General features: G+C 66.9%; 49 protein-coding genes (1 of these 49 running past the window's edge). 30 read left to right on the top strand and 19 right to left on the bottom strand.

Annotated features, from left to right (window positions below; genetic code table 11):
- Positions 1 to 186, bottom strand: partial view of a penicillin-insensitive murein endopeptidase gene (gene mepA, locus GC150_00245; protein ID MBI1383329.1) — the beginning only. 813 nt of this gene lie to the left of the window's left edge; 186 of the gene's 999 nt are visible here — the first part of the coding sequence; it begins with the start codon at positions 184 to 186; the stop codon falls past the left edge of the window.
- 224 nt (positions 187 to 410) lie between these two features.
- Between mepA and GC150_00240 the strand changes: the two genes are divergently transcribed.
- Positions 411 to 1,097 carry a heme-binding protein gene (locus GC150_00240; protein MBI1383328.1) on the top strand — a complete coding sequence of 229 codons (687 nt, stop codon included), beginning with the start codon at positions 411 to 413 and terminating at the stop codon, positions 1,095 to 1,097.
- Positions 1,098 to 1,326: 229 nt separating this feature from the next.
- Here the strand turns inward: GC150_00240 and typA are convergent, their stop codons facing one another.
- Positions 1,327 to 3,150, bottom strand: coding sequence for a translational GTPase TypA (gene typA / locus GC150_00235; GenBank protein MBI1383327.1), 1,824 nt, complete (start codon positions 3,148 to 3,150; stop codon positions 1,327 to 1,329).
- Positions 3,151 to 3,263: 113 nt separating this feature from the next.
- Between typA and GC150_00230 the strand changes: the two genes are divergently transcribed.
- Complete coding sequence (locus GC150_00230; protein ID MBI1383326.1) at positions 3,264 to 3,848, top strand: DnaJ domain-containing protein; 585 nt, start codon at positions 3,264 to 3,266, stop codon at positions 3,846 to 3,848.
- A 31-nt stretch (positions 3,849 to 3,879) separates the two neighbouring features.
- Here the strand turns inward: GC150_00230 and GC150_00225 are convergent, their stop codons facing one another.
- The gene (locus GC150_00225; GenBank protein ID MBI1383325.1) at positions 3,880 to 4,539 is read right to left on the bottom strand and encodes a hypothetical protein; all 660 of its coding nucleotides are present in this window, start codon (positions 4,537 to 4,539) and stop codon (positions 3,880 to 3,882) included.
- A 492-nt stretch (positions 4,540 to 5,031) separates the two neighbouring features.
- Between GC150_00225 and GC150_00220 the strand changes: the two genes are divergently transcribed.
- Positions 5,032 to 5,406 (top strand): hypothetical protein, encoded by a 375-nt coding sequence (locus GC150_00220; GenBank protein MBI1383324.1) that lies wholly within the window; start codon positions 5,032 to 5,034, stop codon positions 5,404 to 5,406.
- 32 nt (positions 5,407 to 5,438) lie between these two features.
- On the opposite strand, the gene GC150_00215 is transcribed toward GC150_00220, so the two are convergent.
- Positions 5,439 to 6,086 (bottom strand): glutathione S-transferase, encoded by a 648-nt coding sequence (locus GC150_00215; protein ID MBI1383323.1) that lies wholly within the window; start codon positions 6,084 to 6,086, stop codon positions 5,439 to 5,441.
- Positions 6,087 to 6,220: 134 nt separating this feature from the next.
- Complete coding sequence (locus tag GC150_00210) at positions 6,221 to 7,441, bottom strand: argininosuccinate synthase (protein MBI1383322.1); 1,221 nt, start codon at positions 7,439 to 7,441, stop codon at positions 6,221 to 6,223.
- 116 nt (positions 7,442 to 7,557) lie between these two features.
- On the opposite strand from GC150_00210, the gene GC150_00205 reads away from it, so the two are divergent.
- Positions 7,558 to 8,238, top strand: a complete 681-nt coding sequence (locus GC150_00205; protein MBI1383321.1) for a 2-hydroxychromene-2-carboxylate isomerase — start codon at positions 7,558 to 7,560, stop codon at positions 8,236 to 8,238.
- A gap of 65 nt (positions 8,239 to 8,303) precedes the next feature.
- Here GC150_00205 and GC150_00200 read toward each other — a convergent pair whose 3' ends face one another.
- The 6 genes from GC150_00200 to GC150_00175 form a co-directional block, all read right to left on the bottom strand.
- Entirely contained in the window at positions 8,304 to 9,161 is an 858-nt protein-coding gene (locus GC150_00200) for a hypothetical protein (protein MBI1383320.1), read from the bottom strand.
- A gap of 178 nt (positions 9,162 to 9,339) precedes the next feature.
- Complete coding sequence (locus tag GC150_00195) at positions 9,340 to 9,768, bottom strand: hypothetical protein (GenBank protein MBI1383319.1); 429 nt, start codon at positions 9,766 to 9,768, stop codon at positions 9,340 to 9,342.
- Positions 9,768 to 10,217 carry a hypothetical protein gene (locus tag GC150_00190; protein ID MBI1383318.1) on the bottom strand — a complete coding sequence of 150 codons (450 nt, stop codon included), beginning with the start codon at positions 10,215 to 10,217 and terminating at the stop codon, positions 9,768 to 9,770. The genes GC150_00195 and GC150_00190 overlap by 1 nt, the downstream gene beginning before the upstream one ends.
- A 94-nt stretch (positions 10,218 to 10,311) precedes the next feature.
- Entirely contained in the window at positions 10,312 to 11,616 is a 1,305-nt protein-coding gene (gene rlmN, locus GC150_00185) for a 23S rRNA (adenine(2503)-C(2))-methyltransferase RlmN (GenBank protein ID MBI1383317.1), read from the bottom strand.
- Positions 11,617 to 11,856: 240 nt separating this feature from the next.
- Complete coding sequence (locus GC150_00180) at positions 11,857 to 12,366, bottom strand: hypothetical protein (protein MBI1383316.1); 510 nt, start codon at positions 12,364 to 12,366, stop codon at positions 11,857 to 11,859.
- Between the two features lie 108 nt (positions 12,367 to 12,474).
- Positions 12,475 to 13,014 carry a TrmH family RNA methyltransferase gene (locus GC150_00175; protein MBI1383315.1) on the bottom strand — a complete coding sequence of 180 codons (540 nt, stop codon included), beginning with the start codon at positions 13,012 to 13,014 and terminating at the stop codon, positions 12,475 to 12,477.
- A 356-nt stretch (positions 13,015 to 13,370) separates the two neighbouring features.
- Between GC150_00175 and GC150_00170 the strand changes: the two genes are divergently transcribed.
- Complete coding sequence (locus tag GC150_00170) at positions 13,371 to 14,345, top strand: zinc-binding dehydrogenase (protein MBI1383314.1); 975 nt, start codon at positions 13,371 to 13,373, stop codon at positions 14,343 to 14,345.
- Between the two features lie 28 nt (positions 14,346 to 14,373).
- Here GC150_00170 and GC150_00165 read toward each other — a convergent pair whose 3' ends face one another.
- Entirely contained in the window at positions 14,374 to 14,769 is a 396-nt protein-coding gene (locus GC150_00165) for a DUF1232 domain-containing protein (GenBank protein ID MBI1383313.1), read from the bottom strand.
- A gap of 142 nt (positions 14,770 to 14,911) precedes the next feature.
- On the opposite strand from GC150_00165, the gene GC150_00160 reads away from it, so the two are divergent.
- The 3 genes from GC150_00160 to GC150_00150 all read left to right on the top strand — a co-directional run bounded on the left by GC150_00160 (position 14,912) and on the right by GC150_00150 (position 18,361).
- The gene (locus GC150_00160) at positions 14,912 to 15,697 is read left to right on the top strand and encodes an SDR family NAD(P)-dependent oxidoreductase (protein MBI1383312.1); all 786 of its coding nucleotides are present in this window, start codon (positions 14,912 to 14,914) and stop codon (positions 15,695 to 15,697) included.
- A 135-nt stretch (positions 15,698 to 15,832) separates the two neighbouring features.
- Positions 15,833 to 16,855 (top strand): DUF2865 domain-containing protein, encoded by a 1,023-nt coding sequence (locus GC150_00155; GenBank protein ID MBI1383311.1) that lies wholly within the window; start codon positions 15,833 to 15,835, stop codon positions 16,853 to 16,855.
- A gap of 174 nt (positions 16,856 to 17,029) precedes the next feature.
- On the top strand, positions 17,030 to 18,361 hold the full coding sequence (locus tag GC150_00150; GenBank protein MBI1383310.1) for a DUF2865 domain-containing protein: 1,332 nt from the start codon (positions 17,030 to 17,032) through the stop codon (positions 18,359 to 18,361).
- A gap of 25 nt (positions 18,362 to 18,386) precedes the next feature.
- On the opposite strand, the gene GC150_00145 is transcribed toward GC150_00150, so the two are convergent.
- Positions 18,387 to 19,352, bottom strand: coding sequence for a D-glycerate dehydrogenase (locus GC150_00145; protein MBI1383309.1), 966 nt, complete (start codon positions 19,350 to 19,352; stop codon positions 18,387 to 18,389).
- A 176-nt stretch (positions 19,353 to 19,528) separates the two neighbouring features.
- Between GC150_00145 and GC150_00140 the strand changes: the two genes are divergently transcribed.
- The 7 genes from GC150_00140 to GC150_00110 all read left to right on the top strand — a co-directional run bounded on the left by GC150_00140 (position 19,529) and on the right by GC150_00110 (position 28,273).
- Complete coding sequence (locus GC150_00140) at positions 19,529 to 19,897, top strand: hypothetical protein (protein MBI1383308.1); 369 nt, start codon at positions 19,529 to 19,531, stop codon at positions 19,895 to 19,897.
- A gap of 314 nt (positions 19,898 to 20,211) precedes the next feature.
- Positions 20,212 to 20,724, top strand: coding sequence for a polysaccharide export protein (locus tag GC150_00135; GenBank protein MBI1383307.1), 513 nt, complete (start codon positions 20,212 to 20,214; stop codon positions 20,722 to 20,724).
- 3 nt (positions 20,725 to 20,727) lie between these two features.
- Entirely contained in the window at positions 20,728 to 22,143 is a 1,416-nt protein-coding gene (locus GC150_00130) for an outer membrane beta-barrel protein (GenBank protein ID MBI1383306.1), read from the top strand.
- On the top strand, positions 22,140 to 24,398 hold the full coding sequence (locus GC150_00125) for a hypothetical protein (protein MBI1383305.1): 2,259 nt from the start codon (positions 22,140 to 22,142) through the stop codon (positions 24,396 to 24,398). Before GC150_00130 ends, GC150_00125 begins: the two co-directional genes overlap by 4 nt.
- A gap of 101 nt (positions 24,399 to 24,499) precedes the next feature.
- Complete coding sequence (locus GC150_00120) at positions 24,500 to 26,017, top strand: undecaprenyl-phosphate glucose phosphotransferase (protein ID MBI1383304.1); 1,518 nt, start codon at positions 24,500 to 24,502, stop codon at positions 26,015 to 26,017.
- Between the two features lie 69 nt (positions 26,018 to 26,086).
- Positions 26,087 to 26,956 carry a glucose-1-phosphate thymidylyltransferase RfbA gene (gene rfbA, locus GC150_00115; protein MBI1383303.1) on the top strand — a complete coding sequence of 290 codons (870 nt, stop codon included), beginning with the start codon at positions 26,087 to 26,089 and terminating at the stop codon, positions 26,954 to 26,956.
- A gap of 6 nt (positions 26,957 to 26,962) precedes the next feature.
- On the top strand, positions 26,963 to 28,273 hold the full coding sequence (locus GC150_00110; GenBank protein ID MBI1383302.1) for a hypothetical protein: 1,311 nt from the start codon (positions 26,963 to 26,965) through the stop codon (positions 28,271 to 28,273).
- Positions 28,274 to 28,316: 43 nt separating this feature from the next.
- On the opposite strand, the gene GC150_00105 is transcribed toward GC150_00110, so the two are convergent.
- Complete coding sequence (locus GC150_00105) at positions 28,317 to 29,681, bottom strand: glycosyltransferase (GenBank protein MBI1383301.1); 1,365 nt, start codon at positions 29,679 to 29,681, stop codon at positions 28,317 to 28,319.
- A gap of 117 nt (positions 29,682 to 29,798) precedes the next feature.
- On the opposite strand from GC150_00105, the gene GC150_00100 reads away from it, so the two are divergent.
- The 3 genes from GC150_00100 (at position 29,799) to GC150_00090 (ending at position 33,305) form a co-directional block, all read left to right on the top strand.
- A complete protein-coding gene (locus GC150_00100; protein MBI1383300.1) occupies positions 29,799 to 30,896 on the top strand; it encodes a glycosyltransferase in 1,098 nt (365 codons plus the stop codon).
- A 67-nt stretch (positions 30,897 to 30,963) separates the two neighbouring features.
- Positions 30,964 to 31,836, top strand: coding sequence for a hypothetical protein (locus tag GC150_00095; protein ID MBI1383299.1), 873 nt, complete (start codon positions 30,964 to 30,966; stop codon positions 31,834 to 31,836).
- The gene (locus GC150_00090; GenBank protein MBI1383298.1) at positions 31,833 to 33,305 is read left to right on the top strand and encodes an oligosaccharide flippase family protein; all 1,473 of its coding nucleotides are present in this window, start codon (positions 31,833 to 31,835) and stop codon (positions 33,303 to 33,305) included. Before GC150_00095 ends, GC150_00090 begins: the two co-directional genes overlap by 4 nt.
- A gap of 72 nt (positions 33,306 to 33,377) precedes the next feature.
- On the opposite strand, the gene GC150_00085 is transcribed toward GC150_00090, so the two are convergent.
- Positions 33,378 to 34,628, bottom strand: a complete 1,251-nt coding sequence (locus GC150_00085) for a glycosyltransferase (protein MBI1383297.1) — start codon at positions 34,626 to 34,628, stop codon at positions 33,378 to 33,380.
- 337 nt (positions 34,629 to 34,965) lie between these two features.
- Here GC150_00085 and GC150_00080 point away from each other — a divergent pair, with 337 nt between their 5' ends.
- The 6 genes from GC150_00080 (at position 34,966) to GC150_00055 (ending at position 44,625) form a co-directional block, all read left to right on the top strand.
- Positions 34,966 to 36,864, top strand: coding sequence for an HlyD family efflux transporter periplasmic adaptor subunit (locus GC150_00080; GenBank protein ID MBI1383296.1), 1,899 nt, complete (start codon positions 34,966 to 34,968; stop codon positions 36,862 to 36,864).
- Entirely contained in the window at positions 36,864 to 38,453 is a 1,590-nt protein-coding gene (locus GC150_00075; GenBank protein ID MBI1383295.1) for a glycosyltransferase, read from the top strand. The genes GC150_00080 and GC150_00075 overlap by 1 nt, the downstream gene beginning before the upstream one ends.
- A gap of 264 nt (positions 38,454 to 38,717) precedes the next feature.
- Positions 38,718 to 40,181, top strand: a complete 1,464-nt coding sequence (locus GC150_00070) for a nucleotide sugar dehydrogenase (GenBank protein MBI1383294.1) — start codon at positions 38,718 to 38,720, stop codon at positions 40,179 to 40,181.
- Positions 40,182 to 40,232: 51 nt separating this feature from the next.
- Positions 40,233 to 42,155, top strand: a complete 1,923-nt coding sequence (locus tag GC150_00065; protein ID MBI1383293.1) for a DUF4114 domain-containing protein — start codon at positions 40,233 to 40,235, stop codon at positions 42,153 to 42,155.
- A gap of 74 nt (positions 42,156 to 42,229) precedes the next feature.
- Complete coding sequence (locus tag GC150_00060; GenBank protein MBI1383292.1) at positions 42,230 to 43,078, top strand: hypothetical protein; 849 nt, start codon at positions 42,230 to 42,232, stop codon at positions 43,076 to 43,078.
- Positions 43,079 to 43,149: 71 nt separating this feature from the next.
- Positions 43,150 to 44,625, top strand: a complete 1,476-nt coding sequence (locus GC150_00055; protein ID MBI1383291.1) for a mannose-1-phosphate guanylyltransferase/mannose-6-phosphate isomerase — start codon at positions 43,150 to 43,152, stop codon at positions 44,623 to 44,625.
- 3 nt (positions 44,626 to 44,628) lie between these two features.
- On the opposite strand, the gene GC150_00050 is transcribed toward GC150_00055, so the two are convergent.
- On the bottom strand, positions 44,629 to 45,825 hold the full coding sequence (locus GC150_00050; GenBank protein MBI1383290.1) for an alpha/beta hydrolase fold domain-containing protein: 1,197 nt from the start codon (positions 45,823 to 45,825) through the stop codon (positions 44,629 to 44,631).
- Here GC150_00050 and GC150_00045 point away from each other — a divergent pair.
- The 4 genes from GC150_00045 (at position 45,824) to GC150_00030 (ending at position 49,829) form a co-directional block, all read left to right on the top strand.
- Entirely contained in the window at positions 45,824 to 46,303 is a 480-nt protein-coding gene (locus GC150_00045; GenBank protein ID MBI1383289.1) for a 4Fe-4S dicluster domain-containing protein, read from the top strand. The genes GC150_00050 and GC150_00045 overlap by 2 nt on opposite strands.
- Positions 46,304 to 46,370: 67 nt before the next feature.
- Positions 46,371 to 48,212, top strand: coding sequence for an aldehyde ferredoxin oxidoreductase (locus GC150_00040; GenBank protein ID MBI1383288.1), 1,842 nt, complete (start codon positions 46,371 to 46,373; stop codon positions 48,210 to 48,212).
- Between the two features lie 99 nt (positions 48,213 to 48,311).
- Positions 48,312 to 49,577, top strand: coding sequence for an NAD(P)/FAD-dependent oxidoreductase (locus GC150_00035; GenBank protein ID MBI1383287.1), 1,266 nt, complete (start codon positions 48,312 to 48,314; stop codon positions 49,575 to 49,577).
- Positions 49,578 to 49,580: 3 nt separating this feature from the next.
- Complete coding sequence (locus tag GC150_00030; protein ID MBI1383286.1) at positions 49,581 to 49,829, top strand: thiamine biosynthesis protein ThiS; 249 nt, start codon at positions 49,581 to 49,583, stop codon at positions 49,827 to 49,829.
- Between the two features lie 63 nt (positions 49,830 to 49,892).
- On the opposite strand, the gene GC150_00025 is transcribed toward GC150_00030, so the two are convergent.
- From GC150_00025 to GC150_00015, 3 genes are all read right to left on the bottom strand, one after another.
- Complete coding sequence (locus tag GC150_00025; protein MBI1383285.1) at positions 49,893 to 50,825, bottom strand: TIGR02186 family protein; 933 nt, start codon at positions 50,823 to 50,825, stop codon at positions 49,893 to 49,895.
- On the bottom strand, positions 50,822 to 51,754 hold the full coding sequence (locus GC150_00020) for a TSUP family transporter (GenBank protein MBI1383284.1): 933 nt from the start codon (positions 51,752 to 51,754) through the stop codon (positions 50,822 to 50,824). Before GC150_00020 ends, GC150_00025 begins: the two co-directional genes overlap by 4 nt.
- Before the next feature lie 301 nt (positions 51,755 to 52,055).
- Positions 52,056 to 55,601 (bottom strand): hypothetical protein, encoded by a 3,546-nt coding sequence (locus tag GC150_00015; GenBank protein MBI1383283.1) that lies wholly within the window; start codon positions 55,599 to 55,601, stop codon positions 52,056 to 52,058.
- A gap of 280 nt (positions 55,602 to 55,881) precedes the next feature.
- Between GC150_00015 and GC150_00010 the strand changes: the two genes are divergently transcribed.
- Both GC150_00010 and GC150_00005 read left to right on the top strand, forming a co-directional pair.
- Complete coding sequence (locus tag GC150_00010; protein MBI1383282.1) at positions 55,882 to 56,358, top strand: hypothetical protein; 477 nt, start codon at positions 55,882 to 55,884, stop codon at positions 56,356 to 56,358.
- 127 nt (positions 56,359 to 56,485) lie between these two features.
- On the top strand, positions 56,486 to 56,959 hold the full coding sequence (locus GC150_00005; protein MBI1383281.1) for a YjbQ family protein: 474 nt from the start codon (positions 56,486 to 56,488) through the stop codon (positions 56,957 to 56,959).
- Positions 56,960 to 57,671: the final 712 nt, after the last annotated feature.

Below are 57,671 nucleotides of genomic sequence, written 5' to 3'. Positions count from 1 at the left end.
AAAGCCGATGGCGCGCGCCTCCATGGGGGCGGCTGCGACGACCATGCCGAACAGTTCCTTGGCCGGCGGCAAGTCCTCGGCGGCGGCGCGATCGGGCGCGGCAAGGGCGGAGCCGAGCGCCAAGAGGGCGGCGAGGCTGGCGAGGCACGCGATATGGCGGCCCCGGATCGTTCTGCGGGTGGTCATGCGCATCCCCTCGGCAGGCTCCATCTGTCGATCGGTGAGCGAGTGTAGCCGATTTGGCGGCGGAAATGGGATCGGCGCGACGTTTTGCCCGGTGACGAACGTCTCGACGAGGCGGGGTGGATGGCAAAGCCGCCTTCGCCGGCTGATCCCGAGGGGCGCGCCGGCACGTAACCGTCAGAGCGAAGAGGCGCGTTCGGCGCGCGAGGTTGATTTCGGAGCGTGTGATGCGGAGCGTGCGAATGGTTCTCCTCTGGGGTCTGGCGGGCATTGCGGTGCTCGGGGTCGTCGGCATGGGGGTGTGGGTCTACGTGGTGCAGAACGTCGAGCAACCGAGCTATGCCCTCGTGCGGGCGGACGGGGCGATCGAGGTCCGGGACTATCCGCCGCTGGTCGTCGCCGAGGTGACGCGGGGCGGCGACCGCAAGACGGCCGTCAGTGCCGGGTTCCGGCCGCTCGCGGGCTATATCTTCGCCAAGAATCGCGCGGGCGAGACGGTCGCGATGACGGCGCCCGTGACGCAGACGCCGGGTGCGGGGACGGGGACCGCGGGCGTCGCCGCCGACCGATCCATCGCGATGACGGCGCCGGTGACGCAGGAGCCCTCCGCGACGGGCGACGGCACCTGGGTCGTGCGCTTCATCATGCCCTCGAAGTATCGCCTCGCCGACCTGCCGGCGCCGGGCGGTGGCGATGTCCGGCTTTCGGAGCTGCCGGCGCGGCGGGTCGCCGCGATCCGCTTTTCCGGCGTGGCGACCGACGACCTCGTCGCCGAGCAGGAGGCGCGCCTGCGCACCTGGATCGCCGCTTCCGGGCTCCAGGTCACGGGCCCGGCGACCTACGCCTACTACAACGACCCCTTCACCCCGGGGTTCCTGCGGCGGAACGAGGTGATGGTGGAGGTCGGGGGGTGAGGAGGGGGGCTACACCGTCAAGGGACAGCGACGCCAAACCAACCGCAGCACCTAGGTCGGGTTTCGCGAAGGGCTTGACCCGACCTACGATTCTGCAATTTGCCGCGAACATCGAGTGGGCAAACCATCGGGGCAAACCGAGGCCGTATGTCTCGACAATGGGTGCTCTTGGCTCACCGCGTCGATACTGAGGAGCTCAGCGGCTCAATCCGCCCGAAATCCTCCCCGCTCAGCTCGCCAGCTTCTGGCGCTCGTGGCGTTTGCGCTCGTGCGGGTCGAGGTAGCGCTTGCGCAAGCGGATCGACTTCGGCGTCACCTCCATCAATTCGTCGTCCTCGATCCAGGAGAGCGCGCGCTCGAGCGTCATGCGGATCGGCGGCGTCAGGCGCACCGCCTCGTCCTTGCCAGCGGCGCGGATGTTGGTCAGCTTCTTGCCCTTGAGGACGTTCACCTCGAGGTCGTTGTCGCGCGTGTGGATGCCGATGATCATGCCGGCATAGACCTTGGTGCCCGGGTCGATCAGCATCGGGCCGCGATCCTCGAGGTTCCAGAGCGCGTAGGCGACCGCCTCGCCGGGCTCGTTGGCGATGAGGACGCCATTGGTGCGCCCCGGGATGTTGCCCTTGAAGGGCTGCCAAGCGTGGAACAGGCGGTTCATCACGGCGGTGCCGCGGGTGTCGGTCAACAGCTCCGACTGATAGCCGATGAGGCCGCGCGTCGGGGCGTGGAAGACGAGGCGCACGCGCCCACCACCCGAGGGGCGCATCTCGAGCATCTCGCCCTTGCGCTCGGACATCTTCTGGACGACGACGCCGGAGTGCTCCTCGTCGACGTCGATCAACACCTCCTCGACGGGCTCCAGCGTCTCGCCGGCCTCCTCGTCCTTCTGGAGGACGACGCGCGGGCGCGAGACGGCGAGTTCGAAGCCCTCGCGGCGCATCGTCTCGATCAGCACGGAGAGCTGCAATTCGCCACGCCCGGAAACGTAGAACGCGTCCTTGTCGGCCGATTCCTCGATGCGCAGCGCGACGTTGCCCTCGGCCTCGCGCAGCAGACGGTCGCGGATCACGCGGCTCGTCACCTTGTCGCCCTCGGTGCCGGCGAGCGGGCTGTCGTTTACGATGAACGACATGGTGACGGTCGGCGGGTCGATCGGCTGGGCGGCGAGGGGCTCGGTCACCTCGGGGGCGCAGAAGGTGTTGGCGACGGTGCCGTTCTGCAATCCGGCGATGGCGACGATATCGCCGGCCTCGCCGAGTTCGATCGGCTGGCGCTCGATGCCGCGGAAGGCGAGGATCTTGGAGACGCGGCCGGTCTCGACCAGCTCGCCGGTCGGCGAGAGCACCTTGATGGTCTGGTTCGGGCACACGGAGCCGGAATGGATACGTCCCGTGATGATGCGCCCGAGGAAGGGGTTGGCCTCGAGGATCGTGCCGATCATGCGGAAGGGACCGGATTCGGCATGCGGGGCCGGCACGTGCGAGAGGATCATGTCGAAGAGCGGGGCGAGCCCGTTCGTGCGCTCGCCGGCCGGGTCGGTCGCCATCCAGCCGTCGCGGCCGGAGCCGTAGAGGATCGGAAAGTCGAGCTGCTGATCGTTGGCGTCCAGCGCGGCGAAGAGATCGAAGACCTCGTTCACCACCTCGTCGGGCCGCGCGTCGGGCTTGTCGACCTTGTTGACGACAACGATCGGACGAAGGCCGATCTTCAAAGCCTTGCCGACCACGAACTTGGTCTGCGGCATCGGCCCCTCGGCGGCATCGACCAGCACGACGGCGCTGTCCACCATGTTGAGGATGCGCTCGACCTCGCCGCCGAAATCGGCGTGGCCCGGCGTGTCGACGATGTTGATGCGGGTGTCCTTCCAGACGACCGAGGTGGCCTTGGCCAGGATCGTGATGCCACGCTCCTTTTCGAGGTCGTTGGAATCGAGCACGCGCTCGGCCACCCGCTGGTTGTCGCGGAAAGCGCCGGACTGGCGCAGGAGCTGGTCGACGAGCGTCGTCTTGCCATGGTCGACGTGCGCGATGATCGCGATGTTGCGGAGCGCCATCAGGGGTCTCGTTTCAGGGATGATCGGGAGCGTCGCGGCCGCGTCGGCGGAGTGGGCGAAGCGTTGCGCGCGGTCAGTACCACACTTTCTGCTGCACTGCGAGAGGCCGTGAGGTGTGGGGACGCGCGGCGCCCGGCCCCGGCGTTTCCGGCACGATTCGTGCTCCGGAGGGCGGGTGTCAGGGGTTCCTGGCGGTTCCCCCCCGGATGGAGTGCGGCATGTTCGAGCGTGGTGTCGTCGACAACGTCAACCGGTCCAATCGCAACGCGCAGCTGGTGCGCCTCGAGTTCGCGGACGGGGGTGAGATCGTCGGCCGCCTCTATCTCGCCGCGACGCGAAGCCTTGCCGACGAGCTCAACGCGGCCGGCGGATTCATCGATTTCGAGCCCGAGGGAGGTGAGCGCCGGCTCTTTTCCAAGGCGATCATCCGCTCGATCGTGCAGCTGGAGATCCCGAATGCCGACCAGCTCGAGCGCCGGCACCGGCAAATGGAGCAGGGCGATCCGTTCTCGATCCTCGGCGTGCGGCGCGGGGCCGACCGCGAGACCGTGCGGAGCGCCTACCATCGCCTCGCAAAGCTCTATCATCCCGACCGATTCTCCGGCACCGATCTGCCGGAGGAGGTCGCGGCCTATCTCAGCACCGTGGTGCGCCGGCTGAACGTCGCCTACGACATGATCGCCAAGTCCGGGAAATGAGCCTGATCGACGGGTGCTGGGCCGCCCTGGCTCATGGCGCCAGCGCCGAGGGGTGCATTTCGGGGCGGTAGCCTGCCGCAATCGTGCGCACGCTGGACTGGGGCGTGAGGAGCCGTGGGCTCGTGAGGCGCGCGAGCTGGACCGGGGCCCCGTAACCCGATGGGCTCCAGGGGCGAGCGACCAGCGGCCCTTCGCCATCGCCGTTACCAGCGCTTGGCGCCGGTGCGACCAGCCAGAAGCACCCATTCGCCAGCAGCATCATGCCCGCCACAGGGCTCTTTGCCGCGAGCGGCGCGAACGCACCGGTAACGGCTCCCCGCTCGGCATGCAGGGTCCGGTCGATGTCGGCCGCTCGTGGTCGTTCGCTCGAAAGACCCGCTCGGGTCCAACTCGAAACGAAGCGGTCGAAGTCGGCGCGCCGGCATTCGGCGCATGGGCGGTGGCCGGCGGCGAGTGCCGTGGCCTCGTCGAGGAAGAACAGTTCCGTGTAGCGGCCGGGCCGCATCACGACCCGGTGGCGGCCGCGAAATTCGAGCCGGCAGACGAGCCAGGCGCGGCCGGCCCAGCGGCGGCGAGGCGCGAGCGTGCGCGCGGGCGTGTGGAAACAGCCGCCGCGATTGCCCATCCAGGCGCCGCGTTCCGGCGTCTCGATTATTTCCCCATCCGGGCGTACGCGGTTGCGCAGCGGCAATTTCGCTTCTTCCCTAACGCGTGTCGTTGCTCGGCGTTAACCACACCGACAGCCGGCGGTTGACGCTGCAACTCGCGAACGGTCTTTTGGAATTGTTAACCCTACCAGAACGTCGGTCGGAGCACCATGAACCGGATCCTCGCAGTTCTCGTCATTCTCGTTGCTTGCACGGTCCCGGCGCAAGCGGGCGGATTCTCCTATGCCACACCCGGCTATGGCGAAATCTGCGAGCATGGCCACCATCACGGGCACGGATATCGGCACGCGGGGCGGCATCATGCTCGGCACCATGGGCACCATGGCCACCACGGGCATGCGGGGCGGCACAAGGGGCGTCACGCCGGTCGGCTCCGTCACAGCCGCCATGCCGGCCTGATCCGGCGCCATGGCGAACGGGTGAATTACTCCCGGCGATCCGTGCGACGGCACGGCCAGCGCACGTGTCGCGGCCACGGGCACAAGGGCAAGCCCGCGTGTCAGCCGACGGTGGTGGTGATCGAAGCGTGCGGCGCCGCCTGCATCTCCTCGGGGCGGAGGAATTTCCCGCACGCCCTGACGATCCAGCGCGCCAAGCATGGCGCAAAACGCCTCGCGCACGTCCGTAAGCCGCTGGTGCACCGGGTGGTGCGCATCCCGCATGGCAAGCCTATGCCGCACCGGGCCAAGAAGCACCACCCTGTTGCCAGCTTCGGCCATCATCGGACGGCCGTCGCCCATGGTGGGTTGATCCGCCATGCGGGCGGAGGATACTTTGGCAAGGTCACGCACGGCGGTGGGCTGCGACACGCGGGCCATGGTGCCTTTGCCGGAAGCCACGTGTTCGGCGGTGGCAAATTCCACATGCGGCGCGGCAAGCCCGGGCATTAGGTGGTCCGGAAGCGCGGGGTGGAGGGAGGCCGTCAGCCCGCCGCCGGCGGCGTCACCGGATGCTCGGCGAGCAGGGCATCGTCCGCCTCCCGGGCCCTCACGGCAGCCGGCCGCGCCGACAGCCGCTCATGGTAGGCTTCGAAGACCGGCCGCGGTTCGATCGTGCCGAACTGCATGCCCCAGCCGATGTGTGCCCCGACATAGACGTCGGCGGCGGAAAATCCATCGCCGAGAAGGTACGGGCGCCCCTCGAGCATGCCCGCCAGCGCCTCGACGACCTCTTCGAGGCTGCCGTAGCCGACCATGCCCTTCTTGTCCGGTGGGACCGAAACGCCGAGTGCCTTGTTCGTGACGGCGGCCTCGAGGGGGCCGGCGGCAAAGAACATCGCGCGGTAGTAGGTGCCGCGCCTGGGATCGCCGATGGCAGGCGCGAGGCCCGCCTCGGGATAGGCATCGGCGAGGTAGGCGCAAATGGCCGGGGCCTCGGTTACGACAACGCCGCGATGGACGATGGCCGGCACCTTGCCCATCGGGTTGATGGCGAGGTAGGCGGGCGCCTTCATGGTTGTGCCGTAGGCGAGGGGGTGCACTTCATAGGGGCAACCGACTTCCTCGAGCATCCAGCGCACGATGCGTCCCCGCGACATGGGGTTGGTGTAGAAGGCGACGGTGTCGGTCATCGGCGTCCATCCTCGGCCGGGAAGGCCTTGCTTGTTAAAGGAAACGGCCACATCCTTTAATAAGGCGAATCGCTATTAAAGGTTCCTGCGCATGCCAAGCCATGATGGCAGGGTCGGTCGCCCAGCCCTCACCCTCACGCCTTGTCCCGCACCCCGAGCGTTCTCAGCCGCAAAGCGTTGAGGCGGATGAAGCCGGCGGCGTCCTTCTGGTCGTAGGCGCCACGGTCGTCCTCGAAGGTGACGAGGGTCGAGGAATAGAGCGACTTGGGCGACGAGCGGCCGGCGACCATGACATTGCCCTTGTAGAGTTCGAGCGTCACCTCGCCCTCGACGTGCTCCTGGCTCTTGTCGATCGCCGCCTGCAGCATGTGGCGCTCGGGCGAGAACCAGAAGCCGTTATAGATCAGCTCGGCATAGCGCGGCATCAACTCGTCCTTGAGGTGGGCGGCGCCGCGATCGAGCGTGATGCTCTCGATGGCGCGGTGTGCGGCGAGCAGAATGGTGCCGCCCGGGGTCTCGTAGACGCCGCGTGATTTCATCCCGACGAAACGGTTCTCGACGAGATCGATGCGGCCGATGCCGTTGTCGCGGCCGAGGTCGTTGAGCGCCTTCAACAGCGTTGCCGGGCTCAGCGCGACGCCGTCGAGGCTGACGGCATCGCCGCGCGAAAAGCCGATGCGGACCGTCGTGACGCGGTCGGGCGCCGCCGTCGGGGAGATCGTTCGCTGGTAGACGATCTCGGGCGCCTTCTTGGCCGGGTCCTCCAGCACCTTGCCTTCGGAGGACGAGTGCAAAAGGTTGGCGTCGACCGAGAAGGGCGCCTCACCCTCCTTGTCCTTGGCGATCGGGATCTGGTGGGTGCGGGCGAATTCGAGCAAGTCGTCGCGGCCCTTGAAGGACCACTCGCGCCACGGGGCGATGATCTTGATGCCCGGCTCGAGCGCGTAATATCCGAGTTCGAAGCGGACCTGGTCGTTGCCCTTGCCGGTCGCGCCGTGGCAGACGGCATCCGCGCCGACCGCCCGGGCGATCTCGATCTGCTTTTTCGCGATGAGCGGGCGGGCGATCGAGGTGCCGAGCAGATAGACCCCCTCGTAAAGTGCGTTGGCGCGGAACATCGGGAAGACGTAGTCGCGCACGAATTCCTCGCGCAGGTCCTCGATGAAGATGTTCTCGGCGCGGATGCCGAGCATCAGCGCCTTCTCGCGCGCCGGGCCAAGCTCCTCCCCCTGACCAAGGTCGGCGGTGAAGGTGACGACTTCGCAATCGTGGGTCTCCTGAAGCCATTTCAGGATGATCGAGGTATCGAGGCCGCCGGAGTAGGCGAGCACGACCTTGTTGACTGTTTGGGCCATGGCCCTTGCTCCTGCTTCCCAAAGCGCGATTTGTGCCGGCACTATAGGCAGGGGCAGGGCTGCGGCAAGCGGGATCGTCGGGAACCGTCACCGGTCGGGCGGGTGGCTTCGCCTCGATGATCGAAGCGATCGGTCGTATCGTAACCGGTGCGAACCGCGGCACTGGTCGCACAATCAGGACGGAGGTCGACGTGGCGCAACCGAAGCTCGAATTCTGGTTCGAGTTCGCCTCCACCTACAGCTACCTCAGCGCCATGCGGATCGGTCCGCTCGCGGCGAACATGGGCGTCGAGGTCGTGTGGCGACCGTTCCTCCTCGGGCCGATCTTCAAGGCCAACGGCTGGAGCACGTCGCCCTTCAACCTGCAGCCCGCCAAGGGACGTTACATGGTGCGCGACATCGAGCGGATCGCGGCCGAACGCGGCTTGCTCTTTGCCTTGCCGGAGCCGTTTCCCGCGGCCAGCCTCACCGCTGCGCGGGTCGCCTGCGGCAGCCAGGACGAAGATTGGATCGAGGAGTTCGTCAAGGCCGTCTACCTCGCTGAATTCGAAGGGCGGCGCGATATCGCCAGTCCCGAGGTGTTGCACGATGCGCTGGCCGCCGCCGGGGCACCCGTCGAGGAGGCCATGGCACGGGCGGCAAGTGATGAAGTCAAGTCGCAGCTGCGGGCGCAAACCGAAGAGGCCGCGCGCCGCGACATCTTCGGGGCTCCGACGTTCATCACGCAGTCCGGCGAGCTGTTTTGGGGGGACGACCGGTTGGAGCAGGCGCTCGCCTGGGCGGGCGGAGGCTCCTGAGGCGACGAAACAGAACGGCCGGCATCGCTGCCGGCCGCTTGGATTTTTTGGTCGGACCGATTCGGTCAGTGCTTGCGCGTGGTGCGCGACGCCGGGCGCTTGGCCGCGGTCCGGGCGGTCGTGCGAGGCGCCGGTTTGCGGGTCGTCTTTGCCGTGGCCTTGGTCGGGGCCGCGGCTTTGGTTCGCGTCGCGGGCGCACTCGGCGTGGCCGCCGGCGTGACGTCGATCGTGGTGGTCGTCGGCCAAGCGGTCATCATGCCCTTACTGGCGGCCTCGAGCCAGTCCGAGAAGAGACGGGCGGCCTCCGCGTTCGGTGCAAAGGCCTCGTAGCTCGCGGCCCGGGGGCGCCCCGTCGTCCACATTTCGGACCAGGGCGCCGTACCGCGCTTCATCGCATCGGTCAGCCAGTTCGGCATGCCGAAGGCATTCAGCGCCGACTTGGAGGCCTGCGAGCCCTGCCCGTTCATGGCATTCGCTGCGGCCGCGACGGGCGCCATGCAATTGGACCAAACCTGAGCGACGCTGGCGGCGTCGCCCCAAGCACGCGTCATATCCGTGGAATAACCGAAGGTCTCCGCCCAGGTCTCGAGCGGCGTACGGGCGGGGGCGCGGTACCAGGAACGGCCGGCACGGGAGGCGGGCCGGCTGGCGGACAACGACGAGGCGGCGCTTGTGGCGGCGCGCTTGACGCGCTGGCCGGGTTCGGCGCCGACCGGGCGGCCCTTGGCAAAACTGGTCATCGACGATCGTGCCGTTCCGCCGGTCGCGAGGGCTTCCTCGGCGAAGCGGAACATGGTGTCGGTCATCTCGGACGCCGTCCTGACGGCGGCTTCGGAAACCGTGGCCATGGTGTCCATGTGGACGCTGGCCAAGTGCATCATCGGTGCGAAGAAGTCATTGGTCGTGGCGGTGTGCGAGGGCATCTCGATGGGCTTTCGATCGTCGGCCCCGAAGGGCGCAGGAGCGTGCAGGGAGAGCGCGGATCGATCTCGACCAGCTCGTGAACCTGTATAGTGCCGGTTTTGCTGCAATGCAACAAATATTGCAATGCAACGAAAGCGTCGGCGAGTGTCCCGCGCGGCCGGTGGGCCCCGGATGGTGTCAGCGACGTTCGAATTGGCTGGCGCGCGGGGCCTCGGGCGCGCGGCCGGCGATCAGCCAGAACGTCATGCCCGCGGCGATACCGGCGACGGCGAATGCCGTCAGGGCATAGGTATTCAGCGGCAGGTCGATGCCGTGCGCCAAGTGGTGGATGACGAATGCGCCGGTGAGCGAAACCGCGGCGCCGAACAGGACGTGGCCAATGAGCCCGCGATAACCGAGCCAGCCGGCAACCGCGACGGCCAGCATGGTGGGCAGAGCCGCGATACTCGCGAAGGCGAGGGCGGCATCGATCGCCTCGGTCAAGAGATGCGGGGCGAGGATCCGCGATGGCCCGGGTGTCGCAAAGAGCGCGAACGAAAGGCCGGCGACCAGGCTGGCGCAGGCGAAGGCCAGCATATTGGCGAAAAGCTGCTTGAGCAGTCGCATCAGGCGTTCCGACCGGCGATCAGCCAATAGACGAAACCGCCCCCGAACCCGGCCGTGGCGAGCACCTGATAGAGGGTGGTGCTGGCGATCCGCGTGCTTTCCGGATCGAGGAGCGTGCTCAGGAGGGGCATGACGGCGAGCGCGGCGCCACCGGCGAGAACGTAATAGAGCGACGACGAAATGCTCGCGACTTCACCGATGATCACCACCAGGAGTGCCGGCACGATCGAAAACCCTGAGGCCATGGTTCCGAGGAAGGTCACCTGCTCGAAGAACGAGACGACGCCGTCGAGTTCCTCGAAACCGGTCGGGCTGGTCGCGGCGCGCTCGTGCACGAAGCGCTCGAGTCCGAGTGTGACGAGGATCATCGCCGATGCGATGGCGGCGAGCAGGAAGCCGAAGGTGACGGCGAGCGTTCTTGCGATGGCGCGCAGCATGCGGATCGTCACTCCCTGAATTCGTCCCGCCCGAGCCGCCTGCGCGGCGATCGTGCGTCGGTCTGCATGATTCGCCGTCGGGTGGACGGCCATCGTCGTCCCAGGATCAGGATGCGGGATCGCCAGCCGCGCTTTCCGACGCACGCCGAGCCCGTGCGGAAAGTCGCTCGGATGCGCTCTTGAGCTGACCGCAGGCGGCCATGATGTCGCGCCCGCGCGGCGTGCGCACGGGGCTCGCATAGCCCGCCCGATTGACCACTTCGGCGAAACGCTCGATCTGCTCCCAGCTCGAGCACTCGTAAGGCGAGCCGGGCCATGGATTGAAAGGGATGAGATTGATCTTGGCCGGTATTCCGGCGAGGAGGCGGACGAGCTCTCGGGCATCGGCGAGACTGTCGTTCACGTCCTTCAGCATGACGTATTCGAAGGTGATGCGCTTGGCGTTGGAAAGCCCGGGGTAGTCGCGGCAGGCCGCGAGCAATTCCGCGATCGGCCATTTGCGGTTGATCGGCACCAGTTCGTCGCGCAAGGCATCGCGCACGGCGTGCAGCGAGATGGCGAGCATGGTGCCCGCCTCCTCACCCCATCGACCGATCTCGGGGACGACGCCCGAGGTCGAAAGGGTAATCCTGCGGCGCGAGATGCCGAGGCCGTCCCCGTCGCTGGCGCGCAGCATGGCGTCGCGCACGTTGTCGAAATTGTAGAGTGGCTCGCCCATGCCCATGAGGACGATGTTGGTGATGGCGCGTTCGCTCTCGGGCACGAGGCCGTCGTTGGGGCGTACGCCGCCGGGCCAGTCGCCGAGTCGGTCGCGCGCAACGAATATCTGGGCGAGGATCTCGCCGGCCGTCAGGTTGCGCACGAGCCGCTGCGTGCCAGTGTGGCAGAACGAGCAGGTGAGCGTGCAGCCGACCTGACTCGAGATGCAGAGGGTGCCGCGATCGGATTCGGGGATGTAGACCGTCTCGACCTCGGGGGGGCGCCGCGACGTGCCATCGCCGGCCAAGCGCAGCAGCCACTTGCGGGTCCCGTCGTTCGAAATCTGCTCGGCGACGATCTCGGGTCGGGCGAGCGTCGCTTGGCTGGCGAGCGCGGTGCGCAACGGCCTCGAAATATTGGTCATCTGATCGAAGCTGGTGGCGCCGTGGACGTAGAGCCAGCGGTCGAACTGCTGGCGCCGCATGCGTAACTGTCGGTCCGGCACTCCGACAGCGCGGAGGATCTGGTCGAAACCATCGGGCGATAGGCCGATGAGACTTGGGCTTTCACGGCGGCCGGCCGGCTCCAGCTCCCGGGCATGCGGCGGGGCCGCGCCTTCGGGGGCCGCGCTGGGCAACGAGAGGCCGTCGCTCTCGCGCCCAGGGATTGGTCGCGGCGCGTCCCCAGGGAGGGTGTCGAGTACTCGTGTCATCTGGCGGTGGTGACCTTCGTCGAAAGCACGGCGGGCGCGCCCTCGACAGCTTGGTCGGTCCTCTCGCGGCGCGCGCCAGGAGTGTGGCGAGGAGGGCGCACCGACACAAGATCCCTGGGGAGAAATGTCGGCGCTGCGAGCATGGTCACTGTCGTCGCCGGAGCCAAAATGGAGGTCCCTGCCGAGCGGCTCCGAAAAGGCACCTTCACCGCTTCGGGGCCGGTCTCCAGCGCCGCGCGCCTATTCGCAGACCTTGGCGACGTGGTTGAGGGCGGCGGTGATCCCCGAAAGCGAGTAGGTGTCGGTGGTCGCGGTTCCGCGGTCGGACGTGCCCTTGACCACCATCCGCGAGCCGCGACGCATGGCATCGACCAGCCGGCGCTCGGTGGCCGCACTTTCGACAAACGCCTTGTCGCCGTTGTTGAACAGCTCGAAGTTGTCGGAGCCGATCGTGATGACCGTGGTGGCGTCACGCGAAAAGTCGTAACCGATCTTCACGCTGATCTCGTTCGTCACGCCGTCCTTCGGCCAGGAGGAGACGTAGAAGTAGACTTCGCCCCGCTCGGCGTTCTTGGGCTCGAAATCCTTGGGTTGGGATACGGCGAAGCAGAGCTTGCCGTTCGGCCCATCGTGCGAGAAGACCGACCAATCGTTGAACTTCTCGATGAACTGCGCGCCTGACTGAGCGTTCGCCGACGGGGCGCCCGCGATCAGGACGAGGCCAGCTATCAGGGTGATGATCAATCGCATGGTTGCCTGCTCTCGTTTCTTGAAAAGACGCGAACGGTGCATGGGGTGTGTCGCTTTTGCGTGCTCGGGGACTGCGACGTCAACCCCTTCGAGGGTAAAACCTGCGGTTCACGGCTCGCCTTCCTCGGCGCGGCGTAGCCGTGGCCGGCCATGAACGTGCTGGTTGGCGGGCTCGACCGGACCACCGGGCATCACTGGACGCTCCGGAAAACCACCATGACAACGCAAACGATCGTACATGACGATGGCGCCGGCTGTCGCCACGTTGATGCAGAAAGACGTGGGTATCTTTATGACATGAGCACAGCGTGAGCGCATGGCTTGCGAAACGGCACCACGTTCAGGGCCGAGAACGTAGGCGGCGCGGCGAGGATGGCGGTAGCTCGGCAGCTCGATGGCACCCTCGGTGAATTCGACGGCGACCAGTGTGCAGCCCGTTGGGAGCGCCATCTCATCGATGCTCCGCCAGCGATAGACGGGGAGGTTTTCACACGCGTGCGAGGTGTCGGAGGGCGCCTCGCGGGTTCGGGGGTGAGCGGCGACGGTGAACACGAACGCCGCGCCGAAGGCATGGGCGCTGCGCACCAGGCTGCCGACGTTCATCGGTTTGGAGACACCCTCGATCCCGATCGCGAAATAGCCGCGCATGTTTCGGTGTCCGCTCGCCGTGCCGACGTTCGCGGAGCGCTCCCTTGTGATGCCGGCCATACCGACCGAACCCGTTGCCTCGCCGCGGCGGGCCGACTAGTGTTCCGGCTCCGACATTCGGTACCCTTTGCGGCACTCGATCGACCAAGTGTCGAAGTCAAGAGGAATACTAGCAAGTTTTTGATTCTATTGCAGTTTATGCATCCGACGTTTGGTTCGAAACCGTGCTGCGAGCGGGTAGCGAACGTTGGATGCGCTGCGCTAGAGGGTCCTGCGTCAGGCGCGAACCACGACGGCCGCGCGCACCGCGCACACCCACCAGCCCGCATCGCGAGGCACTACCAGAGGCATCACACATGAAAGCCGCGCTCTGCAAGTCATTCGACGGGATCGATGGCCTCACGATCGAGGAGATCACCGATCCGGTGCCCGGCCCTGGCGAATGCCTGATCCGGGTGACCGCGGCAGGGCTCAACTTCCTCGATACCTTGATGGTCCGCAACCGTTACCAGGTGAAGCCCGACCTGCCCTTCTCGCCGGCGGCGGAGATCGCGGGAATCGTGGCGGGAGTGGGGCCCGGTGTGCAACGCGTTCGGATCGGCGACCGTGTCGCTGCCTTCATCGGCCATGGTGGGGCGCGCGAGAAGGTGGTGGTGCGCGAAGAACTCCTGGCGCGGGTGCCGATGCGGGTCAGCGATGCCGTGGCGTCTGGCGTCGCCGTGACCTACGGCACCGCCTACCACGGTCTCGCCGAGAGGGGACGGCTCGCCGGCGGCGAAACGGTCGCCGTGCTCGGAGCGGCCGGTGGGGCCGGTCTCGCCGCCGTGGAGATCGCGAAGTTGCTCGGGGCGCGCGTCATCGCGCTCGCCTCGAGCGAGGACAAGCTCGCCGTGGCGCGGGCGCATGGCGCCGATGTCGCGATCAACTACGACGCGGTGGACCTGAGGCAGGCGCTGCGCGAGGCGGCGGGCGAGGGCGGCGTCGATGTCGTCTACGACTGCGTCGGGGGCGACAAGGCCGAACCGGCACTGCGCTCGCTGGCTTGGGGCGGGCGCTATCTGGTGATCGGCTTTGCCGGGGGCGAGATCCCGCGCTTCGCGCTCAATCTCATCCTGCTGAAGAGCGTCGACGTGGTCGGCGTGTTCTGGGGCAAGTCGACGGAGCGCGATCCGGTCGGTCACGTCCGCCAGCTCGAGGAGCTGCTCGGCTGGTGTGCCGAGGGAAAGCTCGCGCCCCGCATCCACGGCACGTTCCCGCTCGCACGCATCCAAGAGGCGCTCGGGGTCATCGAGCGTCGCGAGGCCAAGGGAAAGGTCGTGCTGTCGCTTTGAGCGACCGGGCGGGCTCGTGGAGCTGGCCTCAGGAAAGCGGGGTGGCCGGGTCGCGCGCAAGACGATCGAGCGCGCTGCGTGCCGCCTCGCGGTGCGGCGGTCGGATGTGTTCGCTGACCATGCGCATGGCGAGGGCCAGAACGGCCGCGTCGTCCGTGTAGCCGAGCCCGACGATGAAGTCCGGCAAGGTGTCCAATGGCAATATGAAGTAGGCGAGCGCCGAAAGAAGCGTCATGCGCACGCGCGTCGGCGTCCGCGGGTCCATAGTGCAGTAGTAGGCGGCAACGAGATCCTCGGCGAACGGCAGGCGCGCCGCGATCCCTGCGAGCTTCCTCCAGAAACCGTCGCGAACCTCGGCGAGCTTGACCGCCAAGTCCTCGTCAGCCTGTCCGTCGGTGCTGTCTCGGGTCGAATCCACCGGCATTCCATCCTCTCGAACAGATCGTCGAAGTGGCCCCGTTCGTCCTTGCTTTCAACGGTCACCCGCCTTCAGCCTATCGCTGGTACACGCGCCATGGCAAATGGTCGGGATCGCCAACGATGGTCGCGAACGCAGGGAGGCTCGAATGAAGCTCGACAGTGGCATCAGCGCGGTGGTGACCGGTGCGGCATCGGGCCTCGGCGAGGCGACGGCGCGGCGGCTCGCGGCGGCTGGCGTCAAGGTTGCGGTCTTCGATCTCGATGCCGAGCGCGGAAAGGTGGTTGCCGGCAGCTTCGGCGGGCTGTTCGTGCGCTGCGATGTCGCGGACCCGGCGAGCGTCGATGCTGCCCTCGGGCAGGCGCGGGCCGCGCACGGGCAAGAGCGCATCCTGGTCAACTGCGCCGGCATCGCAACAGCGCAGAAAACCGTCCGCCGCGACCGCGAATCGGGTGCGCCGGTGGCGCACGATATCGCGGTCTTCGAGCGCACCATCCGCGTCAATCTCGTCGGCACCTTCGTGATGCTGTCACGCGCGGCCGCCGGGATGTCGACGCTGGCCCCGCTCGGGCCGGATGGCACGCGGGGGGTGATCGTCAATACGGCCTCGATCGCGGCCGAGGACGGTCAGATCGGTCAGGCGGCGTATGCTGCGTCGAAGGGTGGTGTGGCCGCGCTGACACTGCCGGTGGCTCGCGACCTCGCGCGCGAGGGCATCCGCGTGATGGCGATCTTGCCCGGACTCTTCCATACCCCGATGGTCGATGGCCTGCCCGAGGAGGTCCGCCGCAACCTGGCGCGTGGCGTGCCCTTCCCCTCCAGGCTCGGCAGAGCGGACGAATACGCGGCGCTCGTTCAGCACATTTGCGAGAACGACATGCTGAACGGCGAGACGATCCGGCTGGACGGTGCCCTCAGGATGCAGCCAAGCTAGCTGCCAGCGTGGGGTCTAGCCGTCGTCCGTGATATAAACCAATACCGAAATAGAGATATTCACTGTCCATTAAGTTGTTGGACTGGCCCGCTGTTTGCTCTATCTGTGCCCTGGGGTAGCAGTTGCAAGTCGAGTATGGGGCACGTCATGTCGAGCGATGCGTACGGCGCCGGTCGGATTTTCGACCGTTTCGCGGGAGCCTTTTCTTTGTTGGTCGCGGGGCTGCTGGTCGTGGCCATGCCCACATTCGTCTTCCTGCTCGTCAATGACGCCAGCGAGAGCGCGGCTCGCACCAGCCGATCGAGCGATGCGGAGGTCTATCGCGGCTCGGTGCTCTTTACAGCCGACGACTGGAACAGCTTCACGACGGCCATCCGCGACGAAGGCTACTGGACGCGCCGGCGCCCGGCAGGCGGTCAGGGCGGCGGCAGTGGCGCCGAACAACCGCTTCTGCAACCGGCCGGGCTCACCAGTGCGAATGGTGGTTCGGCCAGCGCCTGGCAACCGGGCACACGCAACAGCGGGCGGGTGCCGCAATCCGAGTACGGCACCTATCGCACCGTCTGCGTTCGGCTCTGCGACGGCTATTTCTGGCCGATCAGTTTCACGACCGGGCGCGGCAATTTCCGCGCGGACGAGCAGGCCTGCGCCTCGAGCTGCGCGGCCGAGACGAAGCTCTTCTACTACGCCAATCCCGGTCAGGAGCCCGAGGATATGGTAGACCTGCGCGGTCGCCCCTACAGCAAGCTGCGCACCGCGTTCCAGTATGCGCGCCAGCAGGTTCCGAGCTGCAAGTGCCGCCCCGATCCGTGGGAGGCCGCCGCTCAGCAGCGCCATGCGCGCTTCGCCCAGATGGAGCGTGACGGGACCATGAAGAAGTACCTGGCCCAGCTCGAGCGCAAAGCGGATCGGGCCCGGGCACAGCGTGTCCAGGTGGTGAGTTTCGGCGGCGGTATCAGTGCGCCTTCTTCGAGCCGCACGGTCGTGGCCGGCGGCGAACAATCGGGCGATAGCCGCTACGTGCGCAGCGTCAACCGCATGGGCCTCGGCGCAACGTCGCGAGTGGTCGTGGTGACGCCTTCGAGCCGGGCACCCCAGGCCTCGGTGTCACGCGGCGTGGCGCGCAAGTCGGCATTCAGCTCGGCCGAACAGCGCTGAGGGCTGGATCGTCCGACGGGAGAGGGGCGCGGCTTGGAGTGCCGCCGTGCACGCTGTTCGGATCGGCACCATGAAATGGGGCACGATTAGCGAAGCCTTTCCACTTCCAGGCTAGGGCTAGGACGTACGCGGCGGTGCCGCTCGTCCTTTGACCCTACTGGTTGCGCGTCGGTCATGAGTTGTCTCCGTTTCGCCCGGCATGGGCACCATGCCGTGGGACGGTGTTCGTCCCCGGCATTCGAATTCGGCACCCTACTCGCCCTGGTGCTCGCGATGCTCGTTGCGCTGGTCGTCGGGGGGACGCCCGCGGCGGCGCAGAGCGGCGGTTTCTTCTCGCTTTTCCAGAGCAAGCCGGCCCGGCCCCCCGCGCGCGTCGTGCGCGTGCCGGAGCATCGGCGCGTGGCTCCCGGGCGCATCATCCGCGTCGGGCCGAACGGGCGGGTCTTGAGCCACGGCGGCTACCGCATCGTGGTCGGACCGGACGGCAGCCGCCGAATTTTCAAGCCGTTCGCCGAAGCGAGCAGGCAACGGGGCTACCTCGACGGTTCCGATGCCGCGGGTCGTCAGAGCCTTCGTCCCGAGGCCTCGCGGAGCGGCGGATACCGCACCGTGTGCGTCCGGCTCTGCGATGGCTATTACTTCCCGCTGAGCCACGGCGTTTCCAGCTCCGCGTTCCGGCGTGACCGCAACCGCTGCGATGCCGCCTGCGGCAACTCGGCGGCGATGTTCGTCACTTGGACCGGCAACGACGACGTGGCCCGCTGGCGCGATCTCAACGGCAACACCTACGGCGACCTCAAGAATGCGTTTCGCTATCGCCGCGAGCGGGTTGCCGGCTGCCAGTGCAAGCCCGAGCCCTGGTCGCGGGATGCGCGCATCCGCCACGCGCGGTTCGCCGCCGTCGAGGATGGCAGCTCGCTCAGTGATGTTCGGGTGCGCGAGGCGCGGGTCATCGATAATCCGCAGGTGCGGGTGACGCCACTGCAGATCGTGCCGGGCCGCGCCGTTCCCTCCGGTCAGGGCGACCCGGACGACGTCGCCGAGACGGTCGCCGCGGGTGTGGAGGGATCGACTGGCGCGACGACGGGCGAAGCCGCCAGTGGCGTCGAGACCGCCGAACACGAGGCCGACGCTGCCGAACGGATCGAGGCGGGCGAGACCGAACTCGCCTTACGGCAGGCCGGTGGCCCGGTGGTTGCGGCGGAAGGCGGCGTCCTGCCCGAAAGCTGGCGGGCGACCGATCCGCTGCTCTCGGCGCATGCGACCGGTGAACCGGTGGCTGCCGAGGACCATGAAGCCCGGCGCCGGGCGTTTCTGATGGCCCGCCAGCGCGGCACCTGGCGACTGGAGCAGGGGCACGCGGGTGGCACGATCGGCTACGCCGGCCGGCCGCGGTACGCGACGCCCGCACTCTCAGGAGCGCGCCCCGTGGTCGCTCCGGTCAAGTCCGGGGCCCCCAGTACTTCGAGCACCTGGCGGCGGAACTGGCAGGCTGCCCGCGACTGATCGGGCCTGCCGCCGACGCTCCAAATCAAACCACCGGAAACGGCAACTCGCGTCCGGCAAAAAACGCATCGATGTTGTCGAGCGCCTCGAAGCCCATCTGATTGCGGGCCTCGATCGCGGCCGAGCCGAGGTGCGGCAGCAGGAACGTGTTGGGCAGGTCGCGATAGCGCGGGTCGAGATTGGGCTCCCCGGCGTACACGTCGAGGCCGGCGTAGCCCACCTGACCGGACCGCAGGGCGACTATGAGGTCCTCGTCCACCACGAGATCGCCGCGAGCGGTATTGACCACGATCGCTCCGCGCGGCAGGCGCGCAAGGGCGGCGGCGTCCAGCATGCCGCGCGTTTGCGGCGTCGAAGGCGCGTTGAGCGAGAGGACGTCGGAGACGGCGAGGAGACTTTCCAGGCTCGCGTGATAGGTCGCGCCCATCGCTTCCTCTGCGGGCAGTGGGCGGCGATTGTAATAGTGCAACTCCATGTCGAAGCCGCGCGCGCGCTGGGCCAGAGCCTTTCCGATCTTGCCCATGCCGACGATGCCGAGGCGCTTGCCATCGAGGCGGCAGCCGACCAGCTGCAGCGGCTCCCAACCCGTCCAGCTCGCATCGCGCATCATCCGCTCGCCCTCGCCAGCCCGGCGCGCCGCGCCGAGGATCAGCAGCATGGCGATCTCGGCGGTCGCGATGGTCACCCCGTTCGGGGCGCAGCCGACGCGCAGACCGCGCTCTCGCGCGGCGGCGAGGTCGATGTGATCGGTGCCGACGGAAAAGGTCGAGACGATGCCGAAGCGCTGGGGCAGCGCGTCGACGACGGTCGCGTCGAACTTGTCGCGGATGCAAATCAGGGCTCCGTCGACCTCCCGGCAGGCGGCGACGAGTTCGTCACGCCCGAGCTGTCGGTCGTCGGCATCGTGCAGCACATCGTAGGTGGCACGTGCCCGCGCCATGACCGCGTCGGGCAGTCGCCGGGTGATCAGGATCCGCTTTGTCGCTGCCATCGCATGCTCCATTCCATGGTCTGCCACGTCCCGTGCACCGCCGACATCCTGCCTGGCGGACGAGGGATCGTGCATCCCGGGTCAATCTTCAATCTAATATTCACCATTGGCTGGAAAGCTCTCCCGGCGCAACCTATCGACGTCTGCGGTTGCGGCCGGTGCCGGAGCGGACCGCAATGCGAACGATTGCCATACTGAGCACGATCCTGATCGCCGGCTGGCTCATCCAGGAGCAGCTGCTCTATCGCAGCGCGACGAGCGACGCGCTCGTCGGGGCGTACCGCTCGGCGGCGCTAACCCGTTGCTCAACCGTTTCCAATCGGGCCGGCTCGGTGGCCGCGTCGACGGCATGGGCGACTCCGCGCTCGTTGAAGCTGGTGATCGGCGATCCGGACCTCGACGTCTACCTCTGGCAGGTCAATCATGCGATGTGGGCCGCGCGCTACAAGCATCCCCACCTTGTCATCATTGCGGGGGACCCCAAGCGCACCCTGATGTGCCAGTACGACATCAGGAACGACACGGCGCTGGTGCGGGCGTTCTGAATTCGCCGGCCGGATCGGCCCGGGCGGCCCGGCGAGAGGTGTCCGCGCAGCGACTTCGCGTTGCTTTAACGGCAATTTAGCTGGTTTCGGGGTTTCCTGTTGCGGTGGCCGTTGGCCCGAAACTGCAACGTCCGGTGGAACCAGTGTCGCGTATCCATTCGTCAGCAACCGCCTGCAGCAATGCCGTCGCGCGCGCGCATCGAGCCCGTGGCGCGAGGGTGTGGACTGCCGCTGTCCTGGCGCTCACCGTCGCCGGATGCGGTCAGACCCGATATGCGACGGACGAATCGCTGCCGACCGTCGAAGGACGGCACGTGCAAACGAGCGCGACCCAAGGGGGTGGGCCGGGGTTCGAGGACACCGTCACGCGCGTCTATCGCTTGCGGCCCGGCGACCGACTGAAGGTCACCGTGTTCCAGGAGGCCGAACTCTCGGGGGAGTACGAGGTCTCGGTGCACGGGCGTGTCGCGCTGCCGCTCATCGGAGAGGTCGCGGCGACCGGTTTTTCCATCCAGGAGTTCAAGGAGGCGGTCACGGCCCGTCTCGCCGATGGCTATTTGCGCCAGCCGCGGGTAAGCGTCGAAGTCCTCAATTATCGCCCCTTCTACGTTCACGGCGAGGTGCGCGGCGCCGGAGAGTTCAAATACCAGCCGGGAATCAGCTTTCGCGATGCGATCGCCATGGCCGGCGGGAGCACATACCGTGCGGACGAAAGCTACATCATCCTCGTGCGGCATGGTGACGGCCGGGAGATCAAGGTGCCCCTGCCGTCGCAGTACCTGGTGCTGCCGGGCGACAACATCCGCATTCCCGAACGGTTCTTTTGAGTCATGGCCGGCGCGAGCGATGGCAACGTCCGGGTCCACATGACGGCCGGGTGCCTGAACCCCGGTGCGCGTGCCGCTCATGAACGGTCGGTATTCGGTCGAGCGCGCTGGTTCGCCGTCATGGTTGCCGGACTCTCCGCTCCCCTGCTCGCCTCGACCGGCGAGGCGGCCGACGTCTCGCTGCACGATCGGGTCGAGCGCTACGAGTCGACCGTCGCCTGGCAGGAGGCATTGCGGACCTGGGACACGCACAAGCACTACGGCGCCGAGCGCGAGCGGGCGCTCAACGCGGCGGATTATGCGCCCGACGGGTTGCGGTGGGGGAGTTTCACGCTGTTTCCCTCGCTGTTCCTCGGGGGTTCCTATTGGAATGTCGGGGGCGGCGATCCGGCATTGGACTACGATCTCTACGAGCAGGGCGTAACGGCGACGCTCAAGGTTCAGTCGGACCTGCCCCGGCACGTCATCGACTTCCTCCTTTCAGGCAGTTACCTGCTCTCGGAAGACGATAATTGGGGCGAGCAGACGGAGGGAGTTGCGGAGACCGCCTTCCGGATCGATGTCGACGCGCTGCATGCGATTTTCGGCACCGCCGGGACAGAGTTGCGCCACGAGGGGCGCCTCGAAAGCGAGTTGCCGACGGCGGCGGCCGAGCCCGTCGCGTTCCAGAGGAGCCATGCCAGGCTCGGGCTGCGCCGGGATGCCGGGCGCCTCGCCGCGACGCTCGAGGCCGAGATCGAGGAGGTGGATTACGACGACGTCGACGCCGTCGACGGTTCCAACATCGATCAGGACTACAGGGACCGAACCGAAGTGTCCGGGGCGCTCAACCTCATCTACCGGTTCTCTCCCGGAGCGGCCGTGCTGACGGGCATCTCGATCCGCGACATCGATTCGCGCGGGACGGGAGCGGACGATCGCGACGCCATCGTCTACGGCGCGGGAGTGGGGTTCAAATGGGAGGTGAACTCGGCGTTCACCACGGCCTTGCGATTGCGCTACGAGCATCGCGACTACCGGCTCGACACGTTCGAGGATTTCGGCGGGCTGACCGTCGAGGGAGAAATCGGATGGCGGCCGACGCATCTCTCACAGTTGCGCCTGACCATGAAGCGGGAAATCGCGGAAACGGGTGTGACCGACGCCTCGGCCAGGATCGACACCGGCGCGCGGCTCGAAGGCAGCTACGAGGTCATGCGCAACCTCCACGTGAACGCCTTCGTCGGCTACGAGGAAGAGGTTTTCGTTGGAGCCGACCGGCACGACGACGTTCTCTCTGTCGGGGCGGGTCTCCAGTATTCGTACACCAAGAATGCGTCAATCGTTTTGTCCTATGAACACATCGAACGCCAGTCGAGCGACCAGAGTCTCAACCTCGAGAGCGACATCGTGAGGGCGGGAATAAATCTTGCGTTTTGACGAGTGAGCCCGTGAACCGACCACATCATCCGATCGATGTCGAACCGCAATCGGGCGGCTTTTCCTATGCGCCCGGCGATCTCGTGACGCTGCTGCGCCAGCGCGCGATCATCATCGTCTCGGTGGTCGGCGTGGTGTTGGCGCTCGCGTTCGCGATCGCGCTCAGCCTGCCGTCCCGCTACGAGGCGACGGCGACTGTGATCATCGATTCGCGCGAACGCAGTGTCGTCGATATCCGCTCGGTTCTGTCGGACCTGCGGACCGATACGCCGACCATCGAAAGCGAAGTGGAGATCGTGCGCTCGCGCAAGGTGGTCGGGCGCGTCATTCACGCGCTGCGGCTCGACCGCGATGGTGAATTCAACGGCCGGGTAGGCCAGGGGGCGACCTGGGCCGACGAGGCGACGGCGCCCAAGTCCGAAGCGCTCGTGCGGGAGATCGCGGAGGCACCGCTCACGCTCGACAAGCTGATCGAGAATGCGACGCCGGGGCAAGCGATTCCGGACGACGTCTTCGAGGCTGTGCTCGACAATCTCTGGACGTACCGCATCCGCAACACCCACCTCATCGGCATCACCTTTCGCTCGCGGAGCGCGCAGAAGTCCGCGCTGATCGCCAACGCCATCGCACAAGCCTACCTCGCCGATCAGGTGGAGCAAAAGGCCAATGCAGCGGAGGCGACCTCGGTCTGGCTCGAGCGGCGGATCGAGGAACTGCGGGGCGTGGTGCTCGAGAACGAGCGTCGGATCGAAACGTTCCGGTCACAGAACGATCTGCTCAGCAGCGGTGGGCAGCAACTCGACGAGCGCGAGCTGACGCAGTTGACCGAACAGGTGGCGGTCGCACGCAACGCCGCGGCCACGGCGAAGGCGCGCTACGAAAACGTCCGCGAAATGCTGGAGCGCCCCGGCGCGCACGAGGCGGTGGCGGACGTGCTCGCCAGCAACACGATCTCGACGCTCAAGGCAGAACTCGCGCGGGCGACCAGGAAAGTGGCGGAGCTGCGTATCCGCTATGGCGCGAGACATCCCGCCATCCAGGAAGCAGTCGCCGAGGAAATGGACGCGCGGCGCCAGCTCGACGGGGAGATCGCCAGCATCGTGGCCAGTCTCGCCAACGAGCGTGACGTGGCGCGGGCCAAGGAGGTGGCGCTGGTCGCGAGCCTCGAGGCGCTGAAGGCGCGGGCGGCGGATGCGAATCAGGAAGGGGTCGGGCTCAGGGCGCTGACGCGGGAGGCCGAAGCGAGCCGGGAAGTTTACGAATCTTTCCTCAAGCGCTATCGCGAAACCGCCGAGCAGCGCAGCTACCAGTTACCCGACGCGCGCATCGTCGAGCGCGCGGCGACGCCGACCCACCCATCGTCTCCCAAGCGCAAGCACATCGTCATCGGTGGGGCCGTCGCGGCCATCATACTCGCGCTGATCGCGGCCGCGGCCGCGGAGTTGCTGCGGCCGCGGATCCTGACGCCGCGGATCGTCGAAGGGCGCTTCGGGACCCGACATCTCGCCTCGCTGCCGCGCCTCGGGCGGGCGGTCGGAGACGAGGAACAGATGCGCCGGCTGCGCCTGATCCTGGCCAGCCCGCAGGCGCCGTTCTGCGAAGGTGTACGCAGCGCGCGGCTGGCAGTCGACCGGTGGAGGGACGGAAACGGTGCGCGGGTGATCGTGTGCACCGCGCCGGGGCGCGATGGGCAACGCACGGTGCTGGCTTCGAATTTGGCGCACCAATATGCGCTCTCCGGCGTGCGTACACTGCTCGTCGACGGCGATCCCGGCGCGGCAGGTCTCAGCCGGGCCTTCGCGCCCGGTCACGACGACGGGCTCATCGACCATATCCTCGACGATGTGGCGCTGGAGCGCCTCGTCATGAGGGAGCGCGAGACCGGTCTTGCATTTCTTTCCATCGGGGGCGGCGAACGGCGCGAGGCGTGGGCCGGGGATGCCTTCACGTCGGTGCGCATGGTCGAGGCGATGGCGACGCTGAGGAGTTGGTTCGACGTCATCGTGGTCGATGCGCCGGGGCTGGCGAGCGGGGCGGCGGGGCAAGCGCTCGTTGCGCATGCCGATCAGATCGTCGTCGTCTGCGACTGGTCGCTCTGCGAAAGCGCACGCGCCAAGAGGGTGACGCGGGAGCTTGCCGTCTACGGCGACCGACTCGCCGGCATGGTTGTCACCGAGGTGGCGAACGGCGATCTCGGGACCGGCCGACGGGTGGAGCCCGTGCCGGTCGCCGGGCTCGTCACGGCGCGTGCCTGAGGGGGCGGGCATTCCAGGACGGCGAGCGATTTAACGCAATATTCGCGCTGTCGCGGCAAAACTGCAATCCGTCCAAACGCCAATCGACAGGTCGAGTCGTGTTGTTCTCATCCCACGCCAGTGCAATTCGCGAAGCGCTCGAGACGGTCGACCATGATGCGGGCCTTGAAGGTGCGCGCCGGACCGCGCCGAAGTGGTCGAGAAAGGTGGCGGCGGATCTGCTGGCATGGTCCGACGTGGCGGTCGTGCTGATGGCACTCGTCGCCAGTCTCGGTATCGCCGGCCTCTTTGCCGGCCTTGGATTTACGCTCCCTGAAGTGAAAGTGAACCTGTTCGGGGCCGCCCAGACGGCGATCATCACGGCGATTGCCGTGCATGTGGTCCTGCGGCGCTTCGACCGCTACAATTTGCGACACGTCGAACGGTGGTGCCAGAGGCGCGCGCTCGCGGAATTGCTGCCGGTGATCGGTGCGTTCGGCTTCGTGGTGCTGGTGGGTGCGGGGCTCGGGACCGAGCCGCATGTGCCTGTGACCTGGTATCCGCTCTGGGCGCTCATCACGGTCGCGGGGCTCTTCGTCGTGACGATGGTCGGGCGGCGAGTCCTGGGCGATGCGGTCGAGCGGGGGCGGTTTTCGACCCGTGTGGCGATCTACGGCTCAGGGCGGATTGCGCGCCGGCTCGTCGGGGAACTCGAGCGCGTCGGGACGGAGTACGAGATCGCAGGCATTTTCGACGACCGGCTCCAGGGGCCGAGGGCCGATACCGAGGGCCTCCAGATGGCGGGCACCTTCGATGACCTCATTGCGGCCGGTCGCAGGGACGAATTCGATAGCGTCCTGATCGCGCTGCCAGCCGATGCGGACCGCCGCGTCGCGACGATGGCGCTGCGCTGCGAGCAACTGCCCGTCGACATCGACGTGTGCACCCATTTCACCAATGATTTCCTGCGTGACAACGTCGCGCATCGCGGTGTCTCGAGGCTCGGCAATATCGGTCTCCTCAGCGTGCGGAACAGGCCGCTGCGGGACTGGGCAAGCCTGATCAAGAGGGCGGAGGATGCGATCCTGGCGCCGCTGCTGCTCGTGGTGGCCAGCCCGATCCTGCTCGTGGCCGCCATCGCCGTGCGTCTCGACAGCCCCGGGCCCATCCTGTTCCGTCAGATGCGGCACGGCCTCAATCATCGCGAGATCGAGGTTCTCAAGTTCCGCACCATGACCGTCACGGAGAACGGGCCGGATGTGCGGCAGGCGACGCGCAACGATCCGCGCGTCACCCGCGTCGGTCGCTTCCTGCGCCGTACGAGCATCGACGAACTGCCGCAACTCGTGAACGTCCTGCGCGGCGACATGTCCCTGGTCGGTCCGCGCCCGCATGCGATCTCGCACAACGAGGAATATTCCGCCATGCTGGAGCGCTACTCGAACCGGCACAACGTCAAGCCAGGGATCACGGGCTGGGCACAGGTCAACGGCTATCGGGGGGAGACGCGCACGCCGGAGGACATGGCAAACCGGATCCGCTATGATCTCGAATACATCGACAACTGGAGCATTCTTTTCGATCTCAAGATCCTCGCGATGACACCGTTCTACGGGATCGTCGGACGCAATGCCTACTGAGCAGGGCCGACGCCGGCCCGTGAGGGCGCCGGAAACGGATCGCGGACAACGAGCGCTGGAGAGGACGACATGAAGGGAATTGTGCTTGCCGGGGGCACGGGTTCCAGGCTGTTTCCGGTGACGAGCGCGGTCTGCAAGCAGCTCGTGCCGATCTACGACAAGCCGATGGTTTATTATCCTCTGACGACGCTCATGCTGGCGGGGATCCGGGAGATCCTCGTCATCACGACACCGGAGGACGAGGGCATCTTTCGGCGACTGCTCGGTGACGGACGCCGGCTCGGGATCAGTATCGATTATGCCGTGCAGCCCAAGCCCGAAGGCCTTGCGCAGGCTTTCCTCATCGGCCGTGACTTCATCGACGGGGACGGCGCGGCGATGGTGCTCGGTGACAACATCTTCTACGGTCACGGGCTCAGCGGCATGGTGCAACGGGCGGCGCAGCAGACCACCGGTGCGACAGTGTTCGGCTACCAGGTCCGCGATCCGGAGCGCTATGGCGTGGTCGCGTTCGACGAAAGCGGCAACGCAACCTCGATCGAGGAGAAGCCGCAGCACCCGAAGTCGAACTACGCCGTGACGGGGCTTTATTTCTACGACCACAACGTCTGCGACATGGCGGCCCGGGTACGCCCCTCCAAGCGCGGCGAACTCGAGATCACCAGCCTCAACGAGATGTATCTCGAGGCGGGACTTCTGCGCGTCGAACTCATGGGGCGAGGATTTGCCTGGCTCGACACGGGAACATTCGATTCTCTCCTCCAGGCAGCCCAGTTCGTACAGACGATCGAGGAGCGCCAGGGGCTGAAGATCGGATGCCCCGAGGAGGTGGCCTATCGAATGGGATACATCGATGCCGGGCAGTTGCGCGCGCTGGCCGAACCGCTGCTCAAAAGCGGCTATGGAACGTATCTGATGGCGCTGGTGGGGAGCGATTGACCTGACATGCTCGGGTCCCTCGGCACCGCACCGCTTCCGGTGATCCTGGTCATTCTTTCGTTCCTCATGCCGACGGAGCTGTCGCTCTTCGTCGGACCGCTCCGGTTGCCGCCGCACCGGGCGGCGCTCATCATTTTCGTCCTCGTAGCGCTGATCCGGTTGCTCAGCGGGCGGGGCCCATCGGTGCGTTCGTTCGATGTTGTTTTCGCGCTCTATGCGGCCTGGACCGTCGGTGTCTTCATCATTCACGAAGGCACGGCGAGCGGTATCGAATTCGGAGGGGCGCTGGCGCTCGAGGCGTTCGGCGCCTACTTCGTTGCCCGGGTCTATGTGACCGACGAGCGGCGCTTTCGCGCCACGCTTTCATGGCTCCTCGCTGCCGTTGCAATCGCCGGCGCCATCGCGCTTCCCGAAACGCTCTTCGGAAGGCACTACGTGCATGAGTTCCTGCACAAGGTCACGGGGTATTATCATCCCATCGCCTACGAAAAAAGGCTGGGGCTCACGAGGGCCTATGGGACATTCGATCACCCCATTCTCTATGGCACGTTCTGCGCCAGCGTGCTCGCGATGCTCTGGTTCGCGGGCGGCGGGTGGATCGCGCGGCTGTTGCGCGCGGGTCTCGTCGGCCTGGCGACACTGTTCGGCCTCTCGTCGGCGCCGATCCTCTGTCTCCTCACCCAGGGCGCGCTGATCGGCTGGGAGCGGGCAACGCGCGGCACGCCCGGTCGGATCACGCTGATGGTCGCCGCGCTCACACTCGTTTATGTGGTCGTCGATGCGATGAGCAACCGGGGGGCCCTCGAAGCGATCGTGACGAGCGTCACGCTGGACCCCTGGACGGCCTATTACCGCATTCAGATTTGGGTGCATGGGCTCGAGAACGTGGCGCGCGAGCCGCTGATCGGTATCGGCCTCGCCGATTGGAGCCGGGCCTGGTGGATGTCGTCGGCGAGCGTCGATGCGTTCTGGCTGCTCATCATGATGCGCGCGGGCATTCCAGCCCTCTTGCTGCTGCTGCTGGCGATCGGGCTGCAGATGGCGGGCATCGCCGGTGCGACGCGGGGTGCGGACGCAAGCGTGCGGGCATTGGCGCGGGGCTGGGTGATCTCGATGGTGGCGCTCGGCCTGCTCGGCCTCACCGTGCACTACTGGAACGCGCTGCACGCCTATCTTTTCTTCGTCGTCGGCATGGGTGCCTGGATGGCCAGCGCGCGCGAGACGAGGCCGGTCCGTGCGGTCGAGGGGCATCCGGCGGCCGTACGCCGGATGGCGGCCCGAGCCTATGCGCCCGCGCCGCGACCGCGGCCCGCCTGAAAGCGGCGACGGGCCGCCTGGTTCAGCGCGCGATCATCGATTTTCAGGCGTTTGCCGGCGCCGGCAGTGCGACCGGCGCGCTCGCCGGCGCGAAGCGAAGTCCCAGGTCGTCGTGGACCGCGCGGCGTACGAGTTCGGCTTTTGCGTCCCATGTTTCTCCCGCCACTGCCCGGCGGGCGATCTCGGGGTCCTGAGCGCTCGACAAAGCCGTCTCGATCGCGGCAGCGAATGCCGCTGGACCGTTCGCCACGCGAACAAACGGGCGCCATTCGCCGAGGGCGGGAAAATCGGTGGTCACGACGGGACGGCCCACCGCCAGATATTCCTTGAGCTTGATGGGACTGGCTGCCTTGATCCATTCGCTTGCGTTCCACGGCATGATGAGCACGTCGTTCGCTGCCATGTAGCCTGCGATCTCGTCATAGGGCTTGCGGCCGAGAAGGGAGACATTGGGCAGGGCGCACCAGTCCTGCGGCAGCGAGGAGGCACCAACCAGCACGAAGTGAACCCAGGGCAGGCGCTCGGCGACCGAGAGCATCAGTGCGGGGTCGAACGTGTGGGCGTCGATGCCGCCGATGAAGCCGACGCGCGGCCTCGGCAGGGCGACCATGTCGGCGGGCTCGCCGGTGCGTCCGTTGCCGGCGGCGGCGAAGCGCTCGTAGTCGACGCCATGCGAGACCATGACCTGACGGGAGACTTCGGCGCGCTCTTCTTCCATCAGGTCCTCGTTGCAGTAGACGACGAGGTCGGCCTGGCGTTTCAGCGTGGCGATGGCGCGGCCGAGGACCACGGGATCGCCCTCCGGAAAGGCCTCGAAGCGGTCGGTGCGCTGGAGGATCACGGCGCTCGCAGAAAGTGCTTGGACGAAGCCGGCGCCGGCCGGGCAGTGGACCCAGACGAGCGGCTTACGGATGCCCGCGCGCAGAGCCTGGGCGCGGATCTGCAACGCGAGCGCCCGGCCGAGCAGGCCGCTGTTGGCCGCGCCGGGCAAGGTGACGGGCGAGAGCACCCAGAAATTGTTCTCGACACGCACCAGACCGCGCGAAAAGCTCGACAGCTTGCGCCTGACCTTGGCGAGGAAGCGTCCGCCGAGACTGGGGGATGGAAAACGCACGCCGATCGAGTTCACGTAGAGCACCGGCCAGTCGCGCGCGAGGCGGCGCAGGATCTGGAAATCGAAGTGACCTCGGTTGTGATACCACCAATCCTCCCCGCCAATGCAGATGATGCCGTCGAAGCGGCCGCCAACTCGGGCGGTGCGGCGCGGGGGTGTGGTCACGTTGTGCCTCCGGAGGATCCCACGAGTGTGCCGGAGCCGGGCGATGGCTCCGCTCGATGATGATGCAGGTGCGTGGTTAACGGGTCCCTTCCAAAGGTTGTGTGTTGCCGGCCATGGGAAATGCCGCATCACCGGGTGCCGTCGCACATGCCTCGAAGTTCGAGCATTTCGAGCTGGCCTTAACCGGGGGTTCAACACCGGGTCGTAGTGTCGCAACCATCGTTTTGCGTCTGCGAGGTGGTCCGGATGGTCGAGCGTTCAGCGGCCGTGGCATGCGAGGTGGATGGTGGCCAGCACGACCGCTGGGAAACCCGAACCGGCACCAATCGTGCGCAGCTTTCGATCATCGTCGTGAGCTACAATACCCGGGAGCTGACGGCGGCGGCGATTCGCTCCGTCATCGCAGAGACCCGTCATGTCGCCTATGAACTGATCGTCGTCGACAATGCCTCCGACGACGGATCGCCAGATGAGGTGCGCGCCGCACTGGCGGAATGTGCGCACCCGACCTGGTTCATGGCGTCGAGCAGCAATCTCGGCTTCGCGGTTGCCAACAACATGGCGGCGCACGTCGCGTGCGGAAAGCGACTTCTTCTCCTAAATCCCGATACGGTCGTGTTGCGCGGGGCGATCGACAGGCTCTGGAAGTTCGCCGAAAGCACGCCAGCGGCCGGTATTTGGGGCGGGCGGACGCTGTTTGCGGACGGATCCCTCAATGCGACCTGCTGCTGGGGCGAAATGACACCCTGGCGTGCCTTCTGCCGGGCGGTCGGGCTCACCGGTCTCCTGGCGGGTTCGAGCTTGTTCAACGGTGAGGCCTATGGCGGCTGGCGGCGCGACCATGTGCGGGCCGTCGACATCGTCAGCGGGGCCTTCCTGATGATCGACCGGGACCTCTGGGACCGGCTCGATGGCTTCGATGCAAGCTTCTTCATGTATGGCGAGGAGGCGGACCTCTGCCGGCGCGCACGGTCGGGAGGTGCGCAGCCGATGTTCACGCCACTCGCGGAAATCATCCATCTGGGCGGCGCCTCCGAGGCGACGCGAGAGGGCAAGTTGGAGCGGCTTCTCTCGGCCAAGGCAACGCTCGCCAGGCGGCACTGGCCGCAGGCCATGCGTGGCCTCGCCGGGCCGCTGCTCGCGGCATGGCCGCTCTCGCGCTGGTTGGCGCACGCCGCTGCGGCGCGGCTCTTTGCGCGCGAACGGTCGCGGCGGGAGGCGGCGGTCTGGCGTGCGCTGTGGCAGCGGCGGGCGGAATGGTCGGGGGGATATTCGGCGCGTCGACCGGCGGTCTATCAACCGGGCGGAAATGTCTCTGCGGCGCCTCGTCGGACGGCACAGTGAGGGACAGCGGGTTTCGCACTGCGGCGGTGTCGTGCAGCTTGCTTCGCCCGAAACGTGAGGGACGGCAATGACGACGGGTAACCAGGATCGGGCGGTTTCGCGCGCCATCGCAACCGTGGCTTGCGACGGGGACGTGCGCTTTTCGATCGCGACGCTGGTCACGGACCCCGAGCAGCATGATGCGATGATCGCCTCGATGCGGGCGCGAGGGTTCGATGGGGCGGACTGTGAGTTCATTCATCTCGACAATCGGGGTGCCGGCGCGCTTTCGGCCTTCGACGGGCTCAATCGCCTTCTCGAGGAGGCGCGGGGGCGATACGTCATCCTCTGTCATCAGGACGTCAGGCTCATCGGCGACGGTCGCGACCGGCTCGAGGAGGTCATCGCGGAACTCGACGCGCGCGATCCGGCGTGGGCGGTGATCGGCAACGCCGGGGGCGTCCGGCCGGGCCGCCTCGCCATCCGTATCAGCGATCCGCATGGCCGCGACACGGCACGGGGCCCGTTTCCCGCGCGCGCGACAAGCCTCGATGAAAACTTCCTTCTCGTGCGCAAGGAGGCGCGGCTCGCCTTCTCGCACGACCTCGCCGGCTTCCATCTCTATGGAGCCGATCTCTGTACCATCGCCGACATTCTGGGGCGAAGCGCCTACGTCGTCGATTTCCATCTCGAGCACCTCAGCGCGGGTAACAAGGCGAACGGGTTCGCCGAGGCGGAAGCGAGTTTCAGGCGGAAATATCGTCGTGCGCTGCGCACCCGCTGGATTCAAACGACGTGCACGCTCGTGCCGGTGTCGGGTTCGCGCTTCGCGCATTGGATGAGCGGGTTTCTGGCGCGACCCGTGGCGGGCTTGCTGCGCCGATCGGGTTCGGCGTTCGCCAGCGCTCCGCAACCGGCCGTGCTGCGGGTCGGGTCCAACCTCGGGCCTTCGACATCATGAGTGCTCCTGTGACGTCGGCCGCCCCGCCGACTGCGCGAACGGATGCCTGGAGCAGGCCGCGTCTCGCCGGGCAGGGGGCTCTGCTCGCGCTCGGCGCGGCAGGCGGTCAGCTGATGAGCTTTGCGCGCAACGCATTGCTCGGGCACCTCCTTTCCCGAGACGATTTCGGCGTCGCGGCCGGCCTGGCGATCACCCTGCAGCTTCTCGAGATGCTCTCGGACGTGGCGGTCGATCGGATGATCGTGCGCGCGCCGGATGGTGATGATCCGCGCATGCAGGCGACCGGGCAGACGCTGCTGGTCGCGCGCGGCGTCGTCGTGGCGCTCGTGCTCGTTGCCGTCGCGCCGTTCGCGGCGACCTACTTCGGTGCGCCGCAGGCGACGCTCGCGTTCGCGATGCTGGGCGCCGTCGCACTGGCGCGAGGTGCCATGCACCTGGATGTCCGCCGCGCGCAGCGACGGCTCGAGAATGGCCCCGTCGTTCTGATGGAGACGGTTCCGCAGGCGCTCGCGCTCGCGGCGACCTGGCCGGTCGTCTGGCTGGTCGGGGATTTCACGGCGGTCGTCTGGCTCGCCATCCTGCAGGTCGTGGCGGCGAGTGCCATTTCCCACCTCACGGCGGAACGGAACTACCGCCTCGGCTGGGAGGTAGCCAGTGCCAGGGCCTTTCTCGTCTTCGGTTGGCCGATCCTGCTCAGCGCCTTGCCGCTCATTGCGGTATTCCAGGGCGACCGGCTGGTGGTGGCGCGGAATTTCGATCTCGGTGAGCTCGGAGCCTACAGCGCGGCCTTCATGCTGACCATGGTGCCGTCGGTCCTGATGGCCAAGGTCGGGCTCTCGCTGTTGCTGCCCGTCTTCGCGCGTGATCTCGACGATCGGGCGAGAACGGCGCGGACGCTGGCGCTCTGGATGGAAATCTCGGGGGCACTCGCGCTCGCCTATCTCGCGGCATTCTGGATCGCGGGCGGGAATCTCCTCAGGGTGTCGTTCGGGCCCAATTTCGCGGGCTATGGTCCGGTGGTCGGCGCGCTGGCCGCAATGTGGGCGCTGCGCATGCTGCAGGTCGTGCCGGGAGCGTTGCTGATGGCCGAGGGGCGCACGCTCGCCACGCTCGCCGCGGGGACCGTCCGGGCAGGGGCGATCGGGCTCGCGATCATGGTCGCGGCCGTGGGTGGTTCACTCGAGCAAGTGGCCGCGACAGGTATTGCCGGGGAACTCGCCAGCATGTTCGTCGTCCACCGCTGGCTCGCGCGCGGTGGCCATCGCGTCCTTGCAGCGGCGTTCGCGAGTCGCGCGGCCTTCTTTGCCTGTGCGGCGCTGGCCGTCGTGCTGACCGTGGAGTGGCTTTCCCTTCCGCAGGCCGATCTCGCGAGGGTCGCCATCGCCGGGCTCGTGGCGCTCGCCATGCTGGCGTCGGTGGCCGCATGGCTGCGGTGGCGCGGCGCGCCGTATTCCGTGGTCGGCGCCTGAATTGCGAGGCGCCCTCGCTTCGAGGGACGACCGCCGCCCGGCACTGCGAGCGGCGGCAATCGCCGGCGAGGATCAGTTGGCGAGCGGCTGCAGTTCGCCCTTGCGCGCGACTTCGCCGAGGCCGCGACCGGCCGGGGCAAGTGCCTTGGAGTAAGCGGCAAGCAGTGCGTCACGTTCGCGTTCCCAGTCGAGGGAGGCGGCGGCGCGCGCCATGCCGTATGCGCTCATTTCGGCGCGCAGGCCCTCATCATCGGCGAGGCGGGCGATCTGGCGGGCCAATTCGGCCGGGTCGTTGTCGCCGGCATAGAGGCAGGCGTCACCGGCGATCTTGCGACCCTCGGACAGATCGAACTGCACGAACGGGATGCCGAGGGACATGTACTCGAACACCTTGTTCATGGAGATTTTGTCGTTGTAGACGTTCTTGGGGTCCGGGATCGCACCGATGTCGAAGGTCGAGAGCGTCTCCATGAGATCGGTACCGGAAAGAAATCCCGTGAACGTGACGTGATCCTCGAGCCCGAGGCGGCGCGACATGGCCTCGAGCTTCTCCAGTTCGGTGCCGGAGCCGACGATGACGCACTGGGTGTCGTTCCGCGCCTCGACGTGAACGAGGTGGGCCATGGCCTCGATGAGGAGATCGACGCCGTCCTGGGCGCCCATGATGCCGACGTAGCCGAGAACGTTGCGGCGCCCATTGCGCAGCGCGGGGCGCGGGTTCGCGCGCTTGAAGCGGGCAAGGTCGGGAATGCTGCGCACGACGTAGACGTCGTCGGGCGACATGCCGCCCCGTTCGATGGCGATGCGCTTGAAGGTCTCGTTGGTTGCGATCGAGACATCGGCGGTGCGGAACGTCAGGCGTTCGAGGCGCAGCAGCAACTCGTGGAAGAAGCCGCGCTTGCCGAACTTGGCCTCGTAGAGTTCCGGGTTGATGTCGTGGTGGTCGAACACGAAGGGCGTGCCGAAGAGCGCCTTGTGGAGCCCGGCGAGGAGAAAGATCGTGTCCGGCGGATTGCAGGCCTGGATGACATCGAAGCCGATCTTGCGCTTGACCTTGAACGAGGGCAGCGTCTCCCAGAACAGCGCGGAGCCATACTCGAGCGCGTAGCCGAGAGGGCCGTCCGCCTCGAGCGGGAGGGGATGGCGGAATATGTGGATGCCTTCGAGGCACTCGTAGGCGGCCTGATACTTCCCACCCTTGGGGCAGATCACCGAGACGGTGCAGCCGGCGTCGCGAAGCGCCGTCGCTTCCTGCCAGACGCGGCGATCCAGAGGCAGCGTCAGATTCTCGACGACGATGAGCGCCTTGCGGCCAGCAAGCATGACGAACCCCACACGCAATACCCCGACCCCCGCGGCAAGCGGGTGATCTCCACACACACGGCAATGGGTAGGACCTCGGCGCTGCGATCTCTTTAATGGTCTCGATCAGCTTTTATCGAAGTGCGGAAAATCACCAGACCTCGTCCCGGGGCAGCGAGCCGGTGTACGAGGCGAGCCGCCAGCGCCAACGGGAGGGAGGAGCCGAACGTCTGGTCACACTCCACTAACCAAGAATCGATTCCCGTTTCGCCGCTAGCGACATAGTTACCGCGACCGTGTGACATGGGGACTGCCGGAACAGGTCCGCGCAACGGGTTCGAGGAATCGCGCGTCAGCGATGACGATCAAGGTGCAAAGAGAGCGGCCATCGCACCGCATGCATCACCGTGTCGTCGCCCCACTGTTCGTCACAGTGGGGGGCGTGACGGCGCGTGCGCGCGACTGGAGCCTCGGCGGCCTTTCGGTGAAGGGGTTCCGCGGTCCCCTGCCGCGGCTCGGAACCGTTTTGAAGCTCGACCTCTGCCTGCCCTTCCAGGGCTTCGACATCGTGTTCGAGGCCGAGGGCGAGGTGGTGCGCCTGCACGAGGGAGAGCAATTCTTCGCCGTGCAGTTCACCGAGCTCGGTGAGCGTGCCCGCGAGCTGATGCAGCATTTCATCACCGAGATCCTTCGGGGCTCGATGGTGGCCGTCGAGGATACGATCCAGCGCATCGATGTTCCGGTGACGCCGGTTCCGACCAAGCCGGAGGCCGCGCCGGCGGTCGAGGAGGCCGGTCCATCGCTACGCACACTGGCATGGAGCGGAGCCTATCTCGCGCTCGGGCTCGCCGTCTTTCTCTACGTCGCGCTCCTCGTCTACAGCAACGTATTCCGCCTCGAGGTGCCGACCGCGGTCGTGGCAGCCCCGATCGAGAGCGTCAGGGCGCAGTTCGAGGGGCGGGTCATTCACGGTGACGTGCAGCCCGGCCAGCCCGTTGCCGCTGGCGATGTGCTATTGCATGTCGCCGACAACGAGCTGGAAAAGTCCATCGACCTGGCGGAGATCAAAATCCGCGAGCAGGAAGCGCGCCTCGCCTTCCTCAAGCGGCGCCAGTCCGAGGAACTCTCGCGCATGGAAGGTCTGGCGACCGTAACCCTCAAGTCTCTCGAACAAATCAAGACGGAGGTCGAGCGGTTGACCCGCGAGGCCGAGATCGCGGAGCGTCGGCACCAGCGGCTGTCGGGTCTCCTCGCCAAGGGGTTCACGACCAGCGACCGGATCGAAAGCGCCGAGCGGGAGTTCATGGCGGCGCGCCAGACGCTCGCGAGCCGGCGGCTGGAACTCGCGGCGCGCATGCAGATCGCCGAGAGCGGGATCGGGAGGCGGCACTACACGGGTGAAAACATCGTCGGCGAGATCGGCGAAATCGAGGCCGAGGTGGATCTCGTCAGCGAAGGCGTCCGCCTCGCGCGGTCGCAGTACGAGGCGCTGTTGAAGCACAGGGCGCGGCTCGCCGTGCGAGCACCGTTCGACGGCGTGGTTCTCGAGCTGCCGCGCGTCAACCACGGATCGGTGCGGCAAGGCGACGTGGTCGCCGTGATCGAGGAGGCAGCGGCGCGCCATGTCGTGGCGTATCTCGACCAGGACGAAATCCTCAAGGTCGGGATCGGCGACGAGGCGCTGGCCTACATCCCGGCGCTCGGGCGCACCGTCGACCTCAGGGTCACGCAAATCGACCGGACCAGCGGGTTCCTCGACGAGCAGAACGCACGCTACAGCTGGCGGGCACCCAAGGACCGCACGGCCAAGGTAACGCTGGAGTTCGCCGCCGCATCGGGCAGCGCAGAGCTCGCCGACCTCAGGCCTGGGCTGCCGATCGTCGTCGTTTTCGAACGGCGCGGCAATGTTCCGATTCTCGGGGAAATCAATCGCAGGATCTCGACGCTCCTTTCGATTCGTCCGGCGGCAAGTGGGGACGTCGCCATTGGGCCGCGGGGCGCGGCGTCGCCGACCGCCTCACCGGAGGGCAACGGACAGGGTAACGCGGCGGGTCGTGCGCGGCTGCTCGATGCCGGCGGGGCGCTCGAGGCTGCCACCAGCGGTTGCCGGCCGGCGATCGTCTGCGATCCGGAAGTCCGAGAGGTTTTCAGCCGTTACAACACGTGGCTCGGTTCGCATGCCGGGGTATCCTCGCGTGACGGCCGCATCGCTCCGGTTGCGCCCGTCACCACGAGCCGGCCGGACCTCGTCCTGTGATGCGCGATTCCCCGAGACCACTGCATCCGGATTTCGACGATCCGACGAGACCGCTTCCGGCAGGCGAGAAGTGGAACCTTTCCGTCCTCCTCCAGATCGCGATCTATCTCGGTCTCTGCGTGGTGGCCCTCACGCTCGTGCCGAACGCCATCTGGGATTCGGAAGTCAAGCACGTCACCTACGTGATCGGAACGCTAGGTATCTGGCGCTACTGCTGGTGGATGACGCACCATGTCAGGGCGTACATTTTTGGCAAGCACGTCTATCCGCGCATGCGCGCGCGGGCGGCTCGGCTCTGGGATGGCGGCTGGCGGCCGCGACACCTGCACTTCATGATGACGACGTTCCGCGAGCACCGGGACATCACGGAATACGTGATCCGGGGGATCGTATCGCAAGTTCGCGAGGCCGGCGTGCCTGCGACCATCTGGCTGGGTTCGGGTGACATCTACGATGAGAGGGTCATCGAGAACCACTTGCGGCTCATCGCAAGCGATCTCGACATAACATTCCGCATCGTGCGCCAGAACCAGTCCGGAAAGCGGATGGCGATCGCGCTGGTTCTGCGCGCGATGGCGAGGGATATGATTCCGGACGACGACATCGTGGTGTTCATGGACGGCGACTTCGTCATCGGCCATGGGGCGCTGCGCAAGTGCATGCCGCTTTTCGCCATCGACCCGGAGCTGCAGGCCCTGACCACGGACGAGGACGTGCTGGTGCGCGGGCCGATGTGGATGCAGAGATGGCTCAGCATGCGGTTCGCGCAGCGGCGTGTCGCCATGCAGAGTCATGCGCTCTCGGGTCGCGTGCTGACGCTGACGGGCCGCATGTCGCTGTTCCGCGCCAAGCACGTCAAGCAGCTGGAATTCATCCGGCTGCTCGAAGCGGACTATCTGGACGACTGGCTGTGGGGCAGCTTCCGCTTTCTCTCGGGCGACGACAAGAGCACTTGGTACTATCTGCTCAAGCACAATGCCCGCATGACGTATGTACCCGATGCCGTCGGCCATACCATCGAAGTGATCGAGGGTTCGGCGTCGACGCGCATGGTGGAGAATTTCCGCCGCTGGTCGGGCAACATGCTGCGCAACGGCCGCCGTGCCATCGCGCTCGGACCGCGGCGCATGCCGATCTTCATTTGGTGGTGCCTCGTCGACCAGAGGCTCGCCATCTGGACCACGCTGGTCAGTCCGGCGCTCGCCATCAGCGCCTCGTTCATCCAGGACGGGAGCTATCTCGTCACCTATGTCATCTACATCGCCGTAAGCCGGTTCATGCTGTCCTTTTTCCTCTGGCTGCACGCCCGTCAGGTGGACCTCAATTTCATCTGGATCCTCTACATCAATCAGCTCACCAACTCGGTCGTGAAGCTTTACATCATCTGGCGGCTCTCGAAGCAGAAGTGGGCGAACCGGGGCGGGCAGAAGGCGGGCTTCCAGTCCGAGGGGCTGGCGGAGACGGCGCGACTCGCCATGGCGCGCTACCTCACCGCTCTTTCCGTGGCCATGCTCTTTCTCGGCGTCATCGTCTATGCGGGCCTCGTGCGTGTTCCCGATCTGGCATTCGTCCGCATCCTGCTTCTCTAATTTTTTATCCCGTGGATACGCCGAACCGTGGATTTTTAGAGAAATTGAGGGCCCGCCGGTACCGACCGTTATCCAGAAGATAACGCGTTAGGATCGTGTTCATCCGTCCGGGTCAAGCTGATCCTCGTGAATGGCGGGAGAGGCCGAGCAAACCCCTCCCAGGCAACAACAAAGGCGCGGACCGAAGCTCGCTCGACGAGCCAAGGCCAGCGCAAGCCCAGACCATTCGAGGGGTAGTGGCGGTACTGAGTGTGGGGGTACGTGATGGCGGCGCTTCAGGCGGCGGCCATACGACTCGTCGAGCCGGCGGAGCGTCGGGTCGCGGGGGGTGGCTTCAAGAGAGACTTCGAGCTCGGGTGCGAGCGTGACGTTCCGGGTCTTGCGGCCGAGCGCCCGGCCATCAGCGTGATCGGGCTCGGCTATGTCGGCGCGGTTTCCATGGCGTGCCTCAGCCATCTCGGCTTCGAAATGGTCGGTGTCGACATCGATGCCGCAAAGGTCGAGACCATCATGGCTGGTCGCTCCCCGATCGTCGAGGAGGACCTCGAGCGGTTGCTGGCCCAGGGGCGGCGCAACGGCCTGCTCAGCGCGACGACGCAGATCGCCCAGGCGGTTCTGACCACGGACGTCACGTTCATCTCCGTCGGCACGCCGACCGCGGCGGACGGAAGCTGCGATCTCACCTACGTGCGGGCGGCAAGCCGCTCGATCGGGCGCGCCATTGCGATGAAACGCAGCTTCCACGTGGTCGTCCTGCGGTGCAGCGTGCCACCTGGAACGACCATGGATGTGGTCGTGCCCGAGATCGAGGCGGCCTGCGGAGGCAAACTCGGAGAGGATTTCGGCGTCTGCTTCAATCCCGAGTTCCTGCGCGAAGGCGTAGCGGTCGCCGACTTCTTCGCTCCGCCGAAGACGGTGGTCGGCGCCTCCGACGATCGCACGGCCAGGATCGTCGCACACATCTACGACACCATCGACGAGAAGGTGATCTATACCTCCGTCGCGGTCGCCGAGATGGTCAAATACGTCGACAACGTCTGGCACGCCGCCAAGGTGGTGTTCGGCAATGAGATCGGCCGCGTCTGCAAGGCGCTCGACATCGACAGCCACGCGGTGATGAACATCTTCTGCGAGGACAAGAAACTCAACCTCTCGCCCTACTATCTCAAGCCGGGCTTCGCCTTCGGAGGGTCGTGCCTGCCGAAGGAAGTGCGGGCGGTAAGCCATCTGGCGCGCGATCTCGGAGTCGATCTTCCGCTGGTCGACAGCCTCATGCCGTCCAATCGCCGGCAGGTTCTCGAGGCCTTCGAGCGGCTACGACCGCACCTCGAAAAGCGTATCGCTTTCCTCGGTGTGACCTTCAAGCCAGGAACGGACGATCTGCGTGAGAGCCCGATCCTCGACCTGATGGCGATGCTGATGGACGAGGGTGCCAAGATCAGACTGTACGATCCGAACCTTTCCTTCGGACCGCACCTCCTGGGGCAGATCGCCTACGTGAAACATTCTGCTCCGCATCTTGCGGATCTCCTCGGTGAACTCGAGGCGATAGCCGGCAGCGATCTTGCCGCGGAGGTCGATCAGGCCGATGTGCTGGTCGTCTCGCACGCAACGGACGAGTTCCGTCAGGCCGTGGCGGCGCGCTCGCGGACGACGCTCGTTCTGGACCTTGCGCGGCTCTTCAAGGACGTGCCGCAAGAAGAGAATTACGACGGAATCGCTTGGTAGGCGCGGCCTGTCCGCAGTCACGGCGACATATATTCTTGAAGGGCGAAGACAATGGAAAAGTATTCTGGAACGAGTGGCTCCGACGGACTTTCCGGCGGCAACGAGGGTAACCTCATCATCGGGCTGTCGGGCAACGATACGATCAACGGTCGCGGTGGCAACGACGTCCTGATCGGTGGCGGCGGAGGTCGGCACGCCCTCGACCTCGACAATATTGCGATCAGCGAGAACTTTTCCGGCCGGGTCACATTCGAGGGTGAGACGGCCGGCTTCAAGAACGCGATCGGCATGTACCGGATCGGCGCCGACGGCACGGTGTCTGGCGTCGAAATCCTCTTTGCCAATGCCTCCCTCAAGGGCAGCGGTGGAGAGCTGATCGCGGGTGTCAGCGGGCTCGACGTGAAGTTCGCCGCCGGGGAGCGAATCGGCTTCTTCCTGGTCCCGAACGCCTATGCGAACGCCAGCAACGCAAAGCTGTTCCAGGCGGCCGCGAGCGGGGGGCAATTCGCGTTGGTCGATGCGAACGGCAATCCGGGGAACGTCAATTCCGGCAGCCCGATGGGGCTCGTCTGGACCGATCCGGCAGGCGTCGGTCACAAGATCACGGGGCAGTACGGACACGAGGTCTTCACCTCCGCCAGCGGGTCCAGCGCTTCGCTCAACAGTGACAAGCTCGTCCACGCCAAGGGCACGGTCGACGTCGCGTCGGGGACCGTCCGCATCGGGTTCGAGGACCTCAAGGGCGGCGGTGACCGCGACTACGACGACAGCGTCTTCACCCTGAACATCGGGCAGGCGAACGCCGCACTCATGGTCGAGGGGAGCGGAAAGCCATCGGCATCCGGCGACGATGATACGATCCGTGGCGGCGCGGGCAACGACACCATCCTCGGCATGGCGGGAAATGACCGGCTCTTCGGCGGACGCGGTGAGGACGTGCTCTACGGCAACTCGGGCAACGACCTCTTGAACGGCGGGGCCGACAACGACCGTCTCCATGGCGGCAAGGGGGACGACCGCGTCCTCGGCGGGGCGGGGGACGACCTCCTCCATGGTGACAGCGGAAACGACAAACTCAATGGCGGGGCTGGCAACGACCAGGTCCATGGTGGGGAGGGCAACGATGTGCTCCTCGGAGCGGCCGGTGATGACACGCTGCACGGTGGCGTTGGCGACGACCGCTTGAATGGCGGTGTCGGCAACGACCAACTCCACGGCGAAAGCGGCAACGACCGGCTGCATGGCGGCAAGGGTGACGACGAGCTTTACGGCGACAGCGGCAACGACGTTCTGGTCGGTGGCGAGGGCAATGATCTCCTCGACGGGGGCAGCGGCAACGACGTCATCCATGACGGCGCCGGCGACGACAAGGCGTTCGGTGGTGACGGCAACGACCGCTTCGTGGCGGGTTCCGGCAGCGACAGTTACGTCGGCGGGTCGGGCACCGACACGCTCGTGCTCAACCGCGCCGCAGAAGGGGTCAAGGTCGACCTTCACGCCAAGACGGTCGATGCCGGCGATCTCGGAATGAAAACGGTCGACGGCATCGAAAACGTGGTCGGCAGCAAGCACGACGACTGGTTCCTCGGCGACAAGCGTGCGAACGCGTTCGTGGGCGGGGCCGGCGACGACTGGTTCCGCGGCAAGGAAGGCGCCGACGTGTTCACCGGGGGTGCGGGTTCCGACACGTATGTCTGGTTCGCCAAGGACATCGTGGATGAAAAAGGCCAGCACCATGGCGTCGATACCATCCGGGATTTCCGCAAGGGCGACGTGCTGGACTTCTCGAAGCTGCTCGATGGTCGCGAAGGCGAGGACTTGTCCTCGCTGGTGCGGGTGGACAGCGTGAAGGGCGGGACGATGGTCTCCGTCGATCTCGGTGGTTCGCACGGCTTCGCGGAAGTCGTGTTCCTTTCGGGCGTCAGCGGGCTGGATGTCGACGTTCTCTTCGATCAAGGTGGTCTCGTGGCGTGAGGCACCTCGTGGACGCCGGCGCGGACCTGGTTGTGGGGGCATCAGGTCCGCGTCGTCGTGTGGCGTCCCGGCAGATGATATTGCGCACCATGGTGCAATGGCGGGATGCGCGCCTCGCTCTCGGGCATTTCGTGCTGCTCGCCGGGCTCGTGGTCTTTGCTCGTCCGGTGGTAGCGTCGGGGATCATTTCGGGCGCCTGCGGCTTCGTGCCGGCTCACACGCTGCAATTCGACCCGCTGCAGCCAATGCGGGGTGAACTTTCGGGCTGGGGTCTCGGTCAGACGGCTTCGGTCGGAGCGGGGGGCGTGCTTTCCATCCTGCTGCCGGAGGGCTCGATCAATCCGGGCAACCGGCAGGCGCCGCGCGGCGGCATCGGGCTGCGCTGGCGGCCGGGCGGCCTCGCGGGCGCGCGACGGGCCTGCCTCAGCTACCAACTTCATCTTCCACACGATTTCGAGTTCGCGCTCGGCGGCAAGCTGCCCGGCTTCATCGGCGGGGACGCCCCGACCGGGGGGCGGGCGGCCGAGCTCGGGCGCGGATTCTCGCTGCGGCTCATGTGGCGGCGTGGGGGGCGGGGGGAAATCTACGCGTATGTCCCGGGACATCCGGTGGGGCGCGGCGCGAGCATCGCGCGCGGCGCCTGGCGTTTTCCGCGCGGGCGCTGGGTGGCGGTGAGCGAGGAGGTGCGTCTCGAGCGGCCGGGTCAGCGCGACGGCCTCGTTCGGGTCCTGATCGACGGCGTCGAGGTCGTGCGGCGCGAGGGCCTGGTGATCGCGGGCGAAGGGGTCGGCATCGACGGCGTTGCGATCGACGTCTTTTATGGCGGCAAGAGCCGAGAGTGGGCGGCGCCCCGCGATACGCGCGTGCTGCTTTCCGAGATCCGCATCGATCTGCCGGCGACCGGGGAGGAATCCGCCGAGTAACGGAACATTAGCCTTGACCCGTCATAAGGCCCCGTTGGATCGTCGTTGATCGGGCCGGGGGAATTCGAGGTATGAGTGGGCTTTCGCGAGTTCAGGCGTTCATCATGTCGGGTGGAACCGGCACGCGACTTTGGCCCCTTTCGCGCCGGGCGATGCCGAAGCAGTTCCTCGATCTGTTCGGTGATGGCAGCCTCTTCCAGCAGACCGTAAAGCGCCTCGCCGAGGTCGAGGTCGGCCGCGTGAGCCTGATCGGCGCCCTCGAGCATCAATTCATCTTTCGCGATCAGCTCTCCGAGATCGGCGCGAACGCGCATCACCTCGTCCTCGAGCCGATCGGGCGAAATACGGCGGCCGCGGCGGCAACGGCGGCGCTGCTCGGCTATCGTGACGATCCCAACGGTGTCGTACTGCTGGTGCCCTCGGACCATGTGATACGTGACGTCGCGGCCTTCGGGCGGGGCGTTGCGGCCGGGGTCGAGGCGGCACAGCGCGGAGCGATCGTCACCTTCGGCATCGTGCCGGATCATCCGGCGACCGGGTTCGGCTACATCGAGGTCGAGCGCACAGCGCTCGATGGAGCGCCGGCCGGGCCGCTCGCCGTTGCCCGCTTCACCGAAAAGCCGGACCTCAAGATCGCAAAACGCTTTCTGGCCGATGGTCGGCATTTCTGGAATTCGGGGATGTTCCTCTTTTCCGCCCGGGCCATGCTGGACGCATTCCGCACGCATGCGCCGGAGGTTCTGCGGGCGGTCGAGCGTGCGCTCGAGGCTGGGCGGGTCGATGGGGGCACCACGGAACTGGCGATGGCGCCGTTGCGCGCTTGCCCGAGTATCTCCGTCGACCATGCGATCATGGAGCACGTCGGCAATATCCTGACTGTGCCGCTCGAAGCGGGCTGGAGCGACCTCGGGGCGTGGGACGCCGTGTGGGCCAACGGCTGCGATCGCGGCCGCCAGGACCGCAACGGAAACGTCGTCAATGGCGACGTCATGGTGCACGAGGCGCGCAACAGTCTGCTCTATACGACGGGCCCCGCGATCGCGGCGCTCGGGGTGGAAGACATCTGCGTGATCGCGACGCACGACGTCGTGCTGGTGTTGCCGCGCAAGGACGCCCAGGACGTCGGCAAGCTGGTCGCGGCGTTGCAGCGCCAGGGCCGCGAGGAGGTGACGATGCATCCGCGCTGCCACCGGCCATGGGGCTGGTACGAGCGGCTCAGCATCGGAAACCGCTACCAGGTGAAGCGGATCATGGTGAAGCCGGGCGGCAAGCTCTCCCTGCAGAGCCACATGCATCGCTCCGAGCACTGGGTGGTGGTCTCGGGCACGGCGCGCGTGACGGTCGGCGACTATGCAAAGACGATCACGGAGAACGAGTCGGCCTACGTGCCGGTCGGAGCGGTACATCGCCTCGAGAACCCGGGCAAGATCCCGGTGCATATGATCGAGGTGCAGTCGGGAGCCTATCTCGGCGAGGACGATATCATCCGCTTCGAGGATATTTATTCGCGGGTGACGACGGAAGGCGCCGAACCGGCCAAAGCCTGAGGCTCAGCTTGCGAGGCGAGCCGCTTCGGCGAGCGCTCCCGTCATGAAGGCAAAGCTCGCCCCGGCCACCCGCGAGGAATGGCGGGCGCGAAGGTAGCCGTGCACCAATTGCGGCTCGTTGCGCCAGACGCAGGGCACGCGGGCGGCCGCAAGGGCCCTTGCATAATTCTCGGCATCATCGCGCAAGGGATCGAACCCCGCCGACGTCATCCACGTCGGCGGCAGACCAGTGAAATCGCGGGCCGCGAGCGGGGCGAGGTCCTCGTCCGGCTCGTGGTCCCAGTCTTCGCGGGCCGTGTAGGTCGCGAAATAGAACCGGCAGCCGGCGGTCGAAAGGATCGGAGCGGCTGCGTTTTCCTCGTATGAGCCGCCGATGGGGCGCGCACCGAGGCAGGGGTAGATCAACAGCTGGGCGAGCGGCATCGCCACGCCTTCACGCCGAGCCCGGAGCGAGACGGCGGCGGCGAGGTTGGCTCCCGCACTGTCGCCAGCGACGATGATGCCGCGGGCACCCGCAGCGAGCAGGTGGCGATAGGCCGAAAAGCTGTCGTCGATGGCGGCGGGATAGAGGTGCTCGGGCGCGAGACGGTAGTCGACCGAGGTCAATGGAAGGCCACTCCCGTCCGCAAGCTCGGCACAGACGTCGTCGTGGCTGTCGAGATCGCCAAGTATGAAGCCCCCGCCGTGCATGTAGAGGACGTGCACGCCGGCCCTGGCACCCGCCGCCGCCGGAGCGGACCGGTCGGGGCGATAATGCCGCAAGGGGATGGTGAGGCCCGAGGGTCCGGCGATCCGCTCGTCGCGCACCGCCATGCCCGCGGGGCGACCGGCGTAGAAGCTTCGGCAGACCTCGGCATAGGCGGCGCGCATCTGGGCAATGCCGATCGCGGGCTGGCCTGCCGCGTAGAAGGCCGCGGTGCGTTCGATGAAGTCCAACACCTCCGGGTCGTTTGGCGTCGTAGCGGTCATCGCGAACTCCTCGCCGGGGCCCTGTTGCACCCCCGGCATCGGTCGTCGCCGTGGGCCAGGGGCCTGGTCCGAGCGCCATATCAGACGATCCCGGGGCCCGCCGCAACGGTGTTGGCAGGGCCGGCAGCGCGCCGGCGGGAGGGGGTGGACGGCAGGGCGACAATCGGGGCATTGTGCGCGACGAAAGTCGGGTGCCGGTGGGCCCGCGCGAGCATACGGGAAGCATACCATGCAAAAGGCGTTGCTGATCGATCCGGAGAAATGCACGGGCTGTCTGCAGTGCGAGATGGCGTGCTCGTTCGAGAACGAAGGGGTGTTCAATCCGGCCAAGTCGCGGATCAAGATCTTCGAGTTCGAGCACGGCCTGAAAGCCATCCCCTATACGTGCACGCAATGCGCCGAGGCCTGGTGCATGCACGCCTGCCCGGTCGAAGCGATCACGCAGAACTCCCTTACCGGAGCCATGGAGGTCAACGACAGCGTGTGCGTCGGTTGCAAAGTGTGCACGATCGCATGTCCGTTCGGCACCGTGAACTACAATCCGGACAGTGGGAAAGTGATCAAGTGCGACCTCTGTGGCGGCAACCCGGCGTGCGCGAGCGCCTGTCCGACCGAGGCGATCACGTATGTCGACGCCGCGTGGCTCGGCTACGAGCGCATGAAGGCGCATGCAGTTTCCGGGCACGGCCGGCCGGCCGGTGGCGCCTGAGCCCGGACAGAACGCAATTCGACCGACGGCGCGGCGCGCCGAAGCCAACGAGGCTGGAGAGAAACGCATGAGCGGCTATCAGAACAAGGTGCTCCGGGTCGATCTGACGAAGGGCAAGGTGTGGTCGGAGCCGCTCAACGAGGAGTGGCGCGAGGACTACATGGGCGAGCGCGGGCTCGCCACGAAGTATCTCTATGAAATGATGGATCCCAAGACCGATCCAATGAGTCCGGAGAACGTCCTGATCTTCGCGACTGGGCCACTCACGGGAACGATGGCCTCGACCAGCGGGCGCTATGCGGTGGTCACCAAGGGGCCGCTGACGAACGCCATCGCCTGCTCCAACTCGGGCGGCAAGTTCGGCGCGCAGCTCAAGTATGCCGGCTACGACCTCCTCATCATCGAGGGCCGCTCGCCAAGCCCGGTCTATCTCCACATCGAGGACGACGATGTCCGGCTTCTGCCGGCCGATGAAATCTGGGGCCAGACCGTGTGGTTCACGGAGGAGTGGCTGCGCGTGCGTCACCAGAACCCGCAGCTGAAGGTCGCGAGCATCGGGGTCGCCGGTGAACGTGGGGTGTACTACGCCTGCGTGGTCAACGACCTGCATCGGGCGGCCGGGCGCTCGGGCGTCGGCGCCGTGATGGGCTCGAAGAATCTCAAGGCGGTCGCGGCCCATGGCACCAAGGGGGTGCGCGTTGCCGATCCCAAGCGGTTCATGGAGGCGGTCGGCGAAGCGAACGCCTTTCTCGCCGCCGACAATGGTCGCAAGAGCCTCACCAAGCACGGCACCCAGGCGATGTTGGGCACCATGCAGCAGTTCGGTGGCCTGCCGACCCGCAACTTCCTCGAGGTCCAGTTCGAAGGCGCGGACAAGGTCGGAGCACGGGCCATGCGTGAACCGAAGGCCAACGGGCATGTCAACCTGCTGACCAACAAGGCCTGCTTCGGGTGCACCATCGCCTGTGGCCGCATCGCGCACATCGACGCGAACCACTTCACGATCGTCAACCGGCCGAAATACCGGCACGCCTCGGGCGGTCTCGAATACGAGACCGCATTCGCGTTCGGGCCGGCCTGCGGGATCGACGACATCGATGCACTGACCTTCGCCAACTTCCTGATGAACGAGCACGGGATGGACCCGATTTCGTTCGGCGTGACGCTGGCGGCGGCGATGGAACTCTATGGGCTCGGTCTCATCAGCAAGGAGGAGACCGGCGGCGTCGAACTCAAATTCGGTAACGCCGAGGCGCTCACCATCATGGCGGAAAAGACCGGGCTCTTCGAAGGCTTCGGGCAGGTGCTGGCGCTCGGCTCCAAGCGGCTCTGCGAAAAATACGGGCGGCCCGATCTCTTCATGGGAGTGAAAGGCCAGGAGTTCCCCGGCTACGACCCCCGGGCCCTACAGGGCATGGGCCTCGGATATGCGACCTCGAACCGGGGCGCCTGCCACATGCGCCACGATGTCTTCGAGCAGGACATGGAGGACCAGACAGGTGCCGGCAAGGCGGACTCCTGCAAGCGCAGCCAGGACGTCGGTGCATCGGTCGATTCGACCGGGCTCTGCCTCTTCACGATCGGCATGGGTGTCGATCGATACGTGAGCCAGCTGGACGCCGCCTGCGAGAGCAAGTGGACGGCCGACCGCTTTCGCGAGACGGGAGAGCGAATCTTCACGCTCGAGCGGCTCTACAACCTCGAGGCCGGGTTTACCCGGGCGGACGATGATTTGCCCGTGCGCCTCAAGACGGCGCCGGCGCCATCGGGAACGGCAAAGGGCCAGATCGCCGAGATCGACCGCATGATTCCGGAATATTACGCGCTGCGCGGCTGGACCGGCGAGGGCGTGCCGTCGGCGGATACGCTGTCGCGCCTCGGGATCGCCGCGCGCCAGGGTGCCAACTGAGGTGAGGCGCGGCTCGAGCCGATGCTTGTGCCGGCGGTGCCGCTAGAGGTGCCGGGCGGTGCTGCTTTCGGTGGCGCGCGGAGGTGGAATGCGATGGCGATGAATGAGACAGCCCCATACGTCGTGCTCGGCGCGGGCCCGGCTGGGGTCGTTGCGGCCGAAGCGCTGCGCGAGATCGACCCGGCGCATGCGGTGGTGCTGGTCGGTGACGAACCCGAGCCGCCCTATTCGCGGATGGCGCTGCCCTACCTGCTGGCGGAGGACATCGGCGAGGACGGCACGTGGCTGCGCCGCAAGCCGGGGCATTTCGATGGGCTGGGGATCGCGGTTCGCCGCGGGCGCGCCACGAATGTGGATACGGCGACAAGGACCGTTACGCTCGAGAACGGAGGCGTGCTCGGATACCGCAGCCTGCTGATCGCAACCGGGTCGCGCGCCACGCGGCCACCAATCCCGGGTATGGATCTCGATGGCATCGAGAATTGTTGGACGCTCGCCGACGCGCGGCGCATCGCCGCCGCAACGCGGCCCGGGGCGCGCGTGGTCCTGATGGGCGCCGGGTTCATCGGTTGCATCGTGCTCGAGGCGTTGGCGGCGCGCGGTGTCGCGCTGACGGTCGTCGAGATGGAAGACCGCATGGTGCCGCGCATGATGGACCGCGCCGGCGGCGACATGATCAAGCGCTGGTGCGAAGGCAAGGGCGTTGCGGTGCGTACCGGCACGCGCATTGTCGGAATCGAAAGGCAGGGCGGTGGATTGCGGCTCGCGCTCGCCGACGGCGGGGCGCTCGATGCCGACCTCGTCGTTTGCGCGACAGGTGTCCGGCCCAACACGGCGTTCCTCGACGGTAGCGGCATCGCCACCGGCACCGGGGTGATCGTCGATGACCATCTCGCCACGAACGTGCCCGGCGTCTATGCGGCGGGCGATGTCGCGGAAGGCTTCGATTTTTCAACCGGCGCTCACCAGATCCACGCCATCCAGCCGACAGCAGCGGATCACGGCCGCGTCGCGGCGCTCAACATGACGGGGCGGCCGACCCGCTATCGCGGCAGCCTTTCGATGAACGTCTTGAACACGCTCGGCCTCATCTCGTCATCGTTCGGCCAGTGGGACGGGGTCGCGGGCGGTGAGACGGCGGTCCTCTCGGACCCGGAGCGGTTCCGCTACATCCGACTGTCGTTCGAAGGCGACGTGCTGGTCGGGGCTCTGGCGCTCGGTCTCACCCAGCATGTCGGCGTGCTGCGCGGGTTGATCCAGACGCGGGTCCGCCTCGGGCATTGGAAGGAGCGGCTCAAGGACAATCCGCTGCTCATGATGGATGCCTATCTCGCCCGCACGCAGGGCGCGGTTTTCGGGATTTAGCCGATGGCGATTGCACTCAAGGTGCGGGTGGCGGACGTCTATGCCCAATATCTCGGTGGCCGGGAGGAGGCCGAAATCGAGGTTGTGGAGGGGGCGACGGCGATCGACCTCTTGGAGCAGCTCGGCATGGCGAACTCGCAGGGCTACCTGGTGCTGCGCAACGGGGCCGTGCAGCCCAAGGCAAAGCGCGGCACCGACGCTCTCGCAGCCGGGGACGAAATCGCCATCCTCATGCCGCTCAAGGGCGGTTGAAATCGCGCTCGGTGGGGCGGTGTGCGTACCACTGGGGGCGAAACGGAGCGGGGCTCGGCCCGATCAGTCCTTGCGGAACAGCAAGGTGGCCCCGAAGCCGGCCAGAACGGCGATGAGCACCGCAACGACGCCATAGAGGAACGGCTGGTCGGTCGCGAAATTGTGGATCGCGCGTTCGACGCCGGCCCGCTCGAGGTTGAGCGTGGTGGAGTAGGAATCGATGAACACGCCCTTGTGGAACAGGGCGACCCGCATCTTGAAGTCGCCGACGGGCACGTTCGCGGGCAGGTTGATGGTGGCACGGAACAGACTGCGGCCGACGAACGAAACGCCGGTGTTCTGCACGCGATAGAGGCCGCTCTCGGACTTGATCCGGGCGATGGCGGTTCGATAGTCGATCTCCTCGCCCTCGCGGAACGTGCCGATCGGGATGAGCTTGAGGCTATCGAGGCCCAGCCCCAGCCAGTTGCGCAATTGCGGGCGCGCGATCGCCTCGATCGGCCGGTTGGAGGCGATCGCATAGTAGCTCGGGACGGCCTTGTAGGAGCGCGATTGCGTGTTGATCCAGATGGCGCCGATGCGGTTCTTCTGGCGCACGACGAGGTTCTCGCGCGGCCCCTCCAGCAAAACGACGATGTCATAGAAGCCGTCGTCCGCGGTTTCCTTGCGGCTGTTCTGGATCGCCCCGAAGATCACCACCTGCACGCCGGTGAAATCGGCTTTGATGTCGATGCGCCGGGCCGAAATGTCCGCCTCGACGAACTCGCCGGTCGGGCCTGGTATGGCCGCGACCGCCGGGGCCGCGGACGCGCTCTCTGCCGGAGCGGTCGCCTCGGCCGCCGCGGGTTCGCGTGGTCCCGAGAGGGCCAGCCCGATGATCGCAAGGCCGATGGTCAGAACGGTTGCCGCCGGCGATGCCCTGCGTGCGGGTGCCCCGCCGGGGCGTCCAACCGAGCCGAGCTCCCCCGACTGCCTTCGTGCGTGCCACGCCGTCACTGGGCGCCCCCATCGCGCACAGGGGCGATCGAGTAGAGCTCGTCCGGCGTCAGCACCAGGTCGAAGGCCAGGCGGATGGCGACCGCGAGGACCATCAGCGCGAGAAGCGCGCGCAACTGCTCGCCGCGCAGCTTCTGGCCGGCACGCACTCCAATCTGTGCGCCGATCACACCACTGATGATGAGAAGCAGGGCGAGGACCGCGTCGACGGTCTGATTCTCCGTGGCATGCAGGATCGTGGTCACCGACGTGACGAATACGATCTGGAAGAGCGATGTCCCGACGACGACATTGGTCGGCACCTTCAGGAGATAGATCATGGCGGGAACCATGATGAAGCCGCCGCCGACGCCCATGAGGGCGGTCAGTACGCCGATGAAGAGGCCGATCAGAAACGGTGGGATCGAGCTGATGTAGAGCTTGGAGCGCTTGAAGCGCATCTTGAGCGGCAGTTTGTGGATCAGATTGTGTTGACCGGAGCGGCGAAGCTCGATCGATTGCCCGGCTCGGACCTTGCGGATCGCATTGAGGCTTTCGACCAGCATGAGGGAGCCGACAATGCCGAGGAACACGACGTAGCTCAGCGAGATGGCCAGATCCACTTGGCCGAGGTCGCGCAGCACCCGCACCAACAGCACGCCCAAGACGGCGCCGATGACGCCGCCGACGAGCAGAACCGTGCCGAGCTTGACATCGACATTGCCACGGCGCCATTGCGCGAGGGCCCCCGAGACCGAGGACGCGACAATCTGATTGGCTCCGGTCGCGACCGCGACGGCAGGCGGGATGCCTGCGAAAATCAACAGCGGCGTCATCAGGAATCCGCCGCCGACGCCGAACAGACCGGAAAGAAATCCCACCGCGCCGCCCATGCCGAGGATCATCCAGGCATTCACCGAGATTTCCGCGATCGGCAGATAAATGTTCATGACGACAGGGGCACGGGTGCTCAGGCGGAACGGGGAAACGACAACGACGCCGGCGCCGCCTTCTGGTCGCGGCCCGACTCCGAACGGGTCAGAGTAAGCGCCGGTTGCTCGTCAGCGTCAATGCCGGGGCCCGTGTGGCACCATGCTTCAAGGCCGTTTGGTCCCAAAGCGCCTTGCGCGCGCGCCGACCGAAGGCACGAACCTGGCTGTGCCTCGCCAGATTACCAATGCGAATAAGGGCGGCCACGTCGGCCGCCCTCCAGTGTTTTCGTCTTTCCAGGCGTTGGCCGGGGGTACCGGCTCAGCCTGCCGCCTGGCGCAACCGATCGAGAATGGTCGGCGAGAGGCGGCCGGTCGGAACGAGGCCGATGCGTGCCTCGAAGCGGCGCAAGGCGGCTGCGGTCTGCGGTCCCATCTGACCGTCGGCGACGCCCGGCTCGTAGCCCAGCTTCTTGAGCAGGCGCTGGGCCTCGGCAACCATCGGATCGGTGCGCGGCGCGATGGCGGCCGGTGCCGGCGCGGTCGTGGTCGCCTGGCCGACGGGAGCGATCGAAGCAATGACCGTGGGAGCAGGAGCGGGAGCGGCGGCATCGGCCCGGGCCGCGACGACCATGTCGTCGTAGTTGACGGCGGGGTCGATGGACTGGGGCCGCCAGGAAGCGGCCTGGGCCTTGGCCGCGGCCATGGCCTGAGGTGCGATCTCGGCACCGAGCGCGTCGCGTCGCTTGGCGGCGGAGGTATCACCGCCGGCCGCGGCGATCTCGAACCACTTGTAGGCCTGGATGTAGTTGCGGGCCACGCCGAGGCCGTTCTGATAGAGGATCGCGAGGTTGAACTGGCTGTCGGCAAGGCCGTGGTCGGCGGCCTTCTCGAACCACTGCGCGGCCGTGATGTAATTCGGCTCACCCTGGCTGTCGCCCGCCACGAGCACGGCGAGGTTGTGCATCGACTTCACGTGGCCGACGCTGGCGGCGCGCTCGTACCAGACGCGGGCCCGCGCGAGGTCCTTGGCGACGCCGCGTCCACGCTCGAAGTGCGTGCCGAGCCGATATTGGGCCGGGGCATAGCTGGCGGCGGCGGCGCGCTGGTACCAAGCGATCGCCTGCTGTTCGTCGCGTACGCCGAGGGCACCGGTCGCGAGGCGGGAGGCGACGATGAACTGCGCCTTCGGGTCACCCTCGGCCGCCATCAGGCGCTCCTCGAGCGTGCCCGCGCCTTCCGGGGGCAGCTTCAGCGCGGAAACGCCGGCGGCGAGCGATGCGAGGTCGCCGACGCCCTGACGCGTTTCGGCATCGATCGCGGCGGGCTGGACCATGGCGCGGTCCAGGGTGCCGACGTCAGCCGAAGCTCCGGTCGCCGGGGCAATCAGCGGACGGTCGATGTCGGCCTTTCCGATGTCTCCGCCGGTGCCGTGGTCCACCACGATTCCGAATGGCGAAGCGCCGAGGTCGATCGACCGATCATCGCCGACCAGGCGGCGACCGTTGGCAAGGCTCGATTCGCGACCGCTGCCGATGCTACCGCTGGTCGGTGCGAGTTGACCCGACGGGGCAGCGCCAGCGGACGGGTTCACCGGCGCCGGAGCCGAGGTCTCAGCGGCAGTTGTCGAGGGTGCGTTGCGGTTGTTGATCTTGGAATAGACGAGCCCGGCGCCGACCGAGAGCAGCACGACAATTGCGACGAGGAGCACGGGCCGCGGACTGAAGCGGCCGAGCGAGAAGAGGCCACCGCTCGATTTGGCCGCCTGCTTGGCGCGCATTTGCGAGGTGGTCGAGGCGCGCGGCACGGCAGGAGCGGCGCTCGCGGCCGGTGCGGCTCCCGATCCACCGGCGATCTGCTCCTGGGCGGAGCGGGCGACGCGGCGGGCGGCGGCAAGGAAGTCCTGCCCGGAGATGCGCACCCGGTTGCCCTCGCTTGCGGCTTGGCTGGCCGCCTGCTCGGCCTGCTCGCTGGCGATGCGGCTCGTCATGCGCTGACGCAGACGCTGGATTTCGCCAGCTGGTGCTGCCTCCTCGGCTTGGACGTGGGCGCGATCGGTGATGTGCACGCGCGGTTGCGCAGGCGCGGCCTCCTGGGGAGCGGCGGCCGGGCGCATGCGGCCACGGGCCGGGACATGCTCCTCTTCGACCGGCTCCACTTCCTCGTCGTATTCGAACTCCCCGGTCCCTGTGTCGTGCTGGGCGAATTCGTCCGAGACTTGCGCTGCGACTTGGGATGGTGCCGTGTAGACGTCACCCGCCGGAGCCGCGCCCTCGTCTTCGACGTAGTCGTAGCCCGGGTCGCCGGCGGCAATCGCCTCGAGCTCATCGATGCGGTGGACCAGCTCGAGAAGCGCCGCGTTGACCATCTGGAGGTCGGAGGACTCGCCTTCAGAACGCGCGCGATTGCTCTCGGCAAGTGCGAGCACAAGCTCGTGCAGAGCATCGAGTTTTTCATGCGCGGTGTCGGTGGCCATGGCGGACGCGCCGATCCCGGCGGTGGTGCCGGCCAGGGCCTGCTCGATGAGGCCAGGCAGCTCGGAGCGCGTGCCGGAGACCTCGTCATAGAGGCGGGCGATGCCCTCCTCGATCTGCTCGATGCGTTCGCTGCCGGCGCCGATGCGATCGATCTGGCCGAGCATGTCGGCGATGTGCGCCTCGATGGCGGCGACCATCTCGTCGTTGCCGCCGGAGTTCTGGAGCGTGACGACCTTTGCATCGAGCGCGTCGATGCGGTCTGAGAGGCCTTCGATGATGCCGGCCGGCACGGCATTGGCGATCGAGCGCTCGATGTCGGCGGCAAGGGCGTCGAGGCGTTCTGCGAGCGCCTCCTCGTCGATGCCGACGGGAACAGGTGCGCTCACCGCGAGCACGTCGACCGGGCTCGGGGTCGGGGCGGGCGACGCCATCAGGGGCGCCGCCGCGAGGGGTTCGGCGGCCGCAGCCTCCGTCTGGACAGGGAGCGTTGCGGCGACGACCTGAAGTCTCGGGCGCGTCGCCTGCTGCGCCGGACGTTCAGTTTCGGCGTAAGCCTTTGCGAGCGCCTCGGCGGTCTCCTCGTCCCAATTGGCGTTGTCGTTCCAGCCGACGAATACCGCCTCAGGTGCCGGAACGCTCGAATCCTGCGGGGTCGAGGATTCGTCCCCGGCGCTCTCGTCGGTCTCGAACCGGTCGTCGTCGGACGCCGAGGCGTCGAGGTGGGAGGGCGCCTGCGCGGCGGTATCGGCGGGAGCGGCCGCGAGCAGCACCGGGGTGCCCGGCGCGACGGGATGCATGGTGCCGTCGTCCTCGGCGAGGGCGGCGCGGATCGAAGCGTAGATCTCGTCGAGCGAGCCGACAGCGCCGGCCCGGTCGGCCTCCGGCATCGGGGACTCGTCCTCCTCGGTCAAAGAAGGCGTCGGCTCCTCGTCCGGCCAGCCGGCCTCGGAGACGGTGTCCAGGGCGGTCACGGAATGGTCCGCAGCAGACGAGGTCTGTGGCATGACGCCGACCGCGGCCATCGCCGGCGCGATGAAATGGCCGCTCTCGATGCGATCGCGAGTCTCGCGCAGGTGCTGGGCGAGTTCGAGAAGCTGCGACTGGATCGAAGCAAAGCTGTGCGAGCATTCCTCGGAGCCGGCGGGTGCCGCTTCAGCGCCTCGTTCGGTGAGATTGCCGAGGCGAGTTTGCAGATCGCGCAAGGCCGCACCGTGGCGGCGGTCGCTGTCGGCGATCTGAGTCGCCAATCGGCTCAACAAGGTGCGCAGATCGGCATCGAAGCGGGCCTCGCCGCCACGTGCCGTCGATCCTTCGTGTTCGTGCGCAGCGCCTGGGCGCGCGTCCGGCTGGTCCACCTCATGGCGGACACCGTCTCTTGCCATCATCATCATCCCCAATCGACCGTTGTGTCTTCGACACGCGCGTCAGGCGGGATCCGGGAACAAGAGGCGACGGAGGATCGAAAGCTGCCCACTTTGCCAACGCACGTGAGTGCGGATCCGAACGCGGGCACAAACGGCGGACCATGGAAACGAGACTGGCAAGTGAGCGTAAATGTTCGGTTAATCAGAGCGTTGATCTCTGGCGCGAGGGCATGTCTGGTGATTTCGCGAGCCAGGGTCTAGGCTTTGCGCAGGGCTTGGGGTTCCAATCCAGCAAGGAGGTGGCACGATGCGTGTCGCGCAAATCATGATCGTCGCGGCACTGGCGCTCGCCGGTGTGGCGGGAGTGGCGGCCGCCGCCGAGATCGGGCGCTATGCTTGGTCGCAGACACCGGACGGTCTCGCTAGGCTCGATACCGCTACGGGGGCCGTTGCCCTCTGCCGAAGCGTGGACGGGACGCTCGAATGCACCGGCGGTGTCGGCGCGTCGTCGCCGACCGACGGGGAGGCCGGCGCGCTGCCCGATACGGAGCTCGGCGACCTGCGACGTCGCCTCGATCGTCTCGAGAGCCGGAATCTCGAACTCGAGGCACTCGTGGCGCGACTGGAGGCGCAAACGAATTCCCCGCCCGCGGCCGGTCTCACACTGCCGAGTGAGCAGGAGGTCGACAAGATGATGGGCTTCTTCGAGGGCACCTTGAAGCGTTTCAGAGACATGATGAAAAGTCTCGAGGAGCCGAACGACCGGCGCGGTGTGCCGCTCTGAGAGACGGGTATGTTGCCGCCGTCGGGGACTTGGGCGGGCGGCGGACGGACACCCGCCCACGCCCCGTCGCGGTCCGGGTTCGTGGAGCGGTCGGATCGCAGGAACCGAGGGGGGCGAAGGTGAGGGAATGCTGAAGGGCCACTACCGCCCCCTCTGGCACGTGGAGCAGAAGTTGTTGGAGCAGCGACGGACCGTCCTCGAAGTGGCGACGCGCGGAAAGCGCATGCACGACATTACGGATCGGGTCGCGGCATGGCTTGCCGAGGTCGGGGCGCAAGAGGGACTACTGACGGTGTTCCTGCAGCACACGTCCGCCTCGCTCACGATCCAGGAAAACGCGGATCCGACTGTCCAGTCCGATCTCCTGGACGCACTCGAGCGCCTCGCGCCCGAGGACGGGGGTTACCGTCGCCGCAGCGAAGGGCCGGACGACATGCCCGCACACATCAAGGCGATGCTGACCTCCGTCAGTCTCGCCATCCCCGTGATCGATGCGAGCATGGCGCTCGGCACCTGGCAGGGCGTCTACCTCGTCGAGCATCGGGCGGCGCCACATGCGCGAAACGTCGTGCTCCACTTCGTCGGGAGCGTTTCGGGCTGAGCCCTCGCGGCATCAGGGGCGCCCGTTCGACGCTCTCAATCCAACCGCTTATCGGCTTGGCGCGCGGCCATGAACGCGGCGATGTGGAAGCGCGTCTGGTCGAGTGGGTAGCGGCTTTGGCGGCCAACGGGGCAGGCATTGCGCGCCGCGCATCCGCCGTCGAGGCAACGGGCGCCGTCCGTGGACTCGAGAAACGAGGCGCAGCGCGGGACGTCGTAGTCGCCTTCGCCGAATGCCCCGACCGGGCAAGCCGAAAGGCAGGGGCGCCCCGGGCAGACCATGCAGGGCGGCGTGCCCCTCGCAACCTCGGGTAGCGACAATGGGGCGGCAAAGAGCAGAGCGGCGCGATAGGCATGGTCCAGCCCGTGGATGGGGTGGATGAGCAGGCCGAGCGGTGAGACCGTCACGTCCTCGGCGGCCATGGCCCACCGCTGAAAGGGCAGGTAGGGGCGGTCGCTCGGATAGACGTCGCGGGCGCCGAGGCGACGGGCGATCGGGGCGACGGTGCGGCGGGTCCAGCTGTCGAGCGGGTGCGGCTCGTTGCGCCGTCCGGCAACGAAGTGGGGCCAGAGCGTGGTGCCGAAATTGCCAATCAGGACGACGGCCGCGGCCGGTGAGCCGTCCACCATGCTCGCGGCGAGTGGTCCCTCGGCCGCAAGGAGGGCCCCGCCGCGCACGGCAAGGCCCGTCTCCGCGAATTCCTCCCCGATGC

The organism is Hyphomicrobiales bacterium (assembly GCA_016125495.1).
Classification (GTDB): domain Bacteria; phylum Pseudomonadota; class Alphaproteobacteria; order Rhizobiales; family RI-29; genus RI-29.
The sequence above is the reverse complement of the archived record's forward strand: the minus strand, read 5'-3'. Positions and strand labels throughout refer to the sequence as shown.

Excerpts from the sequence above, each read along its gene's own strand:
- GC150_00030 (MBI1383286.1), top strand. The coding sequence starts at position 49,581 with ATGGCGATTGCACTCAAGGTGCGGGTGGCGGACGTCTATGCCCAATAT.
- GC150_00110 (MBI1383302.1), top strand. The coding sequence starts at position 26,963 with ATGCTCGGGTCCCTCGGCACCGCACCGCTTCCGGTGATCCTGGTCATT.
- GC150_00065 (MBI1383293.1), top strand. The coding sequence starts at position 40,233 with ATGGAAAAGTATTCTGGAACGAGTGGCTCCGACGGACTTTCCGGCGGC.
- GC150_00215 (MBI1383323.1), bottom strand. The coding sequence starts at position 6,086 with ATGACCGACACCGTCGCCTTCTACACCAACCCCATGTCGCGGGGACGC.
- GC150_00175 (MBI1383315.1), bottom strand. The coding sequence starts at position 13,014 with ATGCGCGGCTATTTCGCGATCGGGATCGAGGGTGTCTCCAAACCGATG.
- GC150_00090 (MBI1383298.1), top strand. The coding sequence starts at position 31,833 with ATGAGTGCTCCTGTGACGTCGGCCGCCCCGCCGACTGCGCGAACGGAT.
- GC150_00040 (MBI1383288.1), top strand. The coding sequence starts at position 46,371 with ATGAGCGGCTATCAGAACAAGGTGCTCCGGGTCGATCTGACGAAGGGC.
- GC150_00035 (MBI1383287.1), top strand. The coding sequence starts at position 48,312 with ATGAATGAGACAGCCCCATACGTCGTGCTCGGCGCGGGCCCGGCTGGG.
- GC150_00060 (MBI1383292.1), top strand. The coding sequence starts at position 42,230 with ATGATATTGCGCACCATGGTGCAATGGCGGGATGCGCGCCTCGCTCTC.
- GC150_00010 (MBI1383282.1), top strand. The coding sequence starts at position 55,882 with ATGCGTGTCGCGCAAATCATGATCGTCGCGGCACTGGCGCTCGCCGGT.
- GC150_00075 (MBI1383295.1), top strand. The coding sequence starts at position 36,864 with ATGCGCGATTCCCCGAGACCACTGCATCCGGATTTCGACGATCCGACG.
- GC150_00200 (MBI1383320.1), bottom strand. The coding sequence starts at position 9,161 with ATGCCCTCGCACACCGCCACGACCAATGACTTCTTCGCACCGATGATG.
- GC150_00150 (MBI1383310.1), top strand. The coding sequence starts at position 17,030 with ATGAGTTGTCTCCGTTTCGCCCGGCATGGGCACCATGCCGTGGGACGG.
- GC150_00045 (MBI1383289.1), top strand. The coding sequence starts at position 45,824 with ATGCAAAAGGCGTTGCTGATCGATCCGGAGAAATGCACGGGCTGTCTG.
- GC150_00050 (MBI1383290.1), bottom strand. The coding sequence starts at position 45,825 with ATGGTATGCTTCCCGTATGCTCGCGCGGGCCCACCGGCACCCGACTTT.
- typA (MBI1383327.1), bottom strand. The coding sequence starts at position 3,150 with ATGGCGCTCCGCAACATCGCGATCATCGCGCACGTCGACCATGGCAAG.
- rfbA (MBI1383303.1), top strand. The coding sequence starts at position 26,087 with ATGAAGGGAATTGTGCTTGCCGGGGGCACGGGTTCCAGGCTGTTTCCG.
- GC150_00210 (MBI1383322.1), bottom strand. The coding sequence starts at position 7,441 with ATGGCCCAAACAGTCAACAAGGTCGTGCTCGCCTACTCCGGCGGCCTC.
- GC150_00005 (MBI1383281.1), top strand. The coding sequence starts at position 56,486 with ATGCTGAAGGGCCACTACCGCCCCCTCTGGCACGTGGAGCAGAAGTTG.
- GC150_00145 (MBI1383309.1), bottom strand. The coding sequence starts at position 19,352 with ATGGCAGCGACAAAGCGGATCCTGATCACCCGGCGACTGCCCGACGCG.
- GC150_00170 (MBI1383314.1), top strand. The coding sequence starts at position 13,371 with ATGAAAGCCGCGCTCTGCAAGTCATTCGACGGGATCGATGGCCTCACG.
- GC150_00080 (MBI1383296.1), top strand. The coding sequence starts at position 34,966 with ATGACGATCAAGGTGCAAAGAGAGCGGCCATCGCACCGCATGCATCAC.
- GC150_00160 (MBI1383312.1), top strand. The coding sequence starts at position 14,912 with ATGAAGCTCGACAGTGGCATCAGCGCGGTGGTGACCGGTGCGGCATCG.
- GC150_00100 (MBI1383300.1), top strand. The coding sequence starts at position 29,799 with ATGGTCGAGCGTTCAGCGGCCGTGGCATGCGAGGTGGATGGTGGCCAG.
- GC150_00130 (MBI1383306.1), top strand. The coding sequence starts at position 20,728 with ATGGCCGGCGCGAGCGATGGCAACGTCCGGGTCCACATGACGGCCGGG.
- GC150_00240 (MBI1383328.1), top strand. The coding sequence starts at position 411 with ATGCGGAGCGTGCGAATGGTTCTCCTCTGGGGTCTGGCGGGCATTGCG.
- GC150_00195 (MBI1383319.1), bottom strand. The coding sequence starts at position 9,768 with ATGCGACTGCTCAAGCAGCTTTTCGCCAATATGCTGGCCTTCGCCTGC.
- GC150_00140 (MBI1383308.1), top strand. The coding sequence starts at position 19,529 with ATGCGAACGATTGCCATACTGAGCACGATCCTGATCGCCGGCTGGCTC.
- GC150_00015 (MBI1383283.1), bottom strand. The coding sequence starts at position 55,601 with ATGATGATGATGGCAAGAGACGGTGTCCGCCATGAGGTGGACCAGCCG.
- GC150_00020 (MBI1383284.1), bottom strand. The coding sequence starts at position 51,754 with ATGAACATTTATCTGCCGATCGCGGAAATCTCGGTGAATGCCTGGATG.
- GC150_00070 (MBI1383294.1), top strand. The coding sequence starts at position 38,718 with ATGGCGGCGCTTCAGGCGGCGGCCATACGACTCGTCGAGCCGGCGGAG.
- GC150_00205 (MBI1383321.1), top strand. The coding sequence starts at position 7,558 with ATGATCGAAGCGATCGGTCGTATCGTAACCGGTGCGAACCGCGGCACT.
- GC150_00105 (MBI1383301.1), bottom strand. The coding sequence starts at position 29,681 with ATGCGGCATTTCCCATGGCCGGCAACACACAACCTTTGGAAGGGACCC.
- GC150_00085 (MBI1383297.1), bottom strand. The coding sequence starts at position 34,628 with ATGCTTGCTGGCCGCAAGGCGCTCATCGTCGTCGAGAATCTGACGCTG.
- GC150_00180 (MBI1383316.1), bottom strand. The coding sequence starts at position 12,366 with ATGCGATTGATCATCACCCTGATAGCTGGCCTCGTCCTGATCGCGGGC.
- GC150_00155 (MBI1383311.1), top strand. The coding sequence starts at position 15,833 with ATGGGGCACGTCATGTCGAGCGATGCGTACGGCGCCGGTCGGATTTTC.
- GC150_00055 (MBI1383291.1), top strand. The coding sequence starts at position 43,150 with ATGAGTGGGCTTTCGCGAGTTCAGGCGTTCATCATGTCGGGTGGAACC.
- GC150_00095 (MBI1383299.1), top strand. The coding sequence starts at position 30,964 with ATGACGACGGGTAACCAGGATCGGGCGGTTTCGCGCGCCATCGCAACC.
- rlmN (MBI1383317.1), bottom strand. The coding sequence starts at position 11,616 with ATGACACGAGTACTCGACACCCTCCCTGGGGACGCGCCGCGACCAATC.
- GC150_00165 (MBI1383313.1), bottom strand. The coding sequence starts at position 14,769 with ATGCCGGTGGATTCGACCCGAGACAGCACCGACGGACAGGCTGACGAG.